The following is a 44,207-nucleotide window of genomic DNA, read 5'->3' as shown; positions in this document are numbered from 1 at the left end:
CGATTGGTTAGGCGACTGATTTCTTGATGAAGGTGGAGTTGGATATCCTCCTTAATATCGTTTAACTTATCAAGTAGGCGATAAACTGCATTTAGGTTAATGTCCCAATCTCCAAATAATTCCTCTTGAGATTCAAAAGTCGCTAACTTACTGTCTGGTTTTAAAATTCGCTGGAAGACAAGGAGTTTTAATGCTTTTGTCAAATCAAATTTGGCATTTGTTTTTAGCTGCTTCATAAAATTGGGAAGCCGTAACTCTTCAAAAATGTCATCGAAGACCATCCAGCCATAAGATCTGTCTGGTTCATTCATGGGAGCAAGTAGATCATAGGTAACTTGGATAGTTTTTTCTGGATTTAAAAGGCCAGCTTTAGCCTCCTTTTTCAGTCGATCCAAGATACCTGGTTCGCTTTCCTCCATTTCATCAAGCAGACCGTATTTGTGAAGTATTCTTTGTTTTACTTTCCCGTCCTTACGATATCCTTCGACAAGATAAACGTGAGTCCTACCTTCTTTGTTAGTAGTCGTTTTAATAAAAGCCATACTTCTATCATATCATACACAACCATATACGACAAGTGTTTTGTGCAAAAAATATTGAAAAAATACAGTTCTATCAAGCGGTTGAGCTGGATTGCTTACAACACAAAGTGATAAACTCGGGATTAAATCCTATATAAATAAACACTTCCCCGAAGAATATCAATTATTAATGACTGTACCTGGGATAAGTGAAAATGCAGCAGCTGTTATTTTAGCGGAAATTGGTCCTGATGTAGATGCATTTCCAACAGATGGACACCTAGCCTCATGGGCTGGTCTATGTCCAGGTTCCTATGAAAGTGCTGGTATTAAAAAATCCTCGCGAATAACGCAAGGAAATAAATACTTAAAACATGCCTTAACGATCTCGGGTATGATAGCAGGACACTCCAAAGATCCAGCTTTCTCATCTTTATACAAACGAGTTTCCCAAAGAGGAAGTAAGATGAAGGCTGTTATCGCTTGTGCTCATAAGATACTAAGAATTGTCTACAAACTTTTGAAAACACATCAAACTTATGAAGCAGTAAAAGCATTAGGGATGCGGCAACACCCTTAAGACATTTTTAAATATGCTCACCTTAAGTATAACACAGATAGTGTTTTTTTGCGCTTTTTTACTGTGTTATTTTCAAATAAAAGACTATAAAATCTTCACTTTCGAAACCGATAAATCTTTCCTTTTTCTAAATTAATTTGTTAAAATGGAAGGGTAGCGAAGTTCATTCGGTGACTCCTTTTACTTTAGAAAGGATGTGGTGCCTATGCGGATACGGATTACGCAGGCTAGCATTTCTTACCCTAAAAGAAAGGAGACGTTCATGTCAGTGCTCGAATTGATAGAGCTCTTGTACAAACTTGTCATGACGGCAAATGTTTTGTACAATTTCTGCTCTATCAAAAAACGAGGTAAACACAACAAAAAACGTTAACCGAAAACTTTGACGAGCGAAGGTTAACGCTTTTTTGTTAATCTACTGAGTCACCGTCTTAAACGGTGCTACTTGGTGGTCGTCTGACCACCTCTTATAACACTATAATAGCACTTTGAAGATAGAATGCAAGTAAAAAGGGAAAAGGACACGACAAACGCATGAAACAGTAATTTCCGAATTATAACACAGTTTAAATTTAGTAACTTTAGCGATTCTCCTATAGAAGATTCCAAAAAGGATTATTTTTTATTGTGAAAATCCTGAACATTGAAATACAGAAAACTCTATTTTCTCGCTAAAAATCTCTCATGCGTTTGTCGTGGGAAAAGGAGAAATAGCTTTTCCCTTTTTTGGAATAAGGGTCAAGGAGTCAGCGAAGCTGAGTGAGTAAGGAGGTTCGCAAATGAAACCACAGGTAGCTTATCGAATTGAGTTGAGTGAGCTTGAGAAGAGAATAACGAAATATTTACGCAGAGTTGATCAAAATGATTCGCTTGAATTGGTGGCCAAGAAAATCGACGATATGGGGGAGGTTATGGATCGACTTCACGATTTGAGGAGTCGAGTGAAGAATGATGAGTTTGATGGATTTAAGGAAAGTGCACGTAAACGCCTAGATTTGGATATTCGAAAGAACTTGGTTCTGGCTGGATATTTACGTATGAATAAAGGCGCTGGGGACATGGATTTTATTAAATCACTGATAAAGATAGATGTGGGGCTTGCCGAACATTACTTGTTCGCAGAGTCGTTTGACTTTGGTGTCAGGGCGAAACATTCTGAAAAGCAAATCTCTACAAAAGACTTTAATCGTTTTGACTTTATCACGGATGAGTTTTTTTCGCTTTTTCATGTTTTATTGCGATTCTATCAAGGGGGAAATGTGGATTTAGAGGATTTGAAAGAAGTTCTTTTTGTATATAACGGGATGTCTCTTTGTTTTTTACGTGATTATGGATTAATGAAGAACTTGGATTCAGAGGAGCAAGATGAATTTGAGTTTATAGAGTTTTCCACAGCTAAGAAATATATCCATGAAAAAAGGGGAGGATTTCTTGATTTAATTGGAGGTAGACTCGAGGATCTCCTGAAGAAATACTTGTGAGATTTGTATTCTTAACGTTTACATTCCTGATTTACAGCAAAATGATTCCGAAAAGAGTGGTTTTTATCGCTACAAGTTTTTTTCTGCTCGATTCCCTTGACAACCCGTCAATTTTCCTTTAAAATAGCAAGGTATGTTTAGTAACTGATCAAAACTAGCCGGCTAAACAAATACAAAGAATCTAAGAGGAGGTACACATCGTGAAACGTACTTATCAACCAAGTAAAATTCGTCGTCAACGTAAACACGGTTTCCGTCACCGTATGTCTACTAAGAACGGTCGTCGTGTGCTTGCAGCACGTCGTCGTAAAGGACGTAAAGTTCTTTCAGCTTAATGATTGAAAAATCAGTAGAAACTCGAGTCTACTGATTTTTGGGAGCAAAACTGGAATCTTTGATTCCTTAGTTTTGCCCCCGCACAGTTGATTCGAAATCGTCAAAACGATAGAGTGAATGAGGATTTTAATCAACTACTGCGAAATAGTACTTAAAGCAAAATAAGAGAGGCGGTTGGTAGGACTGTCTCTTTTTTGATAGAGAGTTAGACTTATGAACATTTTTGATACACATACTCACCTAAATTTGAAGCAGTTTGCGGGTCGGTTGGAGGAGGAGCTTGAGCTGGCGCGTGAGTTGGGTGTGGTCTGGCACAATGTGGTGGGCTTTGATCGGGAATCGATTGAGGCAGCCTTGGTTTTAGCAGAGGCTGATGACTCCATTTACTTGACCTTGGGTTGGCATCCGACGGAAGCGGGAAGCTATGATGACCAGGTAGAAGACTATCTGCGTGAGGTTCTGGGGCATCCGAAAGTGGTGGCTCTGGGCGAGATTGGGCTAGATTATCATTGGATGACGGCTCCCAAAGAGGTGCAAGAGGAAGTCTTCCGGCGGCAGATTCGTTTAGCTAAGGAGTTGGATTTGCCGGTGGTCATCCATACACGGGATGCATTGGATGACACCTACGCCATTTTAGCGGATGAAGGACTTCCTGCTCGTGGTGGGATTATGCATTCTTATTCCGGTTCTTTGGAGATGGCGGAAAAATTTATGAAATTAGGGATGTGGATCTCTTTCTCAGGTGTGGTCACCTTTAAAAAAGCGCTAGAGATTCAAGAGGCAGCGGCAAATCTGCCCCTAGATCGGATTTTGTTAGAGACAGATGCTCCTTTCCTAGCCCCAGTACCCTATCGAGGGAAGGAAAATCGGACGGCCTATACCCGCTATGTAGCGGAGAAGGTGGCGGACTTGCGGGGGATCAGTCTGGAAGAGCTGGTGGCAGCAACGTCTGCTAATGCATGGCAAGTTTTCGGACTGGATGGTGAGCATCGATGAAGCCCGTAATTGGTCCAGTGGTTGTGGTAGAAGGTCGCGATGACACAGCGAATCTCAAGCGTTTTTTTCAGGTGGATACCTATGAGACCCGTGGTTCTGCTCTATCCCAAGAGGATATTGAGCGGATTGCTCGTTTGCAGGAACAGCGGGGGGTGATTGTTTTTACGGATCCGGATTACCAAGGGGAGCGGATTCGCAAGATGATTAGTCAGGCCGTACCAGAAGTCGGGCAAGCTTTCCTTAAGCGAGGGGAGGCGGTTCCTAAGTCTAAAACGGCTGGCCGGTCTTTAGGAATTGAACATGCGGATTTTGAAGCTTTGAAAGAAGCCTTAGATGGGGCTTTTACAGGGCGCTCTCCAGACAAGCAGGAGTTGATTTCTCAAGCAGATTTGATGCGTCTAGGTCTCTTGGGTGGGACAGATAGTCGGAAACGGCGGGAGTGTATCGGTGAAGTTTTACGAATTGGCTACTCCAATGGCAAGCAGCTGCCTAAGCGTTTGGCCATGTTTGGGATTTCCTTGGAAGTTTTGGAAAAAGCACTAGAAGGTTTTGATACTCATTGAATTTCAAAATCTGACTTTGTCAAGCCTCTTTGATGAACTTTAGTTCAATCTTCATCGGCTTTCCTCGTCATTTTTTTTGAAATTCTGTGAGTATTCTGATTTTGAAATTAGTTAAGTATGAATAGGAGGAAGATAGATGGCAACAGATTTGTATTTAGTAAGACATGGTCGGACCATGTTTAACACGATTCACCGTGCACAGGGGTGGAGTGATACTCCTTTGACAACACAGGGGCAGGCTGGGATTCGAGAATTGGGAATTGGCCTTCGAGAAAAAGGGCTTTCCTTTCATAGAGCAGTGTCATCAGATCTTGGTCGAACCATCATGACCATGGATATTATCTTAACAGAACTAGGTCTGAAAGGAGAAATTCCTTACAACTATGATCCACGCGTTCGTGAGTGGTCGTTTGGTTCCAATGATGGGGCTTATGATGGTGATCTTTTCTTTGGTTTGCTTCCTCGTTTAGCGGGTGTGGAGAATTTAGAGGAGATGTCCTATGAGGATATGGCTAAGGCGATTTACCAGGCAGATACAGCCGGCTGGGCTGAAACCTGGGAGGTTCTTCGCGATCGCCTCTTGGCTGGGATCACAGATTTAGCGGAAAAAATGGAGAAGGCTGGTGGCGGGAATGCGATTGTGGTTAGCCACGGTATGAGTATTGGAACCATCCTGTATCTATTAGCAGGTCAGCGCTTTGTGGCTTTAGACAATGGTTCAGTCACACGACTTCGTTATGAAAATGGCCAGTTTACAGTTATGGAAGTAGGGGATCTATCCTACCGGGAAACGGGTCGCGCTTATTTAGAGAAAAATCGGTCTTGAGACCGATAGAGTCAGAAAAGCCTGTTATATCAGGCTTTTTTTGAGGTCACAACCCAAAATTAGCACTCTTTTGGAAAGAGTGCTAATTTTTTGAGCAAAAGTTCTTGACAGGGAGAATCCGTGCTGTATAATAGAATCATAAGTTAGCACTTGGATGGTTTGAGTGCTAATCCAATGGAGGGAGCATGGTTACAGAAAGACAAGAGACCATCCTAAGGATGATCATTGAACTGTTTACAGAGACCCATGAGCCAGTAGGTTCCAAGAGATTGCAGGAGGGGGTTGCTTCTTCTAGTGCAACTATTCGGAATGACATGGCGGCTTTGGAAAAGTTGGGCTTGTTAGAAAAGTCCCATACTTCCAGTGGTCGTAAACCAAGTATTGCGGGTTATCAATATTATATTGAAAACTCCATGGCCTTGACCACCCTTCCCTCAGAGGAAGTCTTTCAAATTCTCAAAGCCTTTGATGATGATTTCTTTCAATTGAAGGATATTTTTCAAAGAGGAGCCGACCTCTTGTCAGAGATGACAGGGTTAACCGCTTTTGTACTGGACGTTGAGCCCAGTCATCAAAGGCTGACAGCATTTGATTTAGTCGTTCTAGGGTCGCATACAGCCTTGGTTGTTATGACCCTAGATGATTCCAGAATCCTGACCAAGGAGCTGGTGATTCCCCGGAATTTTCTGGTGGAGCACCTCTACCAGCTCAGGGACATGGTTCGGGATCGCTTGTTGGGAGAGTCAGTGCTTTCGATTCACTACAAGATTCGCACGGAAATTCCGCAAGTGGTCCAACGCTATTTCCTTTCGCCTGATAATGTAGCTGCTTTAATTGAACATATCTTCTCGGAACTTTTCGCAGAAGAAGTGGTGATATCAGGCCAGGAGCACCTGCTGCAGGAAGTGGGGCTGGAAACTTATCGCTTTTTCACCCATGAACAACAGCTGGCACTTGAGCTACGTGAAGGTTGGTCGGAGAATCAGGAGCAATTGATTCGAATTGCGGATTCCTCCAGTCAACTGTTAGCTGATTTGAGTCTCATGAGCAAGCGCTTCTTAATCCCTTATCGAGGCTATGGGCTTCTAAGCCTGGTGGGGCCAGTGAATAGCGATTACCAACGTTTACTTAGTCTAATTGAAGCTGTCAGTCGCGTCATGACGATGAAGCTGACGGATTTCTACCGCTACCTCAGTAGCAACCATTATGAAGTGCATTAAGGAGGATTCTTGTGTCTGAAGAAATCAAAGAAGAACTTGAACAAGAAATGGAAGAAGTAACAGAAGAAACAGCTGAGCCATCTGAACTCGAATTGGCCCAAGCCAAGATTGACGAACTTGAAAATAAACACCTGCGGGCTGTGGCCGAGATGCAAAACATCCAACGCCGCGGACAAGAAGAACGCCAATTATTGCAAAAATACCGCAGCCAAGACCTAGGGAAAGCGATCTTACCTTCTCTAGACAACCTTGAACGCGCCTTGGCCGTTGAAGGCTTGACAGACGATGTGAAAAAAGGCTTGGAAATGGTTCAAGAAAGCCTCATCCACGCCTTGAAAGAAGAAGGAATCGAAGAAATTGACGCCTCTGGCGACTTTGATCCCAACTTCCACATGGCCATTCAAACCCAACCAGCCGACGAAGACCACCCAGCGGACACCATCGCTCAAGTCTTCCAAAAAGGCTATAAATTGCATGACCGTATTTTACGTCCAGCAATGGTCGTTGTCTATAGCTGATCTAATTATTAGAAATAGAAGGTAGGGGAATATGTCTGAAATTTCAACTTTAGCTACTGGATGGACATTTACTAGTGAATCTCCTGTTCCGGAAGATGTCAGGTCAATGTTAATTGTTGGTGAAGAAGCAGTTGCCGCCTATAAAACGATTCGCGATTTTGCAATTTTTACCAATAAAAGATTGATTGTAAGAGATGCACAGGGTCTTACTGGTAAAAAGGTGGAAGTTTATTCATTGCCCTATAAGTCGATTGATATGTGGTCGACTGAAAATGCTGGAACATTTGATCTTAACTCTGAAGTTCAATTGTGGACAAGGGCGGGACAGATCAAAATTAATTTGAAGAAAGGGATTGATATTAGGAAGTTTGATAATTTATTGTCAGAAATTCTTTTATAAGTTCACTTTCTTGACCGAAATGTCATTAAACTAGTAACGATAGAGAAGAAAAAAACAAAAGAGGTAATACATATGTCTAAAATTATTGGTATTGACTTAGGTACAACAAACTCAGCAGTAGCAGTTCTTGAAGGAACTGAGCCAAAAATCATCGCAAACCCAGAAGGAAACCGTACAACTCCATCTGTTGTTTCCTTCAAAAACGGTGAAATTATCGTTGGTGATGCCGCAAAACGCCAAGCGGTAACCAACCCAGATACCATCATTTCCATTAAATCCAAAATGGGAACTTCTGAAAAAGTTTCTGCTAACGGAAAAGACTACACTCCACAAGAAATCTCAGCTATGATCCTTCAATACTTGAAAGGTTATGCGGAAGAGTATCTTGGTGAAAAAGTAACCAAAGCCGTTATCACTGTTCCAGCTTACTTTAACGATGCTCAACGTCAAGCAACTAAAGATGCAGGTAAAATTGCAGGTCTTGAAGTAGAACGTATTGTCAACGAGCCAACTGCGGCTGCGCTTGCATACGGTTTGGATAAAACAGACAAAGAAGAAAAAATCCTTGTCTTTGACCTTGGTGGAGGTACCTTCGACGTATCCATCCTTGAATTGGGTGACGGTGTCTTCGATGTATTGTCAACAGCCGGAGATAACAAACTTGGTGGTGACGATTTCGACCAGAAGATTATCGACCACATGGTTGAAGAATTCAAGAAAGAAAACGGCATTGACTTGAGCCAAGATAAAATGGCCTTGCAACGGTTGAAAGATGCAGCTGAAAAAGCTAAGAAAGATCTTTCAGGTGTGACTTCTACTCAAATCAGCTTGCCATTTATCACAGCTGGAGAAGCAGGACCACTTCACTTGGAAATGACTTTGACTCGTGCGAAATTTGATGACTTGACACGTGACTTGGTAGAACGTACAAAAGAACCCGTTCGTCGTGCCCTTTCAGATGCAGGTCTATCTCTTTCTGAAATCGATGAAGTGATCCTTGTTGGTGGATCTACACGTATCCCAGCAGTTGTGGAAGCTGTTAAGGCTGAAACTGGTAAAGAACCAAACAAATCTGTTAACCCTGACGAAGTTGTTGCGATGGGTGCTGCGATCCAGGGTGGTGTGATCACTGGTGACGTGAAAGATGTTGTTCTTCTTGATGTTACTCCATTGTCACTCGGTATCGAAACCATGGGTGGTGTCTTCACAACCTTGATTGAACGCAACACAACAATCCCAACTTCTAAATCACAAGTCTTCTCAACTGCAGCAGACAACCAACCAGCCGTAGATATCCATGTTCTTCAAGGGGAACGCCCAATGGCTGCGGATAACAAAACGCTTGGACGTTTCCAATTGACAGATATCCCTGCAGCACCTCGTGGTATCCCTCAAATCGAAGTAACCTTTGACATCGATAAAAACGGTATCGTTTCTGTTAAAGCGAAAGACCTTGGTACTCAAAAAGAACAAACCATTGTGATCCAGTCCAACTCAGGCTTGACTGATGAAGAAATCGATCGCATGATGAAAGATGCAGAAGCTAACGCAGAGGCAGACAAGAAACGGAAAGAAGAAGTTGACCTCCGTAATGAAGTTGACCAAGCCATTTTCGCAACTGAAAAAACCTTGAAAGACACAGAAGGTCAATTTGAAGCAGAGCGTGCGGAAGCACAAACTGCTTTGGACGAATTGAAAGCAGCACAAGAAGCCAACAATTTGGACGACATGAAAGCGAAATTGGAAGCTCTCAACGAAAAAGCTCAGGCCCTAGCAGTAAAATTGTATGAGCAAGCAGCAGCTGCTCAACAAGCCCAAGCAGGAGCTGAAGGCGCAACAAACGCAGCCCAAGGCGACGACGTTGTAGACGGTGAATTTACTGAAAAGTAAGATAGCGAGGCTGTTACTGAAACAGAGGTTGTTTGCCCAACCTCTGTTTTTGGCTAGGGTCAGCAAGTTAGTGAGAGGTAAGGGAATTGAACAATACAGAATTTTATGAGCGTCTAGGGGTCTCCAAATCTGCTTCTCAGGATGAGATCAAAAAGGCTTATCGGAAGTTGTCTAAAAAGTACCACCCAGATATTAATAAAGAGGATGGGGCGGAACAAAAATATAAGGACATCCAGGAAGCTTATGAGACTCTAGGAGATGAGCAAAAACGGGCTTCGTATGACCAATTTGGAGCAGCGGGTGCTAATGGGGGCTTCGGTGGAGGTCAAGGATTCTCTGGTTTCGATGGTGCAGGCTTTGGTGGCTTTGAAGATATTTTTTCAAGCTTCTTTGGTGGCGGCATGGGCGGTGGTAGCCGTAATCCGAATGCACCACGCCAGGGGAATGATCTTCAATACCGTGTGAAATTGACCTTTGAGGAAGCTGTTTTTGGCGTTACCAAGGAAATCAAGTATAATCGGGAGTCTTCCTGTCATACTTGTGATGGGTCTGGTGCTAAACCAGGTACAAGTCCTGTGAAATGTAGCCGCTGTGGAGGAGCTGGTGTTATCAACGTGGATACCCAAACTCCGCTTGGCATGATGCGTCGTCAGGTAACTTGTGATGTCTGTCATGGAAGTGGACAAGAAATTAAGGACCCATGTACTACCTGCCATGGAACTGGTCGTGAAAATCAAGCCCATACGGTTGAGGTTCGTGTACCAGCTGGTGTCGAAACCGATCAACAAATCCGTTTATCAGGACAAGGTGAAGCGGGCTATAACGGTGGACCATATGGAGACCTCTTTGTAGTTATCCAAGTTGCGGCTTCTGACAAATTTGAACGAGATGGAACAACAATCCACTACAGTCTGCATCTAAACTTTGTGCAGGCAGCTTTGGGGGATACCGTTGATGTCCCAACCGTTCATGGCGATGTTGAACTAACCATTCCAGAAGGAACCCAAGCCGGTAAACGATTCCGCCTCCGTGGAAAAGGTGCGCCAAGCCTCCGTGGCGGAGCCCAAGGAGACCAATATGTCACCATCGTTGTTGACACCCCAACTGATCTCAACGACAACCAACGTAAAGCCCTGATGGACTTTGCCAACGCAGGTGACCTCAAAGTCAAACCGAAGAAAAAGAACTTCTTTGAAAAAATGTTTGATGCAGACTAGATTCCTTCAAAGAAGGAATCTAGTCTGTAAGGAGCCTTAAAAAAGGTCCGTTGTGACCATTTTTAAGGCGACAAAAAGAGTGAACGCAGTTCGCAACCTATAATACTCGAAACAGTTCGAAATCTGAAACGAATTTTAATCCAGGAATTGGATTAAAATTTATAGGTAATGAAGCAAGCGTCGCTTGCCATCAATCCGATGAAGATAGTTCAACAGGTCTGGGAGACCTGTTGAATCTTATCAATAAAGCGTGCAAAGCACGCAATCAATACGTTCGGCGAAGAGGATTAACACATTCAGATTTTGAAATGTAATGAGTATAAGATTCCTTCAAAGAAGGAATCTAGTCTGTAAGGAGCCTTAAAAAAGGTCCGTTGTGACCATTTTTAAGGCGACAAAAAGAGCGAACGCAGTTCGCAACTTATAATACTCGAAACAGTTCGAAATCTGAAACGAATTTTAATCCAGGAATTGGATTAAAATTTATAGGTAATGAAGCAAGCGTCGCTTGCCATCAATCCGATGAAGACAGTTCAACAGGTCTGGGAGACCTGTTGAATCTTATCAATAAGCGTGCAATGCACGCAATCAATACGTTCGGCGAAGAGGATTAACACATTCAGATTTTGAAATGTAATGAGTATAAGATTCCTTCGGAGAACTCATCTAGTCTGATAAAAAACGATTGAGGCTGGGGCTTGAACCCAGCCTCTTTTTTTCGCTCTCTGCTCTCTGCCTTGTTCTGTTAAGGCATTCCTGTTAAAATAGGGACATGGAAAAATACAGATACAAGGCTGTGATTGCTTATGATGGCAAGGATTTTGCTGGTTTTCAGCGTCAACCTCAGGCACGGACGGTGCAGGAGGAATTGGAAAAGACCTTGACGCGGTTGGCTAGTGGGCAAGAGGTTCAGGTCCACGGGGCGGGGCGTACGGATTCTGGTGTCCATGCTTTTGGTCAAGTGGTGCATTTTGATTTACCGGGGAAGCGGGATGTGGAAAAATTGCGTTTTGCGCTGGATACCCAGAGTGCAGAGGATATTTCCGTTCGGTTGGTGGAGTTGATGTCAGACGATTTCCATGCTCGCTATTGGCCTCATCACAAAACCTATGAGTTCTTGGTAGACTACGGTCGGCCCAAGAATCCCCTCATGCGCTATCAAGCAACGCCTTTCCCTTACCCATTGGATTTCGAAAAAATGAGAGAAGCGATGCAATTCCTTAAAGGGACGCATGATTTCACGGGGTTCACGGCGTCAGGGACATCTGTAGAAAACAAGGTTCGGACGATCACAGCTGTGAATTTGGAAGTTAATGAAGCGCAGCATTTGCTTCGCTTTACCTTCTCGGGAAATGGTTTTCTCTATAAGCAGATTCGCAATATGGTCGGCACCTTGCTCAAGATTGGTAATGGCCGCATGCCGGTGGAGCAGGTCTCTCTGATTCTGGAGAAACGGGATCGCCAGCTGGCTGGCCCAACTGCAGCCCCTCAGGGCCTTTATCTCAAGGAGATTCATTATGACCAAGATCCTAACCATAGCCGGTAGCGATATCTTTTCAGGTGGCGGTCTGCAAGCGGATTTAGCCACGATTACCCAGCTTGGAGCCAAGGGCTTCGCGGCTGTAACGTGTGTAACGGCGATAGTTGAAGATGAATTTCAAGTTCAGCCTCTGACACCACTTCAGTTGGAGCAGCAATTGACCAGTCTGGATGCTGTTCCGTTCGAAGCCATAAAAATTGGTCTCTTGCCAAGTCCTGAGCACGCTGAAGTGGTCTATCATTGGCTCAAAAATAGGGCGCAGGTCCCCATTGTTTTTGATCCTGTTTTGGTTTTAAAAGAAAAGAAGGACCAAGTACTGGGACAATGGGCTAGCGTTTTTCAAAAAATAGCGGCCCTTAGCCAGGTCATGACTCCCAATCTTCGGGAAGCAGAGTTGCTGTTGGGGAGGGATTTGATTGACCAGGTTGACCTGCAAGCAGGGGCCGAGGAATTAGCCCGTCAGTTCGGGACGGCTGTCTATCTAAAAGCGGGGGCTCGTTTACCTGGCGCTGTGGCACTGGATTTTGTTTGGACAGGGGAGTCTGGTTTTTACTTGGAAGCCCCTCAGGCCCAAGGGACGATGAATGGGAGTGGGTGTGTCCTAGCTTCAAGTCTGGCAACTTATTTGGGGCTAGGTCAGGATATGGTTCAAGCCAGTCACCTAGCCAAGCAGTTTGTGACGGCAGCGATAGCGGCTGCCGATGAATGGGGGATTAGTCCGTATGCAGTCAACTAATGTAAAATACTGGAGTCAAACGGCTGTTTTTATCGCAGTCACTGTTGTTTTAGGCTATCTCAAGTTGCCCACTGCTACGGGTTTTGTTTCCTTGTTAGATGTGGGAGTTTATACAGCTGCCTTTTATTTGGGTGGTCGTCAAGGAGCCGTAGTTGGTGGTTTGGGAGGTTTTCTCTTAGACCTCTTACTGGGCTATCCCCAGTGGAGTCTGTTTAGTCTCCTAGCTCACGGAGGACAAGGTCGTTTGGCGCAGGGGCTGATTCCATCTCGCTGGTTGTCGGGCCTGCTATCAAGTCTCTTTATGGTAGCTGTCTATGCTGGAGCCTCTAGTTTGATGTATAGCCCAGCTGCAGCTTTACCGGAAATGATTCCCAACTTTATCCAGAGTTTTTTGGGTTTTCTGCTAGCCCAAATCTTGGTCAAACTTTTAAGGAGGAGCCATGTCTGATTTGGAAGAACTAAAAGTTGATGTAGTAGCCTTGGCGCAAGAACTTGTAGAGCGGGCTCAGACGCCTGCGGATTCTATTTTTGTTCTGGGTTTGTCAACCAGTGAGGTGGTTGGAGGTTTTATCGGTCGCAATTCCAGTTTGGAGGTTGGCCGTGGTCTGGTTTCGGCCCTCTACCATTTTCTAAAAGAGCAGAGGATCTTCCTAGCTGTTCAAGGTTGTGAGCATGTGAATCGTGCTTTAGTTGTGGAACGTTCCGTGGCTTTAACTCGGGGCTGGGAGATTGTTCAAGTGATTCCCACTCGCCATGCCGGTGGTAGTGGACAAGTGGCGGCTATGGAAATTTTCGAGGATCCCGTAGTTGTGGAATTTATTACTGCTGATCTAGGCTTAGATATTGGGGATACCGCAATTGGGATGCATGTGAAGCATGTTCAAGTGCCTGTCCGTCTCGCCAAACGTGAACTGGGAGGGGCCCATGTCACAGCTCTTGCCAGTCGTCCGAAATTGATTGGCGGAGCTCGAGCTGAGTATGCCCCAGACCCGATTCGGAAATTTTAGAAAGCCCTCTAAAATCATTGAAGTTAACCCTTACTTGTGATAAAATAATACAGATTAAAGATTTTAAGGAGTAGACTACATGTCTGTGAAATTTGAAAACAAAGAAACAAACCGTGGATTGCTTACATTCACAATCGCTCAAGATGTGATTAAGCCTGAGTTAGACCGTACTTTTAACCGTGTGAAAGGTTCATTGAACGTTCCAGGTTTCCGTAAAGGTCACCTTCCACGTGCCGTTTTCAACCAACGTTTTGGTGAAGAAGCTCTTTACCAAGATACCTTGAATGCCCTTCTACCAGCAGCTTATGAAGCAGCTGTTAAGGAAGCAGGAGTTGAGGTTGTTGCACAACCTGAATTTGACATTGTTTCAATGGAAAAAGGTCAAGATTGGACTATTTCTGCAGCAGTTGTTACAAAACCTGAAGTAAAATTGGGCGACTACAAAAACCTAGAAGTATCGGTTGAAGCGGATAAAGAAGTATCTGCAGAAGAAGTGGATGCACGTGTCGAGCGTGAGCGCAACAACTTGGCAGAATTGGTGATCAAAGAAGATGCGGCTGTTGAAGGTGATACAGTTGTGATTGACTTTGTAGGTTCTGTTGACGGTGTTGAATTTGACGGCGGCAAAGGTGAAAACTACCCACTTGAACTTGGTAGCGGATCCTTCATCCCAGGCTTCGAAGACCAATTGGTTGGTGCAAAACCAGGTGAAACTGTGACTGTTGAAGTAACCTTCCCAGAAGATTACCAAGCAGCAGACTTGGCTGGTAAAGCTGCGAAATTTGAAACAACTGTTCATGAAGTTAAAGGGAAAGAAGTACCTGCCCTTGACGACGAGCTTGCGAAAGACATCGACGAAGAAGTTGAAACTCTTGCTGAATTGAAAGAAAAATACAGCAAAGAAATGGCAGCAGCCAAAGAAGAAGCTTACAAAGAAGCTGTTGAAACAGCAGCTATCGAAAAAGCTGTAGAAAACGCTGAAATTGTTGACCTTCCATCAGAAATGGTTCATGAAGAAGTACACCGTTCAATGAATGAATTCCTTGGAAATATGAAACGTCAAGGAATCTCACCAGAAATGTACTTCCAAATCACTGGTACAACCGAAGACGACCTGCACAAACAATACGAAGCAGAGGCAGAAAGCCGTACGAAAACAAACCTTGTTATCGAAGCTATTGCTAAGGCAGAAGGATTCGATGCAAGCGAAGATGAAATTAACAAAGAAATCGAAGACTTGGCAGCAGCTTACAGCATGGAAGCAGACCAAGTACGCAACCTTCTTTCAACAGACATGTTGAAACACGACATCACTGTTAAAAAAGCTGTTGAATTGATCACTTCAACAGCAAAAGTAAAATAGGGAGCGAGACAGCACTAAATTTTTAAAAATTTAGTTCGTTACAAATCTTTCTTTCAAATTGTAAGCTGAAATGGTTTCTCCCCAAACCGTTTCACTCTCACCCCTGCAAAGTTGATTAGGTTATCTTCGGAGTCAAATGACGAACAAAGATACCAATCAACGACTACGTTTGAGTACTTAAACAAATTAAAATAAAGGATGCGAAATAATTTTCCGCATCCTGAAAAGGGACTGGCCTGGTGTCCAGCCTCTTTTCTTTTTTGACGAATCTTCAAAAATAGCGTACAATAAAGAGAATGACAAAAAAGGAGAACGACTTTGGAATTAGAAGTATTTGCTGGACAGGAAAAAAGTGAACTTTCCATGATCGAAGTGGCGCGTGCCATCTTAGAAGGTCGTGGACGCGATCATGAAATGTACTTTAGTGACCTAGTCAATGAAATTCAAGAGTATTTGGAGAAAAGCAATAGCGAGATTCGCGAAGCTCTTCCTCTTTTTTACACCGAACTAAACGTCGACGGTAGTTTTATCTCCCTTGGTGATAACAAGTGGGGCCTTCGTTCTTGGTACGCTGTGGATGAAGTTGACGAAGAAATCATTGCCTTGGAAGAAAATGACGATGAAGAAGCACCAAAACAACGTAAGAAAAAACGTGTCAATGCCTTTATTGCCAGTGACAGTGATACCATCGACTACAGCGATGATGATCCAGAAGACGAGGATAACTTTGCGCAAGATGAGGATTCTATGAGCTATGATGAGAATCCAGATGATGAGAAGAACGAAGCAGAAGCTTATGATGCTGAAATCAACGAAATCGCACCAGAAGAATTGGGTGACGATGTTGAAGTGGATGAAACAGATGATGAGGATGACGATTCAGAGGACTAATCTTCCCTTTCTGTTTGCATTCTTTTCCAAAACCATGCGTCCAGCTTAGGTTCCATTTTTAAAAAGGAATCTTGTTAAGTGTGAGGTAAGGGGAGTGGAAGACGACCGACCAATGATTTGTTGTTCCGTCTCCCTCCCTATTTTGATTTTGAAGTTATCTAGAATATGAAGGAGTAATCATGACAACAAAGTACATTTTTGTAACAGGTGGGGTTGTTAGCTCGATCGGAAAAGGGATTGTAGCTGCTAGTTTAGGCCGGCTTTTGAAAAACCGTGGACTTAAAGTAACCATCCAAAAATTTGACCCTTATATCAATATTGACCCGGGTACCATGAGTCCCTACCAACACGGGGAAGTTTTTGTGACCGACGATGGTGCAGAGACGGACTTGGACTTAGGTCACTATGAGCGTTTTATTGATATTAACCTGAACAAGTATTCCAACGTAACTACTGGTAAAATTTATAGCGAAGTCCTTCGTAAAGAACGTCGGGGTGAGTATTTGGGAGCGACTGTGCAGGTTATCCCTCATATCACAGATGCTTTGAAGGAGAAAATCAAACGGGCCGCTTTGACCACAGATTCTGATGTGATTATCACAGAAGTCGGAGGAACAGTAGGAGACATTGAGAGCTTGCCTTTCCTTGAGGCCCTTCGTCAAATGAAGGCTGACGTTGGCTCAGACAATGTGATGTATATCCACACAACCCTTCTTCCTTATTTGAAAGCAGCAGGGGAAATGAAAACCAAGCCGACTCAACATTCGGTAAAAGAATTGCGTGGTTTGGGGATCCAACCGAACATGTTGGTGATCCGTACAGAAGAGCCGGTTGGTCAAGGAATCAAGAACAAACTAGCCCAGTTCTGTGATGTACAGCCAGAAGCGGTTATTGAATCTTTGGATGTTGAACACCTTTATCAAATTCCACTCAACCTTCAAGCCCAAAATATGGATCAAATTGTTTGTGACCACTTGAAGATTGACGCGCCTGCAGCGGATATGACCGAATGGTCCGCTATGGTTGATAAGGTTATGAACTTGAAGAAACAGGTGAAAATCGCCCTTGTTGGGAAATACGTTGAGCTTCAAGATGCCTATATCTCTGTTGTAGAAGCGCTTAAGCATGCCGGTTATTCAAATGATGCAGAAGTGAAAATCGACTGGATCAACGCCAACGATGTGACCGCTGAGAATGTGGAAGAGCTTTTGTCCGCAGCAGACGGTATCATTGTTCCTGGTGGCTTTGGTCAGCGTGGTACGGAAGGTAAAATTCAAGCGATTCGCTATGCGCGTGAAAATGATGTCCCAATGCTTGGGGTTTGCTTGGGTATGCAGTTGACCTGTGTGGAATATGCCCGTCACGTATTGAATATGGCTGACGCCAACTCTGCAGAACTAAATTCAGAAACCAAGTACCCAGTTATCGATTTGATGCGTGATCAGGTAGACGTTGAAGATATGGGGGGAACCCTTCGTCTCGGCCTCTATCCAGCCAAATTGAAACCTGGAAGCAAGGCTGCAGCAGCCTACGACAATCAAGAAGTGGTGCAACGCCGTCACCGTCACCGCTATGAGTTTAACAATACCTATCGCAAAGAATTTGAAGATGCTGGTTTTGTCTTTTCTGGTGTTTCCCCAGACAACCGTCTAGCTGAGATTGTTGAATTGCCAGATAAGAAATTCTTTGTGGCTTGCCAATACCACCCAGAACTCTCTAGCCGTCCAAACCGTCCAGATGGTCTCTATAAAGACTTTGTGACGGCTGCGGTTGAAAATGCAAAATAGAAAAATACTAAAAATAAAAATCATAGAGGAAGAACTGGTTGGATACAGCCAGTTCTTTCCACATTGGAGATAAAAATATGATTCGGGAAGTCCCCCTAGAAAAAGCACACCGTATTTTAGCCCTGTCGTCTGTAACCTTTGTGTCCAGTGCGACTGCTACTGATAAAAATATAATGCCTGCAGGTTGGGTCGGAACCGTTGATACAGATATTTTAAGTCTGGTTATGGATTCTGAAAATTATACTCGAAAAGTTATGGAAGAAAGTGGCTACTTTGTATTACAAATTCCACGCGCTTCCCAAGCTGATTTAATTGTTGACCTTGCCAAAAGTCGTCATGTTCATGAAGAGAAGGTAGATCAGTTGTCTTTCTTTGATCCAAGTGGAAAAGGATATCCCTTGTTGGAAGACTGCCTGGCCTGGGTAGTCTGTGAAATTATTCCAGAACAGCGCAACCAAGATATTTATGATTTATTCTTAGGTCGAATTGTAGCCGCTTGGGCTGATGATTCCGTTTTTCATGATGGACGCTGGCACTTGGATCAGGTCGAACCAGAAAATCGCCCTGTTCACTATGTAGCAGGCGGACAATTTTACCAGACCGGAAGTGGTTTTCAATTAAGAGACCCTTTTAAGTAAATAAAGCATGTCTGAGGTTGGGAGGCGAATCCTGACCTCTTTTAAGTATTTCTGGACCTTGATTTTTAATTTTTTGGAAAAATTTTCAAAAAACCTCTTGCCAATTTTCTGGAAATTAACTAAAATAAATAAAAAATATTCAGAATTCTCTGAAATGTGTAGGAGGTCTTTATGACAGAATCGAAACAACCTATGACTGGCTGGGCATTTATTAATGCCGTATTAACGGGTACAGCCTTGGCTGTTATCGTGGCCCTCATTCCCAATGCCGTTCTTAGTGAAATTTTCAAATATTTAATTGGCAGTGGTTGGACCGCCCTGGAACCGCTAGCAGCAGCTGCCCGTGTTTTCCAGTATGGCTTGCCTTTAATGGCAGGTGTTTTGATTGCCTTACAGTTTCAGATGAACCCCATGCAGGCGGTAACCGTGGGTGGCGCAGCTTTTCTTGGCTCTGGAGCTTGGCGGGTAGTGCCAGTTGATGGTGTTGCTACTACCCAGTTGGTAGGTGTTGGGGATATGTTGAATACCATGCTGACTGCAGCAGTTGCTGTCTTGTTCATTCGGGCGCTTGGGAATCGTTTGGGTTCCTTAACGCTGATTCTCCTTCCGATCCTGGTTGGTCTAGGAGCCGGTTTTGTAGGTGTTTTGACGCTTCCCTATGTGAGCGCAGTTACCCAAGCAGCTGGTCAATTGGTCAATGGCTTTACTGAGTTGGCACCTCTGCCAATGAGTATCTTGATTGGCATGTCCTTTTCCCTCTTTATTGTCTCTCCACTTTCGACTGTAGCCCTTTCTTTGGCTATTGGTCTGGATGGAGTGGCAGCTGGCGCCTCTGCCATGGGGGTTGCCGCTACAACAGCAGTCCTAGTTGTTTCCTCTTGGAAAGTCAATCGTCCTGGTGTTACCCTGGCGATTGCTCTTGGCTCCATGAAGATGATGATGCCCAACTTCTTCCGTCGCCCAATCATGGCCGTCGCCTTTTTGGCCAATGCGGTGGTTAGCGCCATCCCGGTTGCCCTCGTGAATGTAACTGGAACTCCCGCATCCGGTGGTTTTGGACTTGTTGGCCTTATCGGTCCTATCGCATCCTTACCAAGCCTTGGTTTGCCGATGATGCTTGTGGTTTGGATTGTGGTTCCTTTTGCAAGTGCCTATGCACTTCACTGGCTATTTACAAAGGTATTGAAATTGTACTCACCTGAAATCTTTAAATTTGAAGTAACACGTTAATAGGAGAGAGAATATGACAAAATTAACACCAGAAACAATGGATTGGGATAATCTTGGCTTCGCCTATATCGATACGGGAAAACGCTATCGCGCTTATTATAAAGATGGTGCCTGGTCTGAAGGTGGAATTGAAACGGATAAAATGGTGACCATCAGTGAAGCTTCTAATGTATTGCATTACGGCCAAACTTGCTTCGAAGGGTTAAAGGCCTATCGCACCAAAGATGGGTCCATCCAACTCTTTCGTCCCGATCAAAATGCCAAGCGATTGAACCGCTCAGCTGAGAAGGTGCTGATGCCGGCATTTCCAGAAGACAAATTTGTTCAAGCGGTCCACCAGGTTGTGGCAGCCAACTCAGACTGGGTACCACCCTACGGCAAGGGAGCTTCCCTTTACATTCGCCCTGTCATGTTCGGGGTTGGTGATGGTATTGGGGTTGCTCCAGCCAGCGAGTATATCTTCTCTATCTTTGTCATGCCAGTGGGAGCTTATTTTAAGGGTGGTTTGCAACCGGGGAACTTTGTGATTAGTGATTATGACCGTGCTGCGCCTCGTGGAACCGGATCTCAAAAAGTAGCCGGAAACTATGCAGCTAGTCTTCAACCAGGAAAATTAGCCAAAGAGGCTGGCTATACGGATGCTATCTACCTAGATCCAGAAACCCATTCCAAGATTGAAGAGGTAGGAGCTGCTAACTTCTTTGGAATTACAGCTGACAATCATCTTCTCACCCCTCAATCACCTTCTATCTTGCCATCAATCACCAAATATTCTATCCTTTACTTGGCGGAACATCGTTTCGGAATGACCGTGGAAGAAGGAGACGTCTACGTTGATCGCTTGGATCAGTTTGTTGAGGCTGGGGCTTGTGGTACAGCAGCGGTTATCACTCCGATCGGAAGTATTACGGCCGGGGAAACAGTCTATCGCTTTACGGAAGGGGATCAAGCAGGTCCAAAAGTATCTGCCCTTTACGATGAGTTGGTTGGGATACAATATGGGGACCGTCCGGCACCAGAAGGCTGGATTCAAAAAGTAGAAATTTCCTAAATTTTTTTCAAAAAACAATTGACAAGCTATCTCCAGACTGGTATACTAATTAAGTATTCAAGCGGGGATGGCGGAATTGGCAGACGCGCAGGACTAAGGATCCTGTGACCGCTTTAGGTCGTGAGGGTTCAAGTCCCTCTCTCCGCAAAGTAGCTAGCCGAAAGGTTAGCTTTTTTTCATTGCAAAATACGAATAGGGCTAGAATTTTGGCAGTAAACGTGATAAAATAAACAATGTATTGGGAATTTCCCCAAAAAAATTAGAGGAGGCCGTTTACATGGCAATCGTTTCAGCAGAAAAATTTGTTCAAGCAGCTCGCGATAATGGTTACGCAGTTGGTGGTTTTAATACAAACAACCTTGAGTGGACTCAAGCTATCTTGCGTGCAGCGGAAGCAAAACAAGCTCCAGTATTGATTCAAACATCAATGGGAGCAGCAAAATACATGGGTGGTTACAAATTGGCTAAAAACATGATTGAAAATCTTGTTGAGTCAATGGGAATCACTGTTCCAGTTGCAATCCACCTTGACCATGGTCACTACGAAGACGTTCTTGAGTGTATCGAAGTTGGTTACACTTCTGTAATGTTCGACGGTTCACACCTTCCAATCGAAGAAAACCTTGAAAAAGCTCGTGAAGTTGTTAAATTGGCTCACGCTAAAGGGATCTCTGTAGAGGCAGAAGTTGGAACTATTGGTGGTGAAGAAGATGGTATCATCGGTAAAGGTGAATTGGCACCAATCGAAGATGCTAAAGCTATGGTTGAAACTGGTATCGACTTCTTGGCAGCTGGTATCGGTAACATCCACGGTCCATACCCAGAAAACTGGGAAGGTCTTGCATTGGATCACCTAGAAAAATTGGCAGAAGCTGTTCCAGGTTTCCCAATCGTTCTTCACGGTGGTTCAGGTATTCCTGATGATCAAGTTGTTGCAGCTATCAAACTTGGTGTTGCAAAAATCAACGTGAATACTGAATCTCAAATCGCTTTCTCAAATGCTACTCGTGAATTTGCACGTAACTATGATGCAAACGAAGTTGAGTACGATAAGAAAAAACTCTTCGACCCACGTAAATTCTTGGCAGACGGTATTAAAGCTGTTCAAGGTGCAGTTGAAGATCGTATCGACGTATTTGGTTCAGCTAACAAAGCTTAATCGAATCATGAAGGGACTTGCTCTTAGGAGCAGGTCTTTTCTTTTTATTCGAAAAACAGGCGGATAAAATTCTGAATACTTATTAATTTCGATAATTGACAAAAACCAGCATGCAATCAAGAAACATGCTTGTTTTTACTTTTTATTTCAGCTTTCGCCAGTTTTGATAAGAATCCCAAATATCATAAATAAGGCAGAAGCTGACGAGGGTGTTGAGGAGGATTTGGGGAGAGAGGTGTGTAAGGCGGCTTAGAAAGAAACTGAAGTAGATCATTAAGCGCAAGGCTAGAAAGAGTTTGTACTGGTATTTTTTCATAGTCCTCTCCGTATTTAAAATAGTTCTAGATTTGTGATTTTTGCTTCCATCTTCCATCGAAAAAAACCTGCCGCCGGCAGGTTTTTTTAGTCTAGTAGAATAACCCCATCTTCGATGCGGAAGGGTTCTTGGATGTTGATGCGGTCGTAAAACATGACTCCGTTGATGTGGTCAATTTCATGTTGGACGACAATGGAATTGTAGCCTTTGAGTTTGATGCGGTGTTTTTCTCCGTTTTTATCAAAATACTCAACTGTGATGCGGGAGTTGCGGACTACATATCCAGGTTTGTCTTCGTCTACAGATAGGCAGCCTTCGCCTTCTTTGAGGGCTGCTTGTTGGACGGAATGGGAGACAATTTTAGGATTGTAGAGTACTTCACGCATACTATAGGCTTCTTTAGGGGGCTCACCATCTTCAGTTTCGGGATTTGGTACTAGAACAGCAATCATCCGTTTGCTGATATCCAGTTGAGGTGCAGCTAATCCGACACCGCCACGGAGGCCCATTTTTTCAGCCATGACAGGATCTTGGGAATTTTTCAGAAAACCAAGCATTTTTTCGCCCAGGATAATCTCTTCATCGCTGAGTGGGAAGGTTACTTCCTCCGCTTTTAGGCGGAGGGTGGGATGACCGTCGCGAATGATGTCATCCATATCAATCAAGTGTGATGCACGAGTTAATCGTTTAATTGCAGACATGCGATTCTCCTTTTTCTTCTCGTTCTACTATATCACAATTGGCCTTTATTTTTTGAAAAAATTAGTTAGGCTTTTTCGTGCGGTGTTTTCCACGATTTTCCCAAGCCCGATAACTTTCCCAGATATCGAATAGAAGGCAGAGGCTAGCAATCAGGTAAAACACAGCCTGAAAGTCTATGGCCAGTCCCCAATGACTGAAAAAAAGACTGCTATAGACTAGAATTCTTAAAAGCATAAAATAGGTTCGTCCAAATCTTCTCATGATCAGTTACTCCTTATGACTAGTCTATCCCTTTTATCCTAGAAATGCTAACAAAAAGGGGGAAGTCTTTAAAAGAAATGGATTTGGATATGAGAAAGCAGGTTTAGGGCCATGTGAACCGCAATAGGGAGACGGATATCTTTTGTTTTTCCATAAAGCATTCCTAAAGCCAGTCCTGGAAGCCCATAGAACCAAAAGGCGCTTAAATCAGAGATGGGGTGGATGAGGACAAAGACAAAACTGGAGACGATTAGTCCGAAAATTGGTTGTTTAGGGAAAACATAACGCAGTAATAGACCTCGAAAGAGCACTTCTTCAAAGATGGGGCCGGAGATGACCGCTAGGCTGAATTGAGCAAGAAAACTTCCCCAGCCTTGGGTTTCCAAAGGGGGAATGGGGAAGAAGTGGCTATAGAGTTTGTCGCTGGCGTAGATGACCAGGAAGGTGAGGAGGCTGTAGAGTACTTTTTGTTTTCGATCTGAGGCTAGTTGTGAATTAGAGAGTCCCATTCCTCGAATTTTGAGAATCCAGAGCAGCCCCCCTAAACTGACAAGGTCCACAAAGGTCAATACTATATCCGTAGCATAGGGCCAGGACCAGGAAGCTAAGAGTGGCGAGAAGGGGAGGTAGTTCATGGCTAAGGTGTTGCTGCCATAAAAGATGAGCAGCCAGCAAGTCGCTTCAAGAGGGCGTGCGGAATTCTTCCAGTTGAGATTTGTAAACATAGGGACCTCCTTGTTGTAACCTTTTTAAAAACATTATCTTCCTTCCAGCTTAAGAAAAACTTATAGCTACTTTTGAACACAAAACACGAATGGAAAGATAGAAGGAGGTGCAGATGGAACAGAAGAAATGGCAGGCCTGGGAGCAAGCGAATGAGCAGGAGCGTAGTTTCCTTTTGAAGCAAACTCCAACACAGGAGGCGAGGGTCTACGTCTGTTACTTACGCGAGCAATGGGAAGATTTACCAGCTGATTTGGGACAAGAGTTGGCCATTTTTTTGGCTAGTATGCATTACCAGTTAGAATGCGAGTTGCTACAGCTGGAAGAAGCAGGGAAAGGAGGGACTTCTGTTTACCAAGAATTAATTGAATTTTATAAAATATCGGGATTTTTAGCAGGATTGGAGGAGTTAGATGAAGAAACTTAGGTGGGGAATGCAGCTGCTATTCTTGGTTTTGGCCAGTATGTGCCTCTTTTTGATGTATCGTGCCCAGTCCTATCAAGCTCTACCAAGGAGCAGGCAGCATCCGTTTGTGAAAACGGAAGTGATTCAGGATCGACGGGGCTTGCAACAGGGAAAGGTGGAGGGCTTGCTTTTGTATCATTCCAAGAATCCTAGTAGCCTGGAAGCCCAGTTGGAACTGGAGCACTTGCTCAAAGATTTTCGCAAATCAGCTCGGACTGTAGATCTGGCCCATGAATTTTTACCAGAAAGCTTGGAGGATTATCAAACCATTTATTATGTAGGAGAAGATTTGCTTCAAAAGGAAGAACTTCAGCAACCCTTAAAGGCTTGGGTAGAGGCGGGTGGTCATCTCTATATTGGAATGCCTCAGGCTAGTGAAGAGGATTCCAGTTTTCAAAGATGGTTGGGGGTTGAGCCTGGAATAAGTGGAAATCAGGTGGTTTCATCTATCAGTTTAGAGAAAGATCTGATGATTGGAGGTTCTGGCCCTTTTGCGATATCGCATCCTTTTGATTCTGCTTGGGATGTCAGTTTAGATGCTTCTTGTCGGGTTCCTGTCTGGGATACTGAAACGAAGACACCATTGCTTTGGAGTAAGGAAGCGGGAAAAGGACAAGTAGTCGTCATGAATTTGGGGATTTATGACAAAGTTTATCGAGCAATTTATGGTTTGGGTTTGTCCTTGATGGACCCGATTTTCCTCTATCCTGTCATAAATGCGGGTATTGTTTACCTAGATGATTTTCCAGCTCCTTTCAGTGACCAGGAGAAGGTTCAGCTCTCCAAACATCGACAAGAGAACTTTGATCAATTTGTGACTCAGACTTGGTGGCCAGCTATCCAGGTTTTAGGAAAAGACTTAGACTTGACTTATACTGGAGCAATAGTGGCTAGCTATGGAGAACAGGTCACTTCCCCTTTTCCCTTGGTTCTGCCTGAACTTGGAACCTTGGAGCTGGGGCGAATGTTATTGAAACAAGGGGGAGCGTTGGCCTATCATGGCTATAATCATCAACCTTTGCAGATTCATTCGGGATCCAAGGACTATCTTCCCTGGAGTCAAGAATGGGCTATCCGCGATTCCCTCCAAACCTTAGAAAAGCTGGTTACCACTTACTATGGAGCTCAAAAGCCAGTGGTTTATGTTCCTCCTTCCAATATTTTGAGTCGAGAGGGCCGTAGTGTTCTGGCGACTGCCCTACCTGATTTAAAAGGGGTTGCCTCTACTTATTTTCCGGGTGACGGGGCTTATGCCCAGGAGTTTGATCTAGGATCGGATGATTTACTGAATTTGCCGCGTTTGGTTTCAGGGATGGACTGGGATGATTTTGATCGTTTAGCAGTCTTTTCAGAGCTTAATACCCATTTGGTTCATAGCCAATTTATCCATCCAGATGATGTTTTGGATAATCGTCGAAGTCACGGGAAAACCTGGGAGGAATTACTGGAGTCCTATCGCTCTTCCATGCAAGGTTTGCAGAAAGCTGTGCCGGACTTGGATTTTGTAGGAGCTGGTCGTTTTGCAGACAAGGTTGGTGCATTCCTGAACGTGACCCTCCAAGTGGAGGAGGGAAGCGATTTTTTGGAACTGAAGTTGGACCATGTTCAAGGGAATTCTTCTTTTCTTTTTCGTCAAAATAAAGGAAGGAACCTGCGCGTGACGGGTGGAAAAATCAAACGATTGGCTAAACGGCTGTATCTGCTAGAGACGGATGAAGAGAAAGTGAGGATTGAATGGGACCGGTAAGCACGGATAAAAATTCTGTTATTGTGTTGGTGGTGGAAGCAGCTTATCCCTATCGGAAAGGCGGTTTGTCTAATTGGATTCAGGATTTTATCCAGGGAATGGAGGTTTACTCCTTCTATCTGATAACCATTGTGGATCGGCAGGAAACCTGTGGATCTTGGGTCTATGACCTGCCCAAAAACGTTCTTGGAATACAAGAGTTGGTTTTGGAGGAAGCGGACTTGGAGATGGCACGACCCTGTTGGGGCTTAGGTCCAGATTCAGGCCAGTGGTTGGTAGAAATGATGGACTTAGATAGCTCTTCTCTGGCAAGTTCTTTAAGTGCCCTGCACACGCCCTCTGTATTTAGTACCCTTTTTCAATGGATTAAACACACTTATCCCAAAGCGGCTTTTTTACCGCTTTATCGGCAATTGCGGAGCCTCTTTGGGAATCTCTTGGGCTTGTTGGCGCAAGCTCATCTGCCAGATAGCTGTCGCTGTATTCATGCCTTATCGACGGGGTATGCCGGTTATCTGGCAGCTTACATGGCAAGGAGAGCTAAATGTCCCTTTGTTTTGTCGGAACATGGTTTGTATCTTTTGGAAAAGGAAGAGGTACTTAGTCGTACTCCCCAGCTGCTTTCAGACCAAAAGGACTGTATCCGGTGGTTCTTTCGGGAGATGACGCGAATCAGTTATGAGCAGGCGACAACCGTGACAACGCTCTTCAAGCAGGCGCAAAATCACCAAGTTCAATTGGGGTGTTCCGCAAGCAAGTGTCAGGTTATCCCCAACGGTTTGAACTGGAAGGACTGGCGGCAAGTCCAACGAAAAGAGGATGCGACCAAACTCCGAATTGGGGCTATTCTGCGTTGGACTCCGCTCAAGAATGTCTTGGAACTTCTGTTTATTCATGCCAATCTCTGCCGAAGGGGCTACGAGGTTACCTTGGTCATTTTAGGAGCCGTTGAAGATTCTCGCTACTGGGATGTTTGTCAGGCTGCTATTGAACGCTGGCGGATTCCGAGAGTGGAAATTTTAGGTCATTGCCGCGTGCAGGAATATCTAGTGAATTGGACTTGTTTACTTTTACCGTCTTTATCTGAGGGTCAGCCCCTGGCTCTGCTGGAGGCTATGGCTGCGGGGGTTCCTTGTATCGCTAGCGATGTGGGGTCCTGTCGTCAACTCCTGTGTCAGGATTTAGAAGGAGTAGGAGCTGCAGGGATTTGTGTTAGACCTGGCGATCGAGAAGGTTTTGTGCAGGCAGTAATACAGTTCTTGGACGATCCGGAAATGGGAGTTCGGATGGGGCAAGCTGGTCGGCGACGGGTACAAGACCTTTATCAACAGGAACAGGTTTTGGCAGCCTATCAAAGAATTTATGAGGTGGATTAAGAATGTGGAAAATCTGTCGACAAGGACTTCGAGCCTTACAGCTTTTACTAGCGCTTTATGGTAGTTTTCTTTTCTTCCCCCTGTTTTTGATGTTTTTCAGCCAGATAAAAGTTTGGTTGCATTTAGGACAGGTGGGGGAAATAGTCCATCTCTTGCCCCTCTTAAGTTATGGTTTTTTAGGCGTCTTTTTGGTCCAGAGTCTGATGCGCCCTTGGTTTGCTTGCGCCAGTGAGACCTGGTATGGTCGGAGTCTTTTGGGACTTGTTGGGCTGCAATCTTTGGGGTTGGTAACTTATCTCCTTTATGTTGACACCTTCAATACAGGGACAGGCCTTGTCGTTCTTTTGCTGGGGGCATCTTTGTCTGCTCAGCTTTTACGAGAGCGGTTAGGAGTTAGGCTGAATATGGAACGATATTGTCTGAATTTGATAGGGATTTTTGGATTGATTCTCCTTTTTTCCCTTTTGCTGAGTCAGATGGGACTAGCTTCCTCATTGATTTTAGGTCTTACCCTACTCTTTTTGTTAGACGCCCTGCTCTTGTGGAGTCAGCTGGAGAAGTTAGAGGAGGGAACCTCTCTTGTACCTTCTCGTCAGGCTTGGCTAGGTCTTGTTTTTTACAGTGCCATATTGTTTCCCTTGGTCGTCGTTTATTCTTCCCCCTTGGGCAAGAATTTTGGGGCGGGCTTGCGGCTAGCGCCGGCCTATGACCAGGCTGTTTTGATTTCCTTGTGCCTCTATCTGCTGTTCTTTGCTCAGTGGTTAGGAGTCAAAGAGGCTTATCTGACGCCAGTTTGGCGAACATTTGTTAAGGGCTTGAATGGGTCCATGTCTAGTCAACAGTTGGAAACTTACGAGGAGCTCTGCCAGCAACGCATGGATAAGTTCCTGCTCTTGTGGTTGCTGGAATTTATTTTGCTTCTAATGGGCCTGGCTGTGTATTCTTATTTTCATCCCTTGAACTGGGTTCGTTATTATATCGGTTTTCTGCTGCCGGCCTACTGTTTACTCCAATTGCTGCAAGTCTTTCAATCTCTTTTTCAAGATCTCCTCCAATTTGGTTTGGTATGGCGCTTAGCCTGCTGCTTTTTTGGGGTTAATGTGCTCTTTGCCATCGTTTCAAGCTGGGCTGGCATTTTCTATTTTGGGCTAGGTTTTTTCCTGAGTTCGTCCTTGACAGTGGCCTTAGCTTATTGCCATTATGAGAGGCTCAGAGGTCAGTGGCTCTATGCGATTGTTTCCTATTACGACTAGGCGTGTTATAATTTGAGCAAGGAGGTACACGCATGCGCTTGGATCGTTATTTAGTAGAAGTAGGGTTGGGTTCGCGTTCGGAAGTCAAACAAATAGTGAAGAAGGGACTGATTAAGGTCAATGGTCAGGTTGAAAAAAGTGCTAAGACCCACATCCGGGAAGGGGAAGATCAGATTCACTATCAAGATCAGGAACTGACTTATCAGACCTTTTATTACTGGATGCTCAATAAACCAGCCGGTGTCCTCTCTGCCACCCAAGATAGTTCTGGTAAAACAGTTCTAGACCTGCTGGATCCGGATGATTGGCGAAAGGATTTGTTTCCAGTGGGGCGCTTGGACAAGGACACCGAAGGACTCCTGCTCTTAACCAATAATGGTCCTCTGGCACATGCCATGTTGTCACCAAAGCGGCATGTGACCAAGGTTTATAGGGCCTTGGTCGCAGGAGAAATGACGGTCAAGGATCAAAAGCGCTTTGCGGAAGGGATTCGCTTTAAGGATTTCACTAGTAAACCAGCAGAGTTGGAACTACTACAGGTAGGTCAAGGTTGTTCGGAAGTCCTGATTCGTATTCAGGAAGGAAAATTCCATCAGGTTAAACGGATGGTGGCAGCTTGTGGTAAGGAAGTGACCTATTTGGAACGTCTGTCTATGGGGGCCTTGCAGCTGGATCCGGAATTGGAAAGAGGAACTTACCGAGCCCTACGGGAGGAAGATCTAGCGCTTTTGCAAGACTATGACGTGCCTTTATAAGAAAGGTTGATTTTAGTTGACAAACGAAAAAGGGCTTGGTAGAATGAAAATGTCCGTAAGGATAGAGACCCCTTCTTGGTGGTGGGCCTGCCAGTCCCTCGCACTCGGATGGGGAAGAAAAAAGGAGAAGAAACATGGCAATCTCAAAAGAGAAGAAAAATGAAATCATTGCACAATATGCTCGTCACGAAGGTGACACAGGTTCTGTTGAAGTTCAAGTTGCAGTATTGACTTGGGAAATCAACCACTTGAATGAGCACATCAAAGTGCACAAAAAAGACCACGCTACTTACCGTGGTTTGATGAAAAAAATCGGTCGCCGTCGTAACCTCTTGGCTTACCTACGTCGCACGGATGTTAACCGTTACCGTGAATTGATCCATTCATTGGGACTACGTCGTTAATCAAAAAAACTGCCCACGGGCAGTTTTTTTGATGGAAAAAAGCATCTGAACCTGAGTTCAGATGCTCATAGCTAAGCTTGCCCCAGTTCTTGACTGTAGCGGATGATTTGTTGGACAGTGTCATCCAGGAATTGGATGGTATCTCGTAATGGTTTTTCAGTGGTTAGGTCTGCACCCAAGACCTTGGCTGCTTCGAGAGGTGGTAGGCTACCGCCGAGTTTGAGGTAGTCCAGCCAGAAGTTCGGATCCTGGCTTTCTCTGAGTTTGAGGAAGCCAACAGTGGAGAGGACGAGTCCTGCGGAGTAGGTGTAGCTGTATAGCCCCATGTAGTAATGGCTTTGGCGCATCCAGGTAAGGGCGGCATCGTCGTCGATTTCGATGGCATCTCCCCAGAACTGGGTGAGGACATCTTTCATGATGGCGTTTAGTTTCTCTGCACCAAAGACCTGTCCCTCTTCGATCAAGGTGTAAACCTGGCGTTGGAAGGCTGCTTCCAAGAGGTGGGTAATAAAGTTGTGGAAGTAGGTGTCTGTGAGGCGGTGTGCCAAGGCAAAGCGTTTTTGGCGTGGATCTTCTAACTCATTCTCCAAAAGGTCGCTGAGCAAGAGCTCATTAAAGGTTGAAGGAGCTTCAACGGCATAGGTAGACATGCTGGTGTTGAAAATACTTTGGTGATTGTCGGAGAAGATGAATTGTCCAGAGTGGCCAATTTCATGAATCAAGGTGTAGACATCACTCATGCGTCCAGTCCAGCTCATGAGAACATAAGGGTGGACCTTATAAGGGTCAGCAGCGTAACCGCCGGATTCTTTACCAGTGTTAGCTGCAAAGTCAACCCACCGTTCTTCCTGGTAGCGTTTGACTTGTTCAACATATTCTGGTCCCAGAGCTAGAACGGAGCGCATGACCAAGTCATAGGCTTCTTCGATCGATACTTCTGGGTTCAATTGCGGATCTAGGTCTAGCTTCCAGTCCGCAAAGGTCATTTTTTCAAGACCGTTGATGTGGGCCACGTGTTTCACGAAGGTTTGAGCAATTGGTGCAAACTCATTCATAATCAAGTCAATCTGCCGGTCGAAGAGGCTGCGATCTACTTCCTGCTCCGCCAAGAGGTAGTCAAAGACAGATGGGTAGCCCTTCATGTCGGCTAAGATTTGTTCAGAACGGACTTGGGCTAGGTAGGCAGCTGCTGCGGTTTCTTGGTGTTGGCGCAGTCCCTTAGAGAAGGAGCGGAAGGCAGCTTCTCGAACGCCAGCGTCCTCGTGGTTCTGATAGAAGTTTTCGTAGCTGATGAAGGAGTTTTTGTAGGTTTTACCATCGACGACAAAATCCTCCATGGCATAGTCTCCAGCCCGCATCTTGCTGTAGATATCCTGTGGTGCTTGGAAGATTTCGCTGAGGTTGGCCAATGTTTTTTCAGCTTCTTTTCCTAGATAGTGGGCTTTTTTTATTTTGGCCAAGCGAATGGGCTGGCTGAGTCCCGGCTGGCTTTCCAGCTGATCTAAAATCGCAGAGTCTGCTTCCAGTAGGGCCGCGTCAAAGAAAGCCAACCCAACTTGTGCTTGTGTTCCGAAGTCAGTTCCAGCCTGGGCGATTTGAGCAAAGTCGTCATTGCCAAAATCGGTGGTTTGGGGCATGAAGGAATAGGTCAAGATGTGGCTGATTTGAATGTGGATGTGTTCCAAGACTTGAAAGGCTTCTTGAAAATCTTCGAAGGTGTTCAAGTTGTCTTGGTAGTTGCGTTGGAATTCCTCTATATCTTGGCTAGCCTTCTCGATGGCCCGGAGGAAATCCTCCCGATCTTGGTAGAGGGCGGTAAGGTCCCAGAGTTGGTATTCTGGGAATTCTGAACGGTGTTTTTGTTCCATAAAAGTCTCCTTTCGTCTCCCTCCTAGTATAGCAATTTTAAGCGTGATTGTGGTAGAATAAAGGGGTCGGGGACTTTTGTGCAAAGATGAATCGAGCAGGGTCTGCTGGGTTGATTTTTGTAGAAAATCCCCAATAAAATTTAGGAGTATTCAATGACGAAACAGGTATTTAAAACGACCTTTGCAGGTCGTGAATTGATTGTTGAAGCAGGACAGGTGGCACGTCAGGCTAATGGTGCTGTTGTGGTTCGGTACGGGGAATCGACTGTTTTAACAGCAGCAGTGATGTCCAAGAAAATGGCTACAGGGGATTTCTTCCCTCTTCAAGTCAACTATGAAGAAAAAATGTATGCGGCTGGAAAATTCCCGGGTGGCTTTAACAAGCGGGAAGGGCGTCCATCTACGGATGCTACCTTGACAGCTCGGTTGATTGACCGTCCGATTCGGCCTATGTTTGCGGAAGGATTCCGCAATGAGGTCCAGGTGATTAATACGGTTTTGTCCTACGATGAGAATGCCTCTGCTCCGATGGCAGCCATGTTTGGTTCTTCTCTAGCTCTTGGAATTTCAGATATTCCTTTTGATGGTCCAATTGCCGGCGTCCAAGTGGGTTATGTGAATGGCGCTTTTGTCATCAACCCTAGTCAAGAGGAGATGGAACAATCCACTCTTGATTTAACCGTAGCAGGAACGAAAGAAGCGATTAACATGGTGGAATCAGGGGCCAAAGAACTGTCTGAAGACATCATGCTTGAAGCGCTTCTCAAAGGTCATGCGGCGATCCAAGAGTTGATTGCTTTCCAAGAGGAAATCATTGCTGCGATTGGGAAGGACAAGGCAGAGGTGGAATTGTTGCAAGTTGATCCGGACTTGCAGGCTGAAATTGAGGCGGCCTACAATCCGCAATTGCAAGCGGCTGTGCAGGTTGAGGAGAAATTGGCGCGTGAAGCGGCAACCAATGCGGTTCGTGAAGAAGTCAAGGCTGTTTACGAGGAGCGTTATGCGGATCATGAAGAGTTTGACCGTATCATGCGAGACGTGGCTGAAATCCTTGAATTGATGGAGCATGCGGAAGTTCGTCGTCTGATTACGGAAGATAAGGTGCGTCCGGATGGTCGGAAAGTCGATGAAATTCGCCCACTGGCTGCGGAAGTTGATTATCTTCCACGGGTGCATGGTTCAGGTCTCTTTACACGTGGGCAAACCCAAGCCTTGTCTGTTTTGACCTTGGCTCCAATGGGTGAAACCCAGATTGTGGATGGCCTAGATCCTGAATACAAAAAACGCTTCATGCACCATTACAATTTCCCACAATATTCTGTGGGAGAAACGGGACGTTATGGGGCACCAGGTCGTCGTGAAATCGGGCACGGGGCCTTGGGTGAACGGGCCTTGGAGCAAGTCTTGCCAAGTCTTGAGGAATTTCCTTATGCCATTCGTTTGGTAGCGGAAGTTTTGGAATCCAATGGTTCGAGCTCCCAGGCTTCGATTACAGCGGGAACCTTGGCCTTGATGGCTGGTGGGGTCCCAATTAAAGCGCCAGTAGCTGGTATTGCCATGGGCTTGATTTCAGATGGGACCAACTACACTGTCTTGACAGATATCCAAGGTCTAGAAGATCACTTTGGAGATATGGACTTTAAGGTGGCAGGAACTCGTGAGGGAATTACAGCCTTGCAGATGGATATCAAGATTTCTGGGATCACCCCGGAAATTCTTGAAGAAGCTTTGGCCCAGGCTAAGAAGGCTCGCTTTGAGATTTTGGATGTCATTCATGAAGCTATTCCGGAAGTTCGTCCGGAGTTGGCGCCAACTGCTCCGAAAATCGATACCATCCAAATTGATGTGGACAAAATCAAGGTGGTTATCGGTAAAGGTGGGGAAACCATCGACAAGATTATTGCGGAAACTGGCGTTAAGATTGACATTGACGAAGACGGTTTGGTTTCCATCTTCTCACCAGACCAAGCTGCTATTAACCGAACCAAGGAAATCATTGCTGATTTGGTTCGTGAAGCTAAGGTGGATGAAGTCTTTACTGGCGTAAAAGTAACCCGCATTGAGAAATTTGGAGCTTTTGTCAACCTCTTTGATAAGACAGATGCCTTGGTGCATATTTCAGAAATGGCTTGGACTCGCGTTAACAAGGTCGAAGATATTCTCGAAGTTGGGGATGAAGTAGATGTCAAGGTTATCAAGATTGATGATAAAGGTCGGGTGAATGCCTCTATGAAGGCCTTGTTCCCGAAACCCCAAGGAGTTGAGTAGGAAGGATCTCTATGATCAAAATCTATAATACCCTCAGTCGGCAACTAGAAGAGTTTCGTCCTCAAGTGGAGGGCAAGGTTTCCATGTACGTTTGTGGGCCAACGGTCTATAACTACATTCACATTGGAAATGCTCGCCCAGTTGTGGCTTTCGATACCATTCGTCGCTACCTCACCTATCGTGGTTATGAGGTGACCTACATTTCCAACTTTACGGATGTGGATGATAAGATCATCAACCGGGCTCTTGAGGAAGGTATCAGTCCGGAAGAAGTAGCTGATAAGTATATTGCAGCTTATTTGGAGGATACCCAGGCTTTGGGAATTCTTCCAGCCACTCAAAATCCACGGGTGATGGACTATATTCCTGAAATCATCGCTTTTATTCAGGAATTGATCGCCAAAGAAATGGCTTATGAAAGCCAGGGGGACGTTTATTTCCGGGTTCGTAAATCCGAAGGTTATGGTCGGTTGGCCAATAAGTCCTTGGAGGATTTGGCTCAGGGAGCCAGTGGACGTTTAGGCTCAGAAGCGGATCGTAAGGAAGATCCTTTGGATTTTGCCTTGTGGAAGTCTGCTAAGGATGGAGAAATCTCTTGGGATAGCCCTTGGGGGGCAGGTCGTCCTGGTTGGCATATTGAGTGTTCGGTCATGTCAACGGAGCTTTTGGGTCCAACTTTGGATATCCATGGCGGTGGAAGTGACTTGGAGTTTCCCCACCATACCAATGAAATTGCCCAGTCTGAAGCTAAGACCGGTCAGACCTTCGTCCATTATTGGATGCACAATGCCTTTATTACCATTGATGATGAGAAAATGTCCAAATCTCTAGGGAACTTCCGGACTGTCCATGAGCTCTTGCAGACGGTTGATGGTCAGGTTCTACGGCTCTTCCTCAACAGTCAACACTACCGTCGTCCCATTAATTTCAGTGACAAGGCACTCTACGATGCCCAAGTCAATCTGAAGTATCTGAAAAACACTTATCTCAGCCCTCTTAAAGAGGCGGCTGACATTAGTCGTTTACCAGACTTTGTCCGGGATTTTGAGGCTGCGATGGACGATGACTTCAATACAGCCAATGCCTTGACCGTACTCTTTGACTTGGCCAAGTGGATCAATTCCGGCCATTATACGGAGGAGGTTCAAACCGTCTTTGGGCAGTTCCTTGCTATTTTTGGGTTGGTTTTCCAAGAAGATATTTTAGAGGAAGAAATTGAAAAATTAATTGCCCAACGCCAAGAGGCGCGTGCAGCGAAAAACTTCCAAGAAGCCGATCGGATTCGGGATATGCTTGCCCAACAAGGCATTCGCTTATTGGACACCAAAGAGGGAGTGAGGTGGCAGCGTGACTGATGTCCGCCTGATTAACGGTATTGCTCTGGCCTTTGATGGGGATGCTATCTACTCGGTCTATGTGCGCCAACACTTGATCTTGCAAGGAATGACCAAGCCCAACCGCCTCCACCATGTGGCCACCCACTATGTATCTGCTAAGGCTCAGGCTCAGTTGGTCCAAGCTCTCTTGGATCAGGAAATGCTGACGGAAGAAGAAGTTGCAATCTATAAACGAGGACGCAACGCCAATAGCCATACCAAGGCTAAAAATACAGATGTCGTCACCTACAGAATGTCGACGGGCTTTGAAGCCCTCCTGGGTTATCTTCACCTGACTGGCCAAATCGACCGGCTGGAAGAATTGATTCACTGGTGTATTCAAACCGTCGAACAAGAGCAGTAAAAGGAGACCCCTTATGAATATCGAAGAAATTCTTGCTGGCGATTTCTCAAGCATCGCAGGAACTTGGGAAAATGACTACGAAGACCGCTTGGTTTTTGATGAAAAAGGTCTAGTATCAGACACCTATCATGTTACGTTTACCAATGCTTTAGTAGAAGGGGGCTTCCTCAGCACCCAGTATGAGCCAATCCGTGCACTGGTTGGCGGTGCCTTAATTCGTTTTATCCCCAGCGGTGTAGACGCATCGAACCCAGATACCCAGGATCGCTCGAAACATTTTAAAGACCGCATCTGGCTTAGCCAAAGCAATGGCGATTTGGCTTTTGCGCGTGAGTTTTATTATAAAGTGGATTAAGGCTCCTCAAAAATCAAATTGAACCGTTGTCAGGTCAGACAGTCTGGTAGACTGTCTGAGATTCTAGTTGAAAAAACGAAGTTTTTGTCAACGTTGCCGTACTTATTTGAAACTTTCTTCGAAAGTTTTATCTACAAGCTCGAAACCTCTCCCAGAGATTTCGAGCTGTCCTCGGTTCACTTCCAAGGTTCATTTTTGATTTTTATTGAGTATCAGATGTAGAAACAACAGAGTATAAGGAGGGGCATAGCCCCTCCTTACTCTATCAGTCAAAGGAAAAAAGAATGGAAACAACAGACACAATTTACGGTCACCACTCTGTGGTGGAAGCCTTGGAAATGGGGACGGGGAACAAGCTCTACATCCAGGAAGATTTACGGGGCAAGAAGCTGGAGCGGGTCAAGGACTTGGCCAGTGAGCACAAGGTGCCGATTTCTTGGACCAGTAAGAAAAAGTTAGACGAGATGACCCAGAAGGGGGTTCATCAGGGCTTGGTCTTGCGGGTATCCGCCTATGCTTACCAGAGTCTTGAAGATGTGATGGCCAAGGCTGAAGGGCAGGAGAATCCTCTGATTCTGATTTTGGATAGCCTCACAGATCCTCATAATTTGGGTTCCATTTTGCGGACGGCGGATGCCATGGAGGTTACTGGGATCATTATTCCCAAACACCGGTCGGTTGGCATTACGCCAGTGGTAGCCAAGATTGCGACAGGGGCGCTGGAGCATGTGCCAGTGGCTCGGGTGACCAATCTGAGTCAGACCTTGGACAAGCTCAAAGAAGCTGGTTTCTGGGTCTTTGGAACAGATATGAATGGAACCCCTTCTCACAAATGGAATACTTCAGGAAAATTGGCTTTGATTATCGGGAATGAAGGTAAGGGCATCTCCCCCAACATTAAGAAGCAGGTGGATGAGATGATTACCATCCCAATGGGAGGTCATGTTCAAAGCCTGAATGCCAGTGTTGCCGCAGCCGTTTTGATGTACGAAGTCTATCGGAATAAAGTGTAAAGCCTATGAAGAAACAGATTTTACTCGTTGATGGATACAATATGATTGCCTCTTGGGAAAGCACAAAGAGCTATTTCAAACGCAATCAGCTAGATGCTGCCCGAAACCTCTTACTCAATCGCCTCAGCAATTATGCGAGTTTTGAAGGACTGGAGATCACCTGTGTCTTCGATGCCCAGCATGTGCCCGGTATCCGGCAGCGTTACGACGAATTTCAGGTGGCGGTGATTTTCACGGAGGAAGATGAAACAGCGGACTCCTATATTGAAAGACTAGCAGCCCAGTTGAACACTGGTCGCAATCAAGTATCGGTTGCGACTAGTGACTTGAATGAACAGTGGACGGTCTTTGCCCAGGGAGCCTTGCGGGTTTCCGCTCGTGAATTGGAAAAACGAACAGCGGTGGTTAAGAAGGACCTGGACAAATTCGTTGACCAGGTGGATATTCAAACCCCACGGTTAACACCGTGGTCAGACCAAAATATGCAGACTTTGCAGGAGCTTCTTGGTCAAGTGGAGGACTAATCCCTGATTACTATAAAAAATTCCCTCATTCAAAGCATGAATGAGGGAATTTTTTTATGAATGTCTTATGGTATACTCTTTTAGTTTATCTTTTATTATTGTGTTAGCCCGTCTTGCCGTACTTCAGTACTGTCTACGACTCGCTGCCTTGTACTAAAAGTAATACTCATTGGATTTTCAAACATACTAAGATTCGTTAAGCGTAAACTAAAATACTATGGCATTTGCAAATCGTTGATGATATCAATATGTGGGGAGACTAGTGGGTAAGTTTCTTCGTGTGTTGCTAAGTTTGTGACAACAGCTGTCAGATTGTCGAGTTCACAGAAGGAAGTGAAGTCATCTTTGCCAAATTTTGACTTGTCTAAAAGTAAATAGCGTTCGAGGGAGTGTTCTAGGGCTAAGTGTTGGGTATAGGCTTCAGTAATCGTCGAGGTCATAACCTGATTCGCTTTGACACCATTAGCAGAAAAAAACATTTTTGAAAAATGGAGATTTTCAAGACTCATATTGGTAATTTCACCTATGAAGGATTCGGTTACCTGACGCAATTCTCCTCCTAGCAGAAAGACTTTGAAGTCTTCGGATTTCTTTTGGGAGAGCACTCGAAAGACAGGTAAACAGTTGGTGATGATGGTTAACTGTTTGTTTTGAATGGCCTCTGCTAAATAGGTGGTTGTCGTCCCAGGGCCTAGAAAAATTCGGTCGCCATCTTCGATGAGAGAGGCTGCTCGCAGGGCAATGGCCTGCTTTGCTGCCTGATGCTGGATGTGCTTTTCTGAGTGGGAGTATTCGCGGTACTGGAAGGCGGTATTGGAACGAGCTCCTCCATGGATTCTGGTTAAAATTCCTAGTTCTTCTAATTCTCCCAAATCCCGTCGGACAGTCATATCTGTTACATTCAACATTTCGACAATTTGAGATGTTCGAATTGTTCCTTTTTGGTGGACTAAACGAGTTATTTTTTCCAATCTTTTTTGTTTTTTCATTTCTCCCCCCCTTTTTTTATTTTTATTGTAACAAAAAACGACCAAAAATTCTGCTAATGATTGAATGAATAATAGGTAGGAACCTCATTCTGATGTTGGGTTCTTTTTATTTTGGCCAAACACAATATATTTTTTGTTTAAACAAACACAAAAACAAACAAAGATTGTTGACTTATTGTTCGAAAACGGTTACAATGTAAGTGAGCAAATATAAAGAATGTGAGGGTCAGGTGTATGAAGTTATACGTAGCCGCAGATTCCCATGGGGAACATCTCAAAATCGCCATTGACGACTATCTCAAAACATTGGGATACGAGTTGGTGACGGTGAGTCAAGGGGGAGATTTCGTAGATGAGACACTAGCTGTTGTTGCAGAGTTAAAGAAAGATCAGGAAGCCTTAGGGCTGGTTATTGATGCATATGGTGTTGGTCCTTTCATGGTGGCTACGAAATGCAAGGGAATTATTGCAGCAGTCGTTTCGGATGAACGTTCAGCTTATATGACTAGGGGGCATAACAATTCACGATTGCTGACGATTGGTGCAGAGATTGTGGGGGTTGGTTTGGCTAAGAACATTGTTAGAGGATTTGTTGAAGGATCTTATGATGGAGGGCGTCACCAGATTCGTGTGGATATGTTGAATAAAATGTGCTGAGGTGAAGTGAATGAAAATTGCAATCGGTTGTGACCATATTGTTACGGATGAAAAAATTGCAGTAGTGGATTATTTGAAGGAGAAGGGACATGAGGTTCTAGATGTTGGAGCCTATGACCACGTTCGAACTCATTATCCAATCTATGGCAAAAAAGTTGGTGAAGCAGTTGCGAGTGGACAGGTGGATGTCGGAATTTGTATTTGTGGAACAGGTATTGGAATTAACAATGCGGTCAATAAGGTTCCAGGTGTCCGTGGTGCGCTTGTTCGGGATATGACCTCTGCAATTTATGCGAAAAAGGTCTTGAATGCCAATGTGATTGGGTTTGGTGGAAAAATTAGTGGTGAGCTACTCATGTGTGACATCATTGATGCCTTCCTTGAAACGGAATATGAAGCAAGCCCTGAAAACCAAGCCTTGGTAAACAAAATTTCTAGTATAGAATCTGAAAACCAGGAACAAAATAGTTCAAGCTTTTTCGAAGAATTTATTGAAAAATGGAATCGCGGAGAGTACCACGATTAGGTGGACAAAAGAATGCTAGTAGTGCCTCGAATCTTTCGATTGGAATATCCATAAATGAGAGAGTTTCAATTTAGCCCAAGCTATCTGGGTGAACTCCTCCTTTAAAATAGCAGCAGGAAAAGGAGAGGATGTCTCCGTGTTCTGCCACAAATTGAACTGATGGGGAATGTGGTAAGAAACGGGGGAGTATTCCTTTCAGAGGGTGGAACATTGCAGCTACAAATCTTAGTTGAAGAGGTACAGTATAGCAAATAAAGTCACATTGGATGCACTAACGGACCATCGCGGAATCATTTCAACTTTGGTTTTTAATCCACGTGGAGCTTTGCGGGAAATGCTAGGCATTATGGTGTGGCTGAGCCCACCAGAGAACAACGAAGAAGTCACGTCGTCTTTGGGGCTTACTGCAACTCGGAGTTCCAAGGTGGATAGCGGATAGGGTGTCAGGTTGGGGTGACCATTATCAACTAGTAGCATAAAAGTCAGTAGATATCCTGCGGAACTAATGTATTTGATCCAATTTCACAGCAGGAAATATCGCATAACCACACTGAAATATCTTGTGACTCAGTCTTTTTTCAAATGATATAGTCTTTTAGTTTGCTTTTAGTACAAGGCAGCGAGTCGCAGGCAGTACTAAAGTACGGAAAGACGAGCTAACACAGTAATAAAAGATAAACTAAAAGAGTATAACTCCGATGAATCTCAAGTTCCGTCACTGTTTTGCAGGAAGTATAGTATTAAAGAGAGCAATATCAAAACCAGACCTCGCCAAACTAGGATTGGTCAGCTGTCTCGATTACTACTTAAAACGACATGCCTTAAAAGTTAACTGAACCGCCGTGTGCCGAACGGCACGCACGGTGGTGTGAGTAGGGCAAGACGAACCAACACGGTTATAAAAGATTCACTAAAAGAGTATCTTTACCTTAGTGCTGGGGTTTCAGCGCAACTCTTCCAAGAAACACTGGCGTTTGCTTATCAGGCGGGTGCTAACTTCAATGGTGTCCTATGTGGACGATCAACATGGGCTGGTGTTGTTTCGGTTTGTGTTGAAAAAGGAGAGGAAGCAGCTCGTGAATGGCTTCGGACAGAAGGGAGAGCCAATCTTGAAGCCTTAAATGAGAGTCTGGCTTCCTCAGTAATTTCTATTTTTCAGAAAGTTCAGGTGATCTATGACTAATTTATTTGCCAAAGAAACGGTCTTTATATCTGAGGCATTGACACAAAATGATGTATTTGTGGAAGTTGCTCAAGCCTTATTAGAGCACGGACTTGTGACAGAAGAGTTTCTGTCCAACCTGGTAGAGCGAGAAAAACAGTATCCAACTGGGCTTCCACTCGCACCGATTGATGAGCGGCTACCGAATGTTGCGATTCCGCATACAGAAAGTAGCTTTGTAAATCAAACGCGGATTGTTCCAGTAAAGCTGAAACATCCCCTCACCTTCCATAATATGATTGTTCCTGACGAAGAATTACAGGTTTCCTTTTTGTTTATGATCTTGAATCATGATGAATCGGAGCAATCTGGGCTATTAGCCCAGATTATGGATTTTGTGAATCGCCAAAATGTTGAGGATTTGGTGGAATTCTTTAGCTTTGAATCAGTAGAAGAAGTTTATCACTATTTAGAAAAGAATTTTTAAGGAGTACGGAAAATGATTAAAATTTTAGCAGCTTGTGGAGCAGGTGTAAATTCTAGCCACCAAATTAAAAGTGCTTTAGAATCTGAAATGGCAAAACGTGGGTATCAAGTGACCTGTGATGCAGTCATGATTAAAGACATTAATGAAGAAATGATGTCTCGTTATGATATCTTCGCTCAAATTTCCAAAACTGACTTGGGATTCAATGTTGAAATTCCAGTGGTAGATGCAGGGGCGATTTTATATCGTATTCCGGCCATGGCAGAACCAGTGTACAAAAAAATGGAGGAAGCGATTGCTTCCGTTGCGAAATAGGGAGATAACATATGAATGCAATTGTAGACTTAGCCAATCAGATATTCCAGCCAATTATTAATCTGGGTGCGGCATCCTTGATGAGCATTATTTTGACCATTTTGGCACTTTGTTTTAAGGTAAAATTCTCTAAAGCCTTAGAGGGAGGTTTGAAACTGGGGATTGCCCTAACAGGTATTGGAGCGATTATCAATATCTTGTCTACTGCCTTCTCAGGTGCTATGACAGATTTCGTAGCGCGGACTGGTTTAGAGTTAACCATTACAGACGTGGGATGGGCTCCTCTGGCAACAATTACTTGGGGCTCACCATTTACCCTCTACTTCCTATTGGTGATGGTCATCGTCAACCTAATTATGTTGGCTATGAAAAAAACGAATACACTTGACGTTGATATCTTCGATATCTGGCACCTTTCAATTGTAGGTCTCTTTGCAATTTGGAGTGGAGCCAATCTATTCATTGCGACTGTATTGGTGGTTTTTATTGGTGTTTTGAAAATTCTCAACTCTGATTTGATGAAACCAACCTTTAATGATTTGTTGGGGGCTGGTCCAGAAAATCCAATGACCACAACTCATATGAACTTTATGATGAATCCTATCATCATGGTTTTCGATAAAATTTTTGATCTCCTATTCCCTTGGTTGGATAAATACGACTTTGATGCAGCTAGGTTGAATGCAAAAATAGGTTTCTGGGGTTCAAAATTTGCGATTGGTATTTATTTGGGAATCTTTGTAGGGCTTCTTGCTGGTCAAACTCCATCTGAAATTGTTTCGTTGGCCTTTGTTGCAGCGGTCTGCTTGGAATTGTTCTCTTTAATTGGTTCTTGGTTTATTGCAGCTGTAGAGCCTTTGTCGCAGGGAATCACCGATTTCGCTTCTTCACGTCTTGCTGGTCGTACTCTAAATATCGGTTTGGATTGGCCTTTCCTTGCTGGTCGTGCGGAAATCTGGGCTGCTGCCAATGTCCTTGCCCCAATTATGTTACTTGAATCTATTATCTTACCAGGAAATAAACTCTTGCCACTTGCAGGAATTATTGCCATGGGAGTTACCCCAGCTCTGCTTGTCGTGACACGTGGTAAATTGATTCGGATGATTGTTATCGGAGCTATTGAATTGCCACTCTTCTTGTGGTCAGGTACGATCATGGCCCCATTTATTACTGAGACAGCAATGAAAGTTGGAGCCTTCCCGGAAGGAATTGAAGCTTCAGCAATGATTTCTCATACTACTATGGAAGGACCAATTGAAAAATTCTTGGCATTCTTTCTTGGTAAAGCTGCTGCTGGAGAAGGTACCTTTATGATTTTAGCTATCGGTAGTCTAGTAGTATACACCTTGCTCTTCTTCTGGTACCGTGGTGAAATGAAAAAACGGAACCAGGTCTACCTTGAAGCAGAAACAACAAATAGATGAATATGTAAAAACTCCACGTAAGGCTCTCTTATGGGAGTTTTTACATAGTTTGTGCAAGGAAACAGAAATTGATTTTTTATATAATTTCCAAATTAGCACTCTCAAAAATGTAAGCACTAACCTTAAACGAAGGAGCTCACCAGGAATCACCATCAAACGCAGTAGCGGTATTCCCTAAGAATAACTAGTATAGGTCTGGACTCCGTTGCAATTGCCTTAGCACTTGCAGCGGGTGCTGGCTTCGTTGTCCAAACCAATGAAAGCAACCAACTCCGCATAATTGAAGAAGGAGTATGCGAGGAGGTATCGGACAACTCTTTGAAAAAGAGAAAGAAGTCAAAGGAGGCGACGTACTCCACCTAGTGAGCGAGAAAACTGTCAGTGTCCAGTCTATGATGCTAGAAGAAGAGAAAATTGAGACTATTTCCGCAGGGCCTAGTGTCAGTCAGCAAACTACCTGGTATCCCTTAAATCAGTTTTCGAATCCAGATAAGGTGGTCCCATTTGACCAAAATTGGAAGTTTCAACTGGGAGATAATCCTGCTACCGCGAGAACAGACTTTGATGATGCCAAGTGGAAACAATTAGGTTTGCCCACTGAAGGAAACTGGTCCAGGTTTGGTAGTAGATGAGCTCCCTCTTTTGATGTAAGTAATACTCATTACATTTCAAAATCTGAATGTGTGAATTCTTTTCGCAGAACCCTTTGATTGAGGCTGGGCAAAAACTAGCCAATAATTGAAAAATCACAGATAATTTGTACTTGGTTTTCGCCAAAAGATACAAATTTGTCTGTGATTTTTCTTTATCTTTTTCATATTGGACTAACCTCTTAGTCAATTTTGTAAGATTCATGCTCATTAAGAGGAGTCCTAACTCTGTTTCCACATTTTGATTTCCTCGAACATGAACTCGGCGCACGCCAA

The 44,207-nt window shown here is 44.4% G+C and carries 45 protein-coding genes, 1 tRNA gene and 3 pseudogenes; 43 read left to right on the top strand and 6 right to left on the bottom strand.

Going from position 1 to position 44,207, the window contains the following annotated elements:
* Window positions 1-542: pseudogene (locus JEQ21_RS04325) on the bottom strand (IS1634 family transposase); the annotation flags it as partial.
* Between the two features lie 91 nt (window positions 543-633).
* Here JEQ21_RS04325 and JEQ21_RS04320 point away from each other — a divergent pair.
* The 23 genes and pseudogenes from JEQ21_RS04320 to JEQ21_RS04210 all read left to right on the top strand — a co-directional run bounded on the left by JEQ21_RS04320 (window position 634) and on the right by JEQ21_RS04210 (window position 21,950).
* Window positions 634-1,101: a transposase gene (locus tag JEQ21_RS04320; protein WP_199364162.1), complete on the top strand. Its 468-nt coding sequence runs from the start codon at window positions 634-636 to the stop codon at window positions 1,099-1,101.
* Between the two features lie 779 nt (window positions 1,102-1,880).
* Window positions 1,881-2,582 (top strand): hypothetical protein, encoded by a 702-nt coding sequence (locus JEQ21_RS04315; RefSeq protein WP_199364160.1) that lies wholly within the window; start codon window positions 1,881-1,883, stop codon window positions 2,580-2,582.
* A 200-nt stretch (window positions 2,583-2,782) separates the two neighbouring features.
* Window positions 2,783-2,917, top strand: coding sequence for a 50S ribosomal protein L34 (gene rpmH / locus JEQ21_RS04310; RefSeq protein ID WP_002885866.1), 135 nt, complete (start codon window positions 2,783-2,785; stop codon window positions 2,915-2,917).
* 214 nt (window positions 2,918-3,131) lie between these two features.
* The gene (locus JEQ21_RS04305; protein WP_199364158.1) at window positions 3,132-3,914 is read left to right on the top strand and encodes a TatD family hydrolase; all 783 of its coding nucleotides are present in this window, start codon (window positions 3,132-3,134) and stop codon (window positions 3,912-3,914) included.
* A complete protein-coding gene (gene rnmV / locus JEQ21_RS04300; protein WP_199364156.1) occupies window positions 3,911-4,477 on the top strand; it encodes a ribonuclease M5 in 567 nt (188 codons plus the stop codon). Before JEQ21_RS04305 ends, rnmV begins: the two co-directional genes overlap by 4 nt.
* 136 nt (window positions 4,478-4,613) lie before the next feature.
* Window positions 4,614-5,303: a histidine phosphatase family protein gene (locus JEQ21_RS04295; RefSeq protein ID WP_199364154.1), complete on the top strand. Its 690-nt coding sequence runs from the start codon at window positions 4,614-4,616 to the stop codon at window positions 5,301-5,303.
* Between the two features lie 185 nt (window positions 5,304-5,488).
* Window positions 5,489-6,523, top strand: a complete 1,035-nt coding sequence (gene hrcA / locus JEQ21_RS04290; RefSeq protein WP_199364152.1) for a heat-inducible transcriptional repressor HrcA — start codon at window positions 5,489-5,491, stop codon at window positions 6,521-6,523.
* Window positions 6,524-6,534: 11 nt separating this feature from the next.
* Window positions 6,535-7,041, top strand: coding sequence for a nucleotide exchange factor GrpE (gene grpE, locus JEQ21_RS04285; protein WP_199364150.1), 507 nt, complete (start codon window positions 6,535-6,537; stop codon window positions 7,039-7,041).
* A gap of 31 nt (window positions 7,042-7,072) precedes the next feature.
* Window positions 7,073-7,441, top strand: a complete 369-nt coding sequence (locus JEQ21_RS04280; protein ID WP_199364149.1) for a PH domain-containing protein — start codon at window positions 7,073-7,075, stop codon at window positions 7,439-7,441.
* 72 nt (window positions 7,442-7,513) lie between these two features.
* Window positions 7,514-9,331: a molecular chaperone DnaK gene (gene dnaK, locus JEQ21_RS04275; protein WP_196967298.1), complete on the top strand. Its 1,818-nt coding sequence runs from the start codon at window positions 7,514-7,516 to the stop codon at window positions 9,329-9,331.
* A gap of 86 nt (window positions 9,332-9,417) precedes the next feature.
* Window positions 9,418-10,548 (top strand): molecular chaperone DnaJ, encoded by a 1,131-nt coding sequence (dnaJ, locus tag JEQ21_RS04270; protein ID WP_196967297.1) that lies wholly within the window; start codon window positions 9,418-9,420, stop codon window positions 10,546-10,548.
* 772 nt (window positions 10,549-11,320) lie between these two features.
* The gene (truA, locus tag JEQ21_RS04265; RefSeq protein ID WP_199364147.1) at window positions 11,321-12,094 is read left to right on the top strand and encodes a tRNA pseudouridine(38-40) synthase TruA; all 774 of its coding nucleotides are present in this window, start codon (window positions 11,321-11,323) and stop codon (window positions 12,092-12,094) included.
* A complete protein-coding gene (locus tag JEQ21_RS04260; protein ID WP_199364146.1) occupies window positions 12,066-12,824 on the top strand; it encodes a bifunctional hydroxymethylpyrimidine kinase/phosphomethylpyrimidine kinase in 759 nt (252 codons plus the stop codon). Before truA ends, JEQ21_RS04260 begins: the two co-directional genes overlap by 29 nt.
* Window positions 12,811-13,272, top strand: coding sequence for an ECF transporter S component (locus tag JEQ21_RS04255; RefSeq protein ID WP_199364144.1), 462 nt, complete (start codon window positions 12,811-12,813; stop codon window positions 13,270-13,272). The genes JEQ21_RS04260 and JEQ21_RS04255 overlap by 14 nt, the downstream gene beginning before the upstream one ends.
* On the top strand, window positions 13,265-13,831 hold the full coding sequence (locus JEQ21_RS04250) for a TIGR01440 family protein (protein WP_199364142.1): 567 nt from the start codon (window positions 13,265-13,267) through the stop codon (window positions 13,829-13,831). Before JEQ21_RS04255 ends, JEQ21_RS04250 begins: the two co-directional genes overlap by 8 nt.
* A 79-nt stretch (window positions 13,832-13,910) precedes the next feature.
* Complete coding sequence (gene tig / locus JEQ21_RS04245; protein WP_199364141.1) at window positions 13,911-15,194, top strand: trigger factor; 1,284 nt, start codon at window positions 13,911-13,913, stop codon at window positions 15,192-15,194.
* 318 nt (window positions 15,195-15,512) lie between these two features.
* Window positions 15,513-16,085: a DNA-directed RNA polymerase subunit delta gene (gene rpoE / locus JEQ21_RS04240; protein WP_196092095.1), complete on the top strand. Its 573-nt coding sequence runs from the start codon at window positions 15,513-15,515 to the stop codon at window positions 16,083-16,085.
* A gap of 179 nt (window positions 16,086-16,264) precedes the next feature.
* Window positions 16,265-17,872: a CTP synthase gene (locus tag JEQ21_RS04235; protein ID WP_196967291.1), complete on the top strand. Its 1,608-nt coding sequence runs from the start codon at window positions 16,265-16,267 to the stop codon at window positions 17,870-17,872.
* A gap of 38 nt (window positions 17,873-17,910) precedes the next feature.
* Window positions 17,911-18,510: a flavin reductase family protein gene (locus JEQ21_RS04230; RefSeq protein WP_199364139.1), complete on the top strand. Its 600-nt coding sequence runs from the start codon at window positions 17,911-17,913 to the stop codon at window positions 18,508-18,510.
* Window positions 18,511-18,681: 171 nt separating this feature from the next.
* Window positions 18,682-19,740, top strand: a complete 1,059-nt coding sequence (locus JEQ21_RS04225; protein WP_199364138.1) for a PTS transporter subunit IIC — start codon at window positions 18,682-18,684, stop codon at window positions 19,738-19,740.
* 10 nt (window positions 19,741-19,750) lie between these two features.
* Window positions 19,751-20,791, top strand: a pseudogene (locus JEQ21_RS04220) (branched-chain amino acid aminotransferase); the annotation flags it as partial.
* 61 nt (window positions 20,792-20,852) lie between these two features.
* A tRNA-Leu gene (locus tag JEQ21_RS04215) sits at window positions 20,853-20,938 on the top strand.
* Between the two features lie 130 nt (window positions 20,939-21,068).
* Window positions 21,069-21,950 carry a class II fructose-bisphosphate aldolase gene (locus tag JEQ21_RS04210; RefSeq protein ID WP_199364134.1) on the top strand — a complete coding sequence of 294 codons (882 nt, stop codon included), beginning with the start codon at window positions 21,069-21,071 and terminating at the stop codon, window positions 21,948-21,950.
* A gap of 402 nt (window positions 21,951-22,352) precedes the next feature.
* Here the strand turns inward: JEQ21_RS04210 and def are convergent, their stop codons facing one another.
* The 3 genes from def to JEQ21_RS04190 form a co-directional block, all read right to left on the bottom strand.
* Window positions 22,353-22,967, bottom strand: coding sequence for a peptide deformylase (gene def, locus JEQ21_RS04200; protein ID WP_199364131.1), 615 nt, complete (start codon window positions 22,965-22,967; stop codon window positions 22,353-22,355).
* 61 nt (window positions 22,968-23,028) lie between these two features.
* Window positions 23,029-23,229, bottom strand: coding sequence for a hypothetical protein (locus tag JEQ21_RS04195; RefSeq protein WP_196091014.1), 201 nt, complete (start codon window positions 23,227-23,229; stop codon window positions 23,029-23,031).
* Between the two features lie 68 nt (window positions 23,230-23,297).
* The gene (locus tag JEQ21_RS04190; RefSeq protein WP_199364130.1) at window positions 23,298-23,954 is read right to left on the bottom strand and encodes a CPBP family intramembrane glutamic endopeptidase; all 657 of its coding nucleotides are present in this window, start codon (window positions 23,952-23,954) and stop codon (window positions 23,298-23,300) included.
* 113 nt (window positions 23,955-24,067) lie between these two features.
* Here JEQ21_RS04190 and JEQ21_RS04185 point away from each other — a divergent pair, with 113 nt between their 5' ends.
* The 6 genes from JEQ21_RS04185 (at window position 24,068) to rpsO (ending at window position 29,953) form a co-directional block, all read left to right on the top strand.
* A complete protein-coding gene (locus JEQ21_RS04185; RefSeq protein WP_199364128.1) occupies window positions 24,068-24,379 on the top strand; it encodes a hypothetical protein in 312 nt (103 codons plus the stop codon).
* On the top strand, window positions 24,366-26,165 hold the full coding sequence (locus JEQ21_RS04180; protein ID WP_199364126.1) for a DUF2194 domain-containing protein: 1,800 nt from the start codon (window positions 24,366-24,368) through the stop codon (window positions 26,163-26,165). The genes JEQ21_RS04185 and JEQ21_RS04180 overlap by 14 nt, the downstream gene beginning before the upstream one ends.
* The gene (gene pelF, locus JEQ21_RS04175) at window positions 26,153-27,541 is read left to right on the top strand and encodes a GT4 family glycosyltransferase PelF (RefSeq protein ID WP_199364124.1); all 1,389 of its coding nucleotides are present in this window, start codon (window positions 26,153-26,155) and stop codon (window positions 27,539-27,541) included. The genes JEQ21_RS04180 and pelF overlap by 13 nt, the downstream gene beginning before the upstream one ends.
* A 2-nt stretch (window positions 27,542-27,543) precedes the next feature.
* Entirely contained in the window at window positions 27,544-28,794 is a 1,251-nt protein-coding gene (gene pelG, locus JEQ21_RS04170; protein WP_199364123.1) for an exopolysaccharide Pel transporter PelG, read from the top strand.
* Window positions 28,795-28,826: 32 nt separating this feature from the next.
* On the top strand, window positions 28,827-29,549 hold the full coding sequence (locus JEQ21_RS04165; RefSeq protein ID WP_199364121.1) for a pseudouridine synthase: 723 nt from the start codon (window positions 28,827-28,829) through the stop codon (window positions 29,547-29,549).
* A gap of 134 nt (window positions 29,550-29,683) precedes the next feature.
* Window positions 29,684-29,953 carry a 30S ribosomal protein S15 gene (gene rpsO, locus JEQ21_RS04160; protein WP_135038137.1) on the top strand — a complete coding sequence of 90 codons (270 nt, stop codon included), beginning with the start codon at window positions 29,684-29,686 and terminating at the stop codon, window positions 29,951-29,953.
* Window positions 29,954-30,024: 71 nt separating this feature from the next.
* Here the strand turns inward: rpsO and pepF are convergent, their stop codons facing one another.
* A complete protein-coding gene (gene pepF, locus JEQ21_RS04155) occupies window positions 30,025-31,821 on the bottom strand; it encodes an oligoendopeptidase F (RefSeq protein ID WP_199364119.1) in 1,797 nt (598 codons plus the stop codon).
* A 153-nt stretch (window positions 31,822-31,974) separates the two neighbouring features.
* Here pepF and pnp point away from each other — a divergent pair.
* The 6 genes and pseudogenes from pnp to JEQ21_RS04125 all read left to right on the top strand — a co-directional run.
* A pseudogene (gene pnp / locus JEQ21_RS04150) lies at window positions 31,975-34,074 on the top strand (polyribonucleotide nucleotidyltransferase); the annotation flags it as partial.
* Window positions 34,075-34,100: 26 nt separating this feature from the next.
* On the top strand, window positions 34,101-35,444 hold the full coding sequence (gene cysS, locus JEQ21_RS04145; protein ID WP_199364117.1) for a cysteine--tRNA ligase: 1,344 nt from the start codon (window positions 34,101-34,103) through the stop codon (window positions 35,442-35,444).
* Window positions 35,437-35,829 carry a Mini-ribonuclease 3 gene (locus JEQ21_RS04140; RefSeq protein WP_199364115.1) on the top strand — a complete coding sequence of 131 codons (393 nt, stop codon included), beginning with the start codon at window positions 35,437-35,439 and terminating at the stop codon, window positions 35,827-35,829. Before cysS ends, JEQ21_RS04140 begins: the two co-directional genes overlap by 8 nt.
* A 13-nt stretch (window positions 35,830-35,842) precedes the next feature.
* Window positions 35,843-36,184: a DUF6287 domain-containing protein gene (locus tag JEQ21_RS04135; protein ID WP_196091026.1), complete on the top strand. Its 342-nt coding sequence runs from the start codon at window positions 35,843-35,845 to the stop codon at window positions 36,182-36,184.
* Between the two features lie 284 nt (window positions 36,185-36,468).
* Complete coding sequence (gene rlmB, locus JEQ21_RS04130; protein ID WP_199364113.1) at window positions 36,469-37,197, top strand: 23S rRNA (guanosine(2251)-2'-O)-methyltransferase RlmB; 729 nt, start codon at window positions 36,469-36,471, stop codon at window positions 37,195-37,197.
* 5 nt (window positions 37,198-37,202) lie between these two features.
* Window positions 37,203-37,721: an NYN domain-containing protein gene (locus JEQ21_RS04125; protein WP_196091028.1), complete on the top strand. Its 519-nt coding sequence runs from the start codon at window positions 37,203-37,205 to the stop codon at window positions 37,719-37,721.
* A 215-nt stretch (window positions 37,722-37,936) separates the two neighbouring features.
* On the opposite strand, the gene JEQ21_RS04120 is transcribed toward JEQ21_RS04125, so the two are convergent.
* Window positions 37,937-38,710 (bottom strand): DeoR/GlpR family DNA-binding transcription regulator, encoded by a 774-nt coding sequence (locus JEQ21_RS04120; protein ID WP_196967647.1) that lies wholly within the window; start codon window positions 38,708-38,710, stop codon window positions 37,937-37,939.
* A gap of 234 nt (window positions 38,711-38,944) precedes the next feature.
* Here JEQ21_RS04120 and lacA point away from each other — a divergent pair, with 234 nt between their 5' ends.
* From lacA to JEQ21_RS04080, 8 genes are all read left to right on the top strand, one after another.
* Window positions 38,945-39,367 carry a galactose-6-phosphate isomerase subunit LacA gene (gene lacA, locus JEQ21_RS04115; RefSeq protein ID WP_199364111.1) on the top strand — a complete coding sequence of 141 codons (423 nt, stop codon included), beginning with the start codon at window positions 38,945-38,947 and terminating at the stop codon, window positions 39,365-39,367.
* Between the two features lie 10 nt (window positions 39,368-39,377).
* On the top strand, window positions 39,378-39,893 hold the full coding sequence (lacB, locus tag JEQ21_RS04110) for a galactose-6-phosphate isomerase subunit LacB (RefSeq protein WP_199364109.1): 516 nt from the start codon (window positions 39,378-39,380) through the stop codon (window positions 39,891-39,893).
* A gap of 262 nt (window positions 39,894-40,155) precedes the next feature.
* Window positions 40,156-40,332 carry a hypothetical protein gene (locus JEQ21_RS10255; RefSeq protein ID WP_442805113.1) on the top strand — a complete coding sequence of 59 codons (177 nt, stop codon included), beginning with the start codon at window positions 40,156-40,158 and terminating at the stop codon, window positions 40,330-40,332.
* 405 nt (window positions 40,333-40,737) lie between these two features.
* Window positions 40,738-41,076 (top strand): hypothetical protein, encoded by a 339-nt coding sequence (locus JEQ21_RS04100; RefSeq protein ID WP_325176124.1) that lies wholly within the window; start codon window positions 40,738-40,740, stop codon window positions 41,074-41,076.
* Window positions 41,069-41,542 (top strand): PTS sugar transporter subunit IIA, encoded by a 474-nt coding sequence (locus JEQ21_RS04095; protein ID WP_196967644.1) that lies wholly within the window; start codon window positions 41,069-41,071, stop codon window positions 41,540-41,542. Before JEQ21_RS04100 ends, JEQ21_RS04095 begins: the two co-directional genes overlap by 8 nt.
* Before the next feature lie 12 nt (window positions 41,543-41,554).
* A complete protein-coding gene (locus JEQ21_RS04090) occupies window positions 41,555-41,857 on the top strand; it encodes a PTS fructose transporter subunit IIB (RefSeq protein WP_196091033.1) in 303 nt (100 codons plus the stop codon).
* An 11-nt stretch (window positions 41,858-41,868) separates the two neighbouring features.
* On the top strand, window positions 41,869-43,281 hold the full coding sequence (locus JEQ21_RS04085) for a PTS galactitol transporter subunit IIC (RefSeq protein ID WP_199364107.1): 1,413 nt from the start codon (window positions 41,869-41,871) through the stop codon (window positions 43,279-43,281).
* A 293-nt stretch (window positions 43,282-43,574) separates the two neighbouring features.
* Window positions 43,575-43,913, top strand: a complete 339-nt coding sequence (locus JEQ21_RS04080) for a hypothetical protein (RefSeq protein WP_199364105.1) — start codon at window positions 43,575-43,577, stop codon at window positions 43,911-43,913.
* Window positions 43,914-44,207: the final 294 nt, after the last annotated feature.

This window comes from Streptococcus sp. 121 (assembly GCF_016458205.1).
In the GTDB taxonomy this organism is placed as follows: Bacteria; Bacillota; Bacilli; order Lactobacillales; family Streptococcaceae; genus Streptococcus.
This window is presented reverse-complemented; position numbering and strand designations above follow the sequence as displayed.

Coding starts and splice junctions, on each gene's coding strand:
- JEQ21_RS04210 (WP_199364134.1), top strand. CDS start 21,069: ATGGCAATCGTTTCAGCAGAAAAATTTGTTCAAGCAGCTCGCGATAAT.
- def (WP_199364131.1), bottom strand. CDS start 22,967: ATGTCTGCAATTAAACGATTAACTCGTGCATCACACTTGATTGATATG.
- pelF (WP_199364124.1), top strand. CDS start 26,153: ATGGGACCGGTAAGCACGGATAAAAATTCTGTTATTGTGTTGGTGGTG.
- JEQ21_RS04180 (WP_199364126.1), top strand. CDS start 24,366: ATGAAGAAACTTAGGTGGGGAATGCAGCTGCTATTCTTGGTTTTGGCC.
- JEQ21_RS04280 (WP_199364149.1), top strand. CDS start 7,073: ATGTCTGAAATTTCAACTTTAGCTACTGGATGGACATTTACTAGTGAA.
- JEQ21_RS04195 (WP_196091014.1), bottom strand. CDS start 23,229: ATGAGAAGATTTGGACGAACCTATTTTATGCTTTTAAGAATTCTAGTC.
- rnmV (WP_199364156.1), top strand. CDS start 3,911: ATGAAGCCCGTAATTGGTCCAGTGGTTGTGGTAGAAGGTCGCGATGAC.
- tig (WP_199364141.1), top strand. CDS start 13,911: ATGTCTGTGAAATTTGAAAACAAAGAAACAAACCGTGGATTGCTTACA.
- JEQ21_RS04305 (WP_199364158.1), top strand. CDS start 3,132: ATGAACATTTTTGATACACATACTCACCTAAATTTGAAGCAGTTTGCG.
- pelG (WP_199364123.1), top strand. CDS start 27,544: ATGTGGAAAATCTGTCGACAAGGACTTCGAGCCTTACAGCTTTTACTA.
- JEQ21_RS04225 (WP_199364138.1), top strand. CDS start 18,682: ATGACAGAATCGAAACAACCTATGACTGGCTGGGCATTTATTAATGCC.
- lacB (WP_199364109.1), top strand. CDS start 39,378: ATGAAAATTGCAATCGGTTGTGACCATATTGTTACGGATGAAAAAATT.
- JEQ21_RS04295 (WP_199364154.1), top strand. CDS start 4,614: ATGGCAACAGATTTGTATTTAGTAAGACATGGTCGGACCATGTTTAAC.
- JEQ21_RS04235 (WP_196967291.1), top strand. CDS start 16,265: ATGACAACAAAGTACATTTTTGTAACAGGTGGGGTTGTTAGCTCGATC.
- JEQ21_RS04250 (WP_199364142.1), top strand. CDS start 13,265: ATGTCTGATTTGGAAGAACTAAAAGTTGATGTAGTAGCCTTGGCGCAA.
- JEQ21_RS04260 (WP_199364146.1), top strand. CDS start 12,066: ATGACCAAGATCCTAACCATAGCCGGTAGCGATATCTTTTCAGGTGGC.
- pepF (WP_199364119.1), bottom strand. CDS start 31,821: ATGGAACAAAAACACCGTTCAGAATTCCCAGAATACCAACTCTGGGAC.
- JEQ21_RS04255 (WP_199364144.1), top strand. CDS start 12,811: ATGCAGTCAACTAATGTAAAATACTGGAGTCAAACGGCTGTTTTTATC.
- JEQ21_RS04095 (WP_196967644.1), top strand. CDS start 41,069: ATGACTAATTTATTTGCCAAAGAAACGGTCTTTATATCTGAGGCATTG.
- JEQ21_RS04185 (WP_199364128.1), top strand. CDS start 24,068: ATGGAACAGAAGAAATGGCAGGCCTGGGAGCAAGCGAATGAGCAGGAG.
- JEQ21_RS04085 (WP_199364107.1), top strand. CDS start 41,869: ATGAATGCAATTGTAGACTTAGCCAATCAGATATTCCAGCCAATTATT.
- JEQ21_RS04315 (WP_199364160.1), top strand. CDS start 1,881: ATGAAACCACAGGTAGCTTATCGAATTGAGTTGAGTGAGCTTGAGAAG.
- rlmB (WP_199364113.1), top strand. CDS start 36,469: ATGGAAACAACAGACACAATTTACGGTCACCACTCTGTGGTGGAAGCC.
- JEQ21_RS04165 (WP_199364121.1), top strand. CDS start 28,827: ATGCGCTTGGATCGTTATTTAGTAGAAGTAGGGTTGGGTTCGCGTTCG.
- JEQ21_RS04080 (WP_199364105.1), top strand. CDS start 43,575: ATGCGAGGAGGTATCGGACAACTCTTTGAAAAAGAGAAAGAAGTCAAA.
- JEQ21_RS04120 (WP_196967647.1), bottom strand. CDS start 38,710: ATGAAAAAACAAAAAAGATTGGAAAAAATAACTCGTTTAGTCCACCAA.
- cysS (WP_199364117.1), top strand. CDS start 34,101: ATGATCAAAATCTATAATACCCTCAGTCGGCAACTAGAAGAGTTTCGT.
- JEQ21_RS04190 (WP_199364130.1), bottom strand. CDS start 23,954: ATGTTTACAAATCTCAACTGGAAGAATTCCGCACGCCCTCTTGAAGCG.
- JEQ21_RS04125 (WP_196091028.1), top strand. CDS start 37,203: ATGAAGAAACAGATTTTACTCGTTGATGGATACAATATGATTGCCTCT.
- truA (WP_199364147.1), top strand. CDS start 11,321: ATGGAAAAATACAGATACAAGGCTGTGATTGCTTATGATGGCAAGGAT.
- JEQ21_RS04135 (WP_196091026.1), top strand. CDS start 35,843: ATGAATATCGAAGAAATTCTTGCTGGCGATTTCTCAAGCATCGCAGGA.
- rpsO (WP_135038137.1), top strand. CDS start 29,684: ATGGCAATCTCAAAAGAGAAGAAAAATGAAATCATTGCACAATATGCT.
- hrcA (WP_199364152.1), top strand. CDS start 5,489: ATGGTTACAGAAAGACAAGAGACCATCCTAAGGATGATCATTGAACTG.
- lacA (WP_199364111.1), top strand. CDS start 38,945: ATGAAGTTATACGTAGCCGCAGATTCCCATGGGGAACATCTCAAAATC.
- JEQ21_RS04090 (WP_196091033.1), top strand. CDS start 41,555: ATGATTAAAATTTTAGCAGCTTGTGGAGCAGGTGTAAATTCTAGCCAC.
- dnaK (WP_196967298.1), top strand. CDS start 7,514: ATGTCTAAAATTATTGGTATTGACTTAGGTACAACAAACTCAGCAGTA.